We start from the raw sequence: 54,999 nt of genomic DNA on the forward strand, positions 1-54,999 counted from the left end.
AAAATTTGATGGAAAATTTTTTTCACCGCAAAAACCCCCCCCCCCACCCCCCCCCGATATGATACCGGCTGTGTCGCAAATTGGCAACAACATGTAAGAAAAGTCTTGGCAAGGAGTGATCGATGCGTTCTTTTTCTCTAGGCAAACAGATTGTCGCCCTATGGGCGCTTACGATTGTAGCAATGGTAGTAACTTTACTCTTGTTTGCACAGAATAATAAAGATTCAGTCAATCGTGTTAACCAGCTTGTCAGCGCTGATTTGGAACAATTATTGGGCAATAAGCTCGAACTAGCTACTAATGCCTTAGCGCACACTATTGCAAATGCTCTTAAGGATGTCCGTACAGAAGAGGACCGGAGAATGTTGATCGCTGACATGATTAGGCGATTCCGCTTTGAAAAAGACAATTCAGGGTACTTTTTCTTATATGAGAAATACACCCCTCTTTACACCGCCAACCCTGCATATATTCAAGGTGTAGACATGGAAAATGCCAAAGATAAAGATGGTGTTTACTATGTCCAAGAACTTTACAAAGTAGCGATGGCAGGCGGTGGATTTACTCACTATGTTTCGCCCAAACCTTTACCAAACGGAAGCACCCGCAATGTGCGTAAAATTTCCTATGCTACAAGAATTGAAGGCACTCAAGATTGGTGGCTTGGTGCGGGCATGTATATGGATAACATAGAAGAGCGTACACATATGATTGCTAAAGAAATTGAAACTAATCTCAACCGCAAGTTTTACTTCTATGCTCTCATCACTTTAACCTTCCTACTTGTTGTGGTAGTGCCACTTTACTATCTCTTCTACCGCAAGATTACCGGGAATATCAGTGCTCTTAACAGCGGACTTAAAGACTTCTTTGCATTCATCAATTATCAAAATAAAAGCACACCTAAAGCAATCGTATTACGCTCTAAGGACGAGTTGGGAGAAATGGCAGATGCGCTTAATCAAAATGTGCAGGGGGCTGTCGCACATTTGCAAGCCGATCGCCACCTATCCAAAGAGGCGCTTATTGTGCTCGATGGAGCGCGTACGGGTGATTTTACGAAGAATATTCAAGCGCATGCTACCAACCCCGAGCTTCAACATTTGGGCACTAATCTTAATGTTTTCTTTGATTTTTTAAACACAATTTTCTGCAACATCTCAACAACGATTCAAACTTATTCGCAGAACGATTTTAGAAAAGGTTTAGACACAACTGATCTGCAAGGCGGTTTTTTACAGCTTGCGAACAACATCAACACCTTGCAACAAAGTATCGTCAAATCACTCAAAAATTCTCTGGATTTTGCCCATGCACTCTACAAGGAAACTAATACTTTAAACGAAACCACTCACCGTCTCCAAGATGCTTCGAAACAACAGGTGCAATCTTTGGAACAAACACTAGGTGCTTTAGACAAAATCACAGAATCTATGCAAAATGTTAATGTGAAAAGCCAAGAGGTTATCGAACAATCTGAAGGGATTAAAAAAATTGTGATCACTATTACAGAAATTGCCGATCAAGTTAGTTTACTTGCACTTAACGCCGCTATTGAAGCCGCGCGCGCGGGTGAGCACGGTAGAGGCTTTGCGGTGGTGGCTGATGAGGTAAGAAAATTAGCAGAGCGCACGCAAAAATCTTTGCACGAAATTGAAGCCAATACTCAGGTACTTACTCAGTCCATTAACGAAACAGCAAGTGCAATTGAAGAACAAACCCAAAGCATCACACAGATTAACACCGCTATGGAAGTGCTCGAACAAACCATGACCAACAATACGCAGATTGCTGCCACATCTTCAAATATCAGTGAAAATGTCCAACGCATTGCCCAAAATATCCTGGATGAAGCCAATAGTAAAAAATTTTGAGATCAGAAAAAATTCAGTTTTTTATGTCTATAATCTCATTTATGTTATAATTATAAGAAGGATAAAAAATGAAAAAGACATTCTTAGGTATATTAGTTGCTGGCATAAGTGTGCTCTCTGCCTCAGACTTCAAGGGAGTCATTGAAAATATTGACAGCGCAAAAAAGACAATTACAGTTAACGATATGGTAATTCGTGTAATGCCCTATACGAAAATTGAACAAGATGCATGTGGCATGGGCTGGGATAAGGCAAAAAAATTTGTCGATCTTAAAAAAGGTGATTTTGTTAAGGTAGATTTGATTCATCACAATGCAGCTCCGGTAGCTGAGGAGATCGAGATCAAGTGCATGGATCACCGCGCTTACTGATGCTGACATCGCCCTTCTTAAGGGGTTTTTGTTTATCCATATTCATTATCCTCGTGTACGCTTTAAGACTCTATAGGAGACTGCTAGACTCTTTGGAGTTAAACTGAGGGCTTGGCAGTGTTGCTAGAGCCTGCCCACCAGCAGACTCTCAATTAATGTGTCCAACCCCCGGTCTTGTAGCAAGCCTTAGGATACACAATCAATCGGACGAAGCGCGCCATGGAGAAAAACACACCAGAACCTAAAAAACCCATCGATGCCACAGAAGGGTATATCCCAGAGGATCATAAAACAATTCCACCCAATGCACTTCGCATAGAGTGTGTAGATGGCTGCAAAGATTACATAGAAATCGTTTTTGATAACCATATGCAGAGATCAAAAGAGAGATAGAGGAGGAGGAGCGTAGAGAGCGACCAAATTGGTTAAAAAGGATCAATGCCATATTTTAGAAGAGGCAAGAAATAAATTAAGAAAGGCTCATGCACTCGCACCTCTGCAGAGTGTTGTGATGCGTGTCTTAACTTAGCTCTTGTGTGTTCCTTTCTTGAGCATCCATACTAACCCAAAAATGACGACTAGAATGATCGCAGGCATCAAGTAAGCGTAATTACTGAGATGATCGGCAATACGGCGCACCCATGCGCTGGCATAAAAAGTCACTCCACCAACTATAATTGCCCACAGCGCGCACGCGCCTACATTTAACAGGGCGAATTTTTTCAGATCGTATTTACTAAAACCAATCGCTAGGGGTAAAATGCTCTTGACTCCATAAATATATTTGTTAAAGAAAATCAACCATAATCCATACTTTTGCAACCACACATGCACTAACGCGAATTTACGGCGGTGCTTGGCAAAATAGTTATACAATTCCTTTTTTTGCGTGCGTCCCAGCAGAGCTAACCCCACACTCCCTACAAAATTGCCCGTACCCGCAATGAGCATGCTCAATTTAATATCCATCTGCCCCATAGAGCTTAAAATCGCCGCAACCACAATCCCCACATAGCCACTCCCCAAAGAGTAGACAAATAGCAATAAATACCCCCAAGTGTCAAACAAATGTTGAAAATGCGCGATGCTCTCTTGCACACCGATCCTTGTGTTTTTAGGCTATAATAGCATACTCGCATAATTTAGGAGTCAAATATGACGAATGGGTATTACGACGCAACCGGGGGGATGGTTACTGAGTTTAACCGCTTGGATCAGATTTCTAACAACTTGGCTAACCTCAACACGGCTGGATTTAAGCGTGATGATGTGGTGGTGGGGGATTTTTTGCGCCTGTATCAAAATTACCGCGACAAGTTACCCCTAGCCAATCAAACCAAGCATGCCGCCCAGTATCTAAACCGCAATCTCAACCGCGTCCCTATTATCAGCGAACGCTACACCGATTATAGTTTAGGTCCGATGGCTAAAACTGACAATGATCTAGATTTTGCCCTCAGTGACCCTAACGCTTATTTTGTGGTGCAAACCCCCCAAGGAATCGCTTTTACGCGCGATGGGAGTTTCACTATTGATTCACAAGGCTTTTTGAGCACCAAAGAGGGTTACCATGTGCTCAGTCGTGGGGGGATTGAAAACCATACGGGGATTCAAATGCTCCCCGGGGCGCGCTTAAGCGTGGGTAATACGGGTGATTTATTTTTCCATGATGGAAATGAAGAGGTACCCGGGGGCGCGCTAGCGGTGGTCGGATTTCAAAGTCAAAAGCTTTTGAAGAAAATAGGTGATAATCTTTACACCTATCCACAAGAAAGAATGAGTGAACGCGTAGAGCTTAACGCGCCCATTGTGCGCCAACATTTCTTAGAAAAAAGCAATGTCAACGCGGTCACTGAGATGACGCGTTTGATTGAAGCTAACCGCCTTGTAGATATGTATTCTAAGGTCTTGCGCACCCACATGGACGACTTGCATGCTGATGCTATTACGAAGCTGGCTGCGAGGGCTTAGGACAAAAGGGAGTTTGCATGCGAATTTTAAAAACTTTAAGTCTTGCGAGTGCCTTATGTGGTGCTTTGCAAGCAGAAAAAAGCGCGTTCTTTGTGGGCGCAATGTACGAAATGGGGGGTTCGACTTTTAAAGCTAAAGTACTAGGAAGCAGCGCGCCTAAACCTAGTGCTAATGCTATCACGCAAGGCTTGGGTGTGCATGTAGGTTATAACCAGCTTTTTGGACAAAAGGGTTGGATTGGATTGCGCTATTATGGTTTCTATAACTGGGGAGTTACAAATTTTGGCGAAGTAATTTCCAATAGTAAAGTAGAATTCGTTAATAATACTTTCAATCTTTCAGGCTATGGTGTGGGATTGGATCTCTTGCTCAATTTAATCAACACCGAAGGGTTCAGTCTAGGCTTTTTCGGGGGCTTGGCGGTGGGGGGCAACACTTGGTCGCTGGTCAAAGGCAATAACCCACAAACCAAAGCTCAATGGCTTGTTAACGGAGGGATTCGCACCGTCATTGCTAAACATAGTGGCATTGAGCTAGGCTTTAAAGTACCCATGATGCAGGCGAATTACATTAAGAATTTTGATGGCACGCGTGTTGATGACACCACTCTGTACCTCAAACGCGATTGGGCATTTACTGCCGCCTACTATTTCTACTTCTAATGTTGGGCAAATTGTGGGGGGTGGTTGTCTTGCTGGCGCTGGGTATGGGCGTGGGCGTGGTGCTCTTTGCAGGCGCAGGGGTGGTTCCTGTGATCTTTAAAGCCCCTGAGATCGCCCATGTCAATTTGAACACCTCGGAGGCGGGGGCGTTGATGGGGCAGATTTTCGTGCGCGCCAACGCGCTTTTAAACGCTTTAGGGGTGTTGTTGCTCTTGGATAGCCTCTTGCTCACTCTTGTTGCGCGCCACAGGAGAGTTATTTTAGCGCTCTTAGCTTTAGCTAGCGTGGCGCTCATCGCGCTTTTTAGTTTTTACTACACCCCCTATATTTTAAACGCCCAAGCCACCAACACCACCGCCACGCCCGAGTTTGCACGCATGCACGCCCAAAGCGAAATACTCTTTAAAGTCCTGCTCTTTTTGCTCTGCGCGCTCTTTGTGGGGCGTACTTGGCGTACTAGCTAAGATGTTTAAAGCTCGCCACGAGATTTTCAGTCAGCAAGTTAAACCCATCCACCAAGATAAAAATTAAAATCTTAAAAGGTAAAGAGATCATCACTGGGGGCAACATCATCATCCCCATAGCCATCAAGATGGAGCTAACCACCATGTCAATGACCAAGAAGGGCAGATAGAGCAAAAAGCCGATCTGAAAAGCTGTTTTGAGCTCGCTAATCATAAAGGCGGGTACAAGCACGCTTAAAGGCACGCTGTTGACATCTTTAGGGTTATCCAAATGGCGGATTCTAAAAAAGAGCGCTAAATCTTTCTCCCGCGTGTTTTGGAGCATGAACTCTTTAAAAGGCACAACTCCCTTTTCAAACGCCTCTGTATAAGAAATCTTTTCAGCCAAATAGGGTTTGATGGCGATTTCATAACTCTTTTTGGCACTAGGCTCCATGATAAAAAAAGTCAAGATCAACGCTAGAGAAACTAGAATTTGCGTGGGGGGGGTTTGTTGTGTACCCAAAGCGGTACGCAAAAAGGAGAAGACCACAATCAAGCGGATAAAACTTGTCATCACCAAAATAAGAGAGGGAGCAAGCACCAAGAGAGTGAGCACCAAGACAACATTTAAAGTGGTTACTAATTGCGTGGGGGTGTGGGGCGCGCTTAAAGAGAGATCGATGGTGGGGATTATAGGGTCTTTGATCCCAGCACCCAGCAACAAGTCCAGCCCTACAAGCCCTAGCAAGATCAGTTTGAACAATCCAAAACCTTTTTACATGGTGTCTTAAAGTATAATGCCCTAGAAGTTAAAAAACTCTAAAGGATCTTGATGAATCTCTCTGTAATCATACTAGCAGCGGGCAAGGGGACGCGCATGAAATCCAGCCTGCCCAAAGTGTTACATCCGCTTTGTGGGCGCGCGATGCTTTTTTATGTGCTAGAAAGCGCGTTAGCACTCAGTGAGGATGTGCATGTTATCTTAGCCCACCAACATGAACGCATCCGTGCAGCTTTGCAAGAAGCCTTCCCTAACGCGCCCATTCATATCCATATTCAAGATGCCGCAAACTTCCCGGGTACGGGCGGGGCGTTGCTCCAACAGGGCGCGCTCATTGCATGCGCTCATGAAAAAATCTTAATCTTAAATGCGGACATGCCCTTGATCAGCGCGTCCATTTTGCAACCCCTGCTAGAATATAGCCATGCAATCGGGGTGTTTGAACTAGAGGGCGCGCGCGGGTATGGGCGCGTGCGCATCCAAGAAGGTTTAGCCCAAGCCATTGTAGAAGAAAAGGACGCGCCTACAGAGATTTTAAAATTGCCTAGTTTGAATGCGGGCATTTATGTCTTTAGCAAGGCGTTTTTACAGGCGTATTTGCCCAAGCTAGACGCGCAAAACGCCCAAAGAGAATACTATTTAACCCAGCTCATCGCCTTAGGGGCACAAGGGGGGGTAGAGATTGTGCCCGTGCATGTCAGTGCCCAAGCGTGCATGGGGGTAAATTCTTTAAGCGAGCTAGCCCGTGCCCAAGAAGTACTCTTAGAGCGTTTGCGTCAAGAAGCGATGGATCAGGGCGTGCGCTTAGAAATGCCCCATACTATCTATTTGGATTGCCAAGTGCGCTTTGAGGGGGATTGCGTGATCGAACAGGGGGCGCGCTTGGTGGGCTGTGTGCTCAAAGATACCCATATCAAAGCCCATAGCGTGGTTGAGCAAAGCACCATAGAAAATAGCACCATCGGTCCCCTAGCCCATGTGCGCCCTAAATGCCATATTGTGGATAGCCATATTGGCAATTTTGTAGAACTCAAAAACGCCCAGCTTAAGGGGGTGAAAGCGGGGCACTTGAGCTATTTAGGAGATTGTAGGATTGATGAGGGGAGCAATGTGGGCGCGGGGGTGATCACTTGTAATTACGATGGCAAAACCAAGCACCAAACCACTATCGGCAAGCATGTTTTCATAGGGAGCGATACCCAACTCATCGCGCCCCTAAACATCCCCTCGCATGTACTCATCGGGGCGGGGAGCACTATCACGACTGCCATGCAAGAGGGCGATTTAGTCCTAAGCCGCACCCCCCAAACCAACAAGGCGCAGGGGTATTTCAAGTTTTTCAAGTCTTGACAGGGCTTTAGGGCGCCGTTTTTAGTGCGGGCGCAAAAAACCTTACTGGCGTAAGCAAATTTTTGGGTTTGCGCCATCTAATTTGATCGTGACGCGATTGCAGCGCCTTTTGACCATAATATCGCAAAAATCATTGCCGTATTCTATGAATATAACGATGATGACTTTTTGAAAAGATCTAATATCAATGTAGCGTGCTATGGCACAAATTGGCGCTTGTAACTGCAGATGAGGCTTAGACAAGCACAGCTGACGTGCTCTTTGTAGCTGAAAGTTAGTGTTTTACAAGAACGCTTGCTCTCTGAGGGGTGGAGGGCGTTGGCTGTACGCGTGAAAGTGAAATTGCTCAAAATCTTTAGCGCGCGCTAGGCGCGCCTTTGGCTTAAAGGTGGGGTTTAACTTGTTCTAACAACGCGCTAAAGGCGCTCGCGTCTGTCATCGCCATATCGGCTAAGACCTTGCGATCCAACTCAATATGCGCGCTTTTGAGCGCGTGCATGAACTTAGAATAGCTGGTGTTGTGCAGACGGCATGCCGCGTTGATGCGCACAATCCAAAGACTTCTAAAGTCGCGCTTTTTCTGCTTGCGATCCCTAAAGGCATAACACAAACTGCGTTCTAGCTGTTCTTTAGCCTTTCTAAAATGCTTATGCCGACCGCTGTAAAACCCGCGCGCTAATTTTAAGACTTTTTTGTGGCGGCGGCGGCGCACCACTCCGGTTTTAACTCTCATAATTTTCCTTTACCTTGTAGGTGTGATTTAGATCAAACTTTCCCTGTTTGTGCCTATGCACGCAAGGGGGATTTACTACGCCTTACACAACATGCTCGCTACGGCATGCAAATTGGTGGGGTGCACATAATGGGGGCTATTGAGATTGGCTTTTCTTTGGGGGCTTTTTTTGGTCAAAATATGGCTTTTAAAAGCGCTCCCACGCTTGATTAGGCTTTTTTTCACCTTAAAGCGTTTAGCCGCCCCGCGATTGGTTTTCATCTTGGGCATGGATTCTCCTTTCTGTGAAATTTACTTCTTTTGAGGTACAAAGAGCCACATCACAAAACGCCCCTCTGTCTTGGGTTCTTTTTGCGCGTCCGCAATATCGCTCATCATCGCATGCACGCGTTGCAAGACCTCTAAACCCGCTTTAGGATCGTGGCTTTCACGCCCGCGCAAGACCACTTTAAACTTGACATGCTTGCCCTCTTCTATGAACTCTCTGGCGTGCTTGACCTTGTAATTGATGTCGTTTTGGGCGATCTGGGTGGAGAGCTTGATCTCTTTGATCTCAATTTGCTTTTGCTTCTTTTTGGCTTCTTTGAGCTTTTTTTCAGCTTGGTAGCAATACTTGCCATAATCCATCACCTTGCACACAGGGGGTTTTGCGCTCGCGCTAATGAGCACCAAATCCAAGCCCTGATTGCGCGCAATCTTTAGCGCTTCAGCCGCACTGATAATGCCAAATTGCTCGCCTCCATCGCCCACGCAACGCACTTCTCTAAAGGAGATTGCGTCATTCAACAAGACATCCTTACTCAAAAACTAACCTCTTGCATTTTCTCTTGACACATCTTAATAAACTCCTTGCTATTCATATTGTATTGTTGCCCCAAAGCGCGATCGCGAATGGCTAGGCTATTCTCTTGGGCTTCCTTAGCCCCCACCACTACGATCAAGGGCACTTTCTGTTTCTCTAGGGTGCGGATACGCTTGGCTAAACTCTCGTTCTTATGGGCTAATTCTACAAAAATGCCCGCTTGGCGCAACTGGGCACAAACGCTTTGAGCATAATCGTGCTGATCAACAGAAATGGGCACGAGCGCGACCTGCACGGGGGCGATGAAAAAGGGGAAATTCCCCCCGTAATGCTCGGTGAGTACGGCAATAAAACGCTCAAACGATCCCAAAATAGCCCGGTGAATCATCACGGGCATTTGCGGGCTGTCCTGTTCGCTCGCATAACTCAGATTGAAACGCGCGGGCAAATTCATATCCACCTGCACGGTGCCACATTGCCATTTACGCCTGATCGCGTCTGTGATTTTGATGTCAATCTTGGGTCCATAAAACGCCCCCCCGCCCTCATCAATGCTAAAGGGCACGCCCTGCTCTTTTAGGGCTTCTTGGAGCGCGCTGGTGGCTTGCTCCCATACCTCATCGCTGCCGATGTACTTAGTCGGTTTGGTAGAGAGCTCTATTTCATACTCAAAGCCAAAAGCCCCCATCACCCTCTTAGTGAAGGCTAAAATGGCTTGTACCTCCGCTTTGATCTGATCAAAGCGACAGAAGATATGCGCGTCATCTTGGGTGAACTCACGCACGCGCAACAAGCCATGTAAAACCCCGCTTTGCTCATGCCTGTGCACCACCCCGTATTCATAAAAACGCAAGGGTAAATCGCGATAAGAACGCAGGGCGTGTTGGTAGACCTTGATATGCCCCACACAATTCATAGGCTTAATGCCGTACTCCACCTCATCAATGGTGGTAAAATACATGTTCTCTTTGTAATTGTCATAATGCCCGCTGATTTTCCACAAACTGCTCTTAAGAATCTCCGGTCCACGCACAGGCTCATACCCGCTGCGCAACAACGCCGCGCTCAATAAATCCTCAATGCGCTTGCGCAAACGCATGCCATTGGGCAACCAAATGGGCAAACCCGCTCCCACTTCTTCATCAAATCTAAAGAGTCCAAGCTCTTGACCTAGCTTGCGGTGATCGCGCTTTTTGGCTTCTTCTAGTTGGGTTAAATACTCTTTCAAACTCTGCTTAGTGGCAAAGGCGATCCCATAAATGCGTTGCAACATCTCTTGACTGGCATCCCCTCCCAAGTACGCCCCGGCTAGTTTGGTGAGTTTGAAGTGCTGTAGAAACTTTGTATTGGGCAAATGGGGACCCCGACACAGATCCTCAAATTCTCCTTGTGCGTAGATACTCAGTCTATCCTCCGGGATATTAGCCATCACGGCTTGTTTAAGAGAGTCGTCTTTAAAGCGTTGCTGGGCTTCTTGGCGATGACAATAACTCTTGGTGATGGGGTAAGCATGCTGGGCGATCTCTAACATGGTCGCTTCAATGCGGGCTAAATCTTCTTCAGAAATTTTAACGCTTGTCTTAAAATCGTAGTAAAAGCCCTCTTCTACCACGGGACCTACAAAAAATTGCGCGTCCGGGTAGAGTTGCGCGATGGCTTGTGCCATCAAATGGGCGCAAGAATGGCGCAAAATCTCTAAAGCCTCCGGATTATCCCCAAATAAAACCGCCTGCGTGCCTGCTGTCGGTTGCCCCTCTTGTAAAAGCCCCAATTCTTGCGCGCTTTGCATATCATAAATAACCCCCCCTTTTTTGACACCAATCACCTCTCCCAACGCCATCCTTTAATGTTTAACAACCGCTTGAGCCAAAACCGCACTGCACTTGAGAATCCACCTTTTCGGCATCGGGGTCTTTCATCGGTTGCAAACACCCCACCAAGAACAACGCGCACAGCAAAGCTAACACTCTATCCATTTCTCTTCCAAAAACACAAAAAACTGCCACAATTCTAGCAGTTTTGAGTTAAACCTTTGTTTAAAACCCCCCTAAGTTGACTTTAGCCATTCTTTTGTTAAGATCGCGCTTTAAAGGATTTGCATGGACGAACAAAAACAAAAAGCCCTAGATTTAGCCATCAAGCAGATTGATAAGGTCTTTGGGAAGGGGGCGTTGATGCGCTGGGGAGATAAGGAAATTGAGCCCATTGAAGCCATTTCAACAGGCTCGCTAGGGTTGGACATCGCGCTAGGCATTGGGGGCGTGCCCAGGGGGCGTATTGTAGAGATCTATGGGCCTGAATCGAGTGGAAAAACCACCTTGACTTTGCACATCATCGCCCAAGCGCAAAGGGAGGGAGGGACATGCGCTTTTGTTGATGCTGAACACGCCTTAGATGTGCAGTATGCCAAAAAATTGGGTGTGGATGTGGATAATTTGCTCATCTCCCAGCCGGATACGGGTGAAGAAGCCCTAGAGATTTTAGAGACTCTAGCGCGCAGCGGGGCGGTGGATGTGATCGCTGTGGATTCTGTGGCCGCGCTCACCCCGCGCGCTGAGATTGAGGGGGATATGGGGGATCAGCATGTAGGCTTGCAGGCGCGCTTGATGAGCCAAGCCCTGCGCAAGATCACGGGCGTGTTGCACAAGATGAACACAACTTTAGTGTTTATCAACCAAATCCGCATGAAAATTGGCATGATGGGCTATGGAAGCCCAGAGACCACCACGGGGGGCAATGCTTTAAAATTCTATGCTAGCGTGCGCTTGGATATTCGGCGCATCGCCACTCTCAAACAAAACGATCAATCCATTGGCAACCGCGTCAAGGTAAAAGTGGTGAAGAACAAGGTAGCCCCCCCCTTTAAAGAAGCCGAATTTGATGTGATCTATGGGGAGGGAATCAGCCATGCGGGCGAATTGATTGATTATGGGGTGAAATTGGACATTGTGGATAAAAGCGGGGCGTGGTTTAGCTATCAGGATAGAAAACTAGGGCAGGGCAAGGAGGCTTCTAGGTTGAATCTCAAAGACAATCCGGATTTGGCTTTAGAGATTGAAGCCAAGATCAAAGAAAAGCTTTGTTTTAGTCATAAGACTCCCATGCTAGACATGCCTACTGAGATTTGAAATGTTGTTAACCCTGTGGCAGTTGACTTATCTGTATCGCCATGCCTTGCTGTTGTTTGCTGGACTTGTGTTGCTGGGGCTATATATTGGCACTTTGCTCTTTGGAGAAAACTCATTTGAAGTGCTCAATACCCTCAGAAACAAACAGGCTAATTTACAGGCCAGTGTACAAAACTTGCAGTACGAAAATGCCAAACTACAAAAACAACTCTTTGAACTCAAGGAGTTAGAGCCTCTGACAAGTACGCGCTGATGAGAGTGTTGGCGAAATTCGCGGTCTTTGTATTGCTAGGTGCGCTTATGGCGCGTGAAGATCCCTTTGAGCCGGTGAGTAAAAGCGCGCGCGGGAACGCAAATATGTTAGACGATATAGTGGCAGATTATTTCAAAACCCTCAAGATTACCTTACCCACCACTGCTAGAGTGCTCACTAAGATCACCCTCACTTACCAAGATTTGGACGCGTCCGTGCACACTAAAGAAATCGAGATAGGGCAACGCATCGATTGGCATTACCCTCTAAAACTCACCCAAGAAAAGGCGTTTTTACAGCCCGAACATAGCACTTATCAAATTGCTGGTTTTGAATTTTGGATTCGAGAGAATAAGCTCTATTTGCGCACCACTTCTAAAATCCAACGCTCGTTTATTTTGCTCGACCCCTATCGTATCGTGATTGACATTGATAGAAAAGAGCCCACTTTGCGCGAGACCCTCACAATCCATAAAAAACATGTTAATCAAGTTGTTTTAAGTACTCATGATTATTTCTATCGCTTTGCTATCGCACTTGATGGGCGTTATGACTACAAGATTGCCCAAAAAGAAAATTATCTTGTGGTAACTTTGTATTAGTGTATCTTCATTCTTTAAGGACAAGCATGGCGACCAAATTTATTTTCATCACCGGGGGGGTGCTCAGCTCTTTGGGCAAGGGAGTGGCTTCTAGCTCCCTAGCCCACCTGCTCAAACTCTGCCATTTTCAAGTGGATATTCTCAAAATCGATCCCTATATCAACATTGACCCGGGCACCCTAAGCCCCTTTGAGCATGGCGAAGTCTTTGTAACCGCCGATGGGAGCGAAACGGATTTAGACATCGGGCATTACGAACGCTTCTTAAATAAGGATTTTTCTAAAGAGAACAATTTCACCACCGGGCAGATCTATTTGAGTGTGATTGAAAAGGAGAGAGAGGGCAAGTATTTAGGCAAAACCATTCAGGTGATCCCCCATATTGTAGAGGAGATCAAGGAGCGCATTCTCAAGCTCGGAGAGGGCAAGGACTTTTTAATTGTAGAAGTGGGGGGCACGGTGGGGGATATTGAGGGGATGGTGTATTTAGAGGCGATTAGAGAACTCAAAAACACTTTGGGGCGCAAACAAGTTGCCAATGTGCATGTGAGCCTCGTGCCCTTCATCCCCACCAGCCAAGAACTCAAAAGCAAACCCACCCAACATTCCATCATTGAATTGCGCCGCTTGGGTGTGAGCGCGCATATCATTTTAGCGCGCTGTAGCCAGCCCTTGAGCTTGGAGCTTAAAAAGAAAATCGCTAGCAGTTGCGATGTGCCCGTAGAAAATGTGATCGAAGCTAGAGATGTGCCCAGCATTTACGCCTGCCCTTCAGAATACCTCAAAGAGGGCTTACTAGAGGCGATCTTTAGGCATTTTGATCTAGAGGCGCGCCCGGACACCCAAAAATTACAAGTTTGGGAAAATTTGGTGGGGCATATTCTCCACCCCAAGCAACACCTTAAAATCGGCTTTGTGGGCAAGTATGTACACTTGGTAGAATCCTATAAAAGCTATTTGGAGAGTCTGGTCTGCGTGGGCGCGCATTTGCAACTCAAAGTAGAGGTGGTCTTCATCAATAGCGAAGAGCTAGAGTTACAAGAGGGGCAAACAGACGCGTCCTTGCGCGCGCGCATTGCAGACAAACTCCAAGACTTACAGGGTATCTTAGTGCCCGGGGGCTTTGGGACGCGTGGGATTGAGGGGATGATCAACGCCATCACGCACGCACGCACGCACCATATCCCCTTTTTAGGGGTGTGTTTAGGGGCGCAGTTGATGGTGGTAGAATTTGCAAGGCAGGTCTTGGGCTTGCAGGGGGCGCACTCTAGTGAATTTGTCCCAGAGTGCGCGCACCCGGTGGTGCACTTGCTTGCAAGCCAAGAGAATATCACCCACAAGGGCTCTAGCATGCGCTTGGGCACGCACCCCATCGCGCTTAAGGAGGGGTCTTTGATCGCTAAAGCCTATGGCACGTTAGAGGTCTTTGAGCGCCACCGCCACCGCTACACCATTAACAAGGCGTATTTGAAATCCTATGCCCAACACGGCTTAGAGGTGGTGGCGCACAGCCCCCAAGATCAACTCATAGAGGGGCTCGCCCTGCAGGGGTACAAATTTTTCATGGGTGTGCAATACCATCCTGAATTCACCTCCCGCCTCATCGCCCCTAATCCCTTGTTTAAGGCGTTTGTGCAAGCCTGTTTATAATGCCCTTTGTGCGTGAAATCTTTGAAGTCCCTGCGCCGATGAAGGCGTGGGCTTTTGTGAGCCATGTCTTGGCATGCTCGCGCGCGCAAGCCCAAAGCGTGTTGGATCGCGGGCGTTTGCGCTATCTCAATGGGGTTTGTGTGCGCAAATCTGAACGCATTGTAGGGCAGGTCGCCCTGCTCCACTTTAAAGCGCTCCACCCCCCCACTCTCACCCCCCTTTTTAGCACCCCCTTTTTTGAGATTTATTGCAAGCCCAAAAATCTCTACTCCCACCCTAAGAACCACCAAAGTACTAGTCTCTATGAGAGCGTGCACGCGCGCAACCCTGAGGCTAGATTGATCCACCGCCTAGATTATGAAACCAGCGGGTTAGTGATGGTGAGCACACAAAAGCGCTATGAAAACGCGCTCAGAACACTCTTTAGCACGCGCCAAATAAAAAAGACCTACCATGCCCTTGTGCAGGGCGATGTAAGCGCCTATGCACAGGGGGATTTTAGTGTGATCTTGCCCATTTTAGAACCCAAGATCAAACACGCGGATTTGGCTATCCGTTGTAAAATCGCTAAGGAGGGCAAGCCTAGCGCGACCACGATAGAAATTTTAGATTTTTGCCCCCACACCCAGCGCACCCGGCTTAAAATCACCCCACATACCGGGCGCACACACCAAATCCGCCTGCATTTGAGCGCGCTAGGCTTCCCCATTGTGGGCGAACCTCTTTACACCCATGACGGGCATGCTAGGGCGTATTTGGACGCTAAGAGGGCAGATTTTCAGGGGAGCTTTCAATCCTTGCAAACCCAGCTCGCCCTAGAGGCGACAGGCTTAGAATTTGAGCTCTTTGGACTGAGGTATGGGATTGTCCACACCGCACTATAAAGCTTTTCATGTTCACAGAGCCTAGCTTCTCTTAGTGATAAGCGTCCCTCTCGTTAGAAAGGGATGACTCACGAGCTTAAAGCGCTAAAGCACTCGTCAGCTCTTTACAGCACAAGCCCCACCAGAAAGGTCTTGGATAATGGTTATGATGTATCTGTGGATCTAGTTTTCTCTAAAGGTTGCCGCCCTCCCAGTAACCTTAATGATCGGAGTACTGAAACTCTTTTTGATAATTTGATACCTTGGCAACAGAATTGTATCACACCTGCAAGCAGCAATGGCTTTGTTGAGCAGTAGCGCAGTCATGTTGCGCATATTGTTGTGCTTAGAAGGATTATAGGGCATTTCTGCACTGACTACACCACCTATCTTAAAATCATTGCTATTAAACTGCACGAGATAGTTCACATTGTGATCAAATTTTGCTGCTACTGTGCGTGTACTACTACACCCATTTAAAACAAGACCTGCAAAGGTTAAGCTAGCAAGAGAGAGAGAGAGAAGAATTTCCCAACGCGGCGCGACATCAAAAGCTCCTTAAAAATTTAAATAGCGGTTATTCTATCCTAATTAGTTGTGCTCTGTCTTAAAGGCATTTTAAAACTAATGCTCTATAATGTCCGTTTGTCTAGACACTCTAAAGGAGTTTGTATGAAGGTGTTATTGCTACAGGATGTCAAAAACTTGGGTAAGGCAGGAGATGTGTGCGAAGTGAAAGATGGGTATGGAAATAATTTTCTCATCGCTAAAAAGCTCGCCCAAATTGCCACCAAAGAAGCGCTCAACAAATACAAAGCCGTCCAAAAGAAGCGCGCGCAATTAGAAGCTCAAGAATTAGCCGCTAAACAGGAGATCGCCCAAAAATTAGAGGGCATTACTTTACAAATTATTAAGAAAGTTGGGGCTAATGGGGCGCTGTTTGGCTCGATCACCAAAGAAGAGGTGGTAGAAGCCCTACAGGCACAACACTCTTTAGAAGTTGATAAAAAAATCCTCGAACTCAAAACCCCTATCAAGAGCACCGGGATTTACGAAATTGATGTCAAGCTAGGGCATGGCATCACCGGCGTGCTCAAAATTGATGTGGTGGCTGAGTAGGAGATGTTTCACGCCACCACCATTTTAGGCTATAAAACGCATTTTGAGGGCAAGGATTACGCCATCATCGGGGGAGATGGGCAGGTGAGCTTTGGCAATTGTGTGCTCAAGGGCAATGCCACCAAAATCCGCACTTTACACCATAACCAGATTTTAAGCGGGTTTGCTGGAAGCACTGCGGACGCTTTTAGTTTGTTTGACATGTTTGAGCGCATTTTAGAGGGCAAAAAGGGGGATTTGTTTAAGAGCGTGGTGGATTTTAGCAAGGAGTGGCGCAAGGATAAGTTTTTGCGCCGCTTGGAGGCGATGATGATCGTGCTCAATAAACAATCCATCTTTATTTTGAGCGGGACGGGCGATGTGGTCGAACCCGAAGATGGCAAGATCGCCGCTATTGGGAGCGGGGGCAATTACGCCTTGAGTGCGGCGCGCGCGCTGGATCAATTCGCCAACTTGCCCCCTAGAAGCCTTGTAGAAGAGTCGCTTAAAATCGCGGGCGCGCTGTGCATTTACACCAACCAAAATATTAAAATCTTGGAGCTTTGAGATGAACACCGACAAGCTGGACATGACCCCCCAAGAGATTGTTACCTATTTAGACGATTACATCATCGAGCAACAAGACGCTAAAAAGATGATCGCCATTGCCTTGCGTAATCGCTGGCGGCGTTTGCAATTGAGTAAGGAGTTGCAAGAAGAGGTTACGCCCAAGAATATCTTGATGATTGGCTCAACAGGGGTGGGTAAAACAGAGATCGCACGGCGCATGGCTAAGATGATGGGCTTGCCCTTTATCAAGGTGGAGGCGAGCAAATACACCGAAGTGGGCTTTGTGGGGCGCGATGTGGAGTCGATGGTGCGCGATTTGGTGGCAACAAGCATTAATTTAGTGGAGAGCGAACAAAAGGAGAGAAATAAAGAGAAGATTGAGGATCTCATTGTCGAGAGGATCACCAAGAAATTATTGCCCGCCCTGCCCAATGGTGTTAGCGAAGCTAAAAAAGAAGAATACGCGCTCAATTTTGAAAAAACCAAAGAAAAAGTCAAGGGCACAGCCCTAGATCATGTCAAAATTGAGATCGAATTGCACAAAAAGCATTTAGAGGGGGATTTCAATGTGCCCCCTGAGATCATCAAGGTGCAAGAGAGTATTATCAAGGTGCTCAATAGGGAGGGCGAGAAGGTGAGCAAAGAGATGACCATCAAAGAAGCTAAAGAAGCCTTGCGCCATGATGTCTCACAAACCATCTTGGACATGGAGCGCGTGCAGATGGAGGGCGTACAACGCGCCGCTCAATCGGGAGTGATTTTTATTGATGAGATCGATAAGATCGCCGTAGGGGTTAAAGAGGGGAGCAGGCAAGACCCTAGCAAAGAGGGCGTACAACGCGATCTCTTGCCCATTGTAGAGGGCAGTGTGATCAACACCAAGTACGGACCTGTGGCGACCGATCATATCCTCTTCATTGCAGCCGGGGCGTTTCACTTGAGCAAACCTAGCGATCTCATCCCCGAATTGCAGGGGCGTTTCCCCTTGCGAGTGGAGTTAGAGAGTCTCTCTGAGGAGATCATGTACGCCATTCTCACACGCACTAAGAGCTCCATCATTAGGCAATACCAAGCCCTTTTAGCCGTAGAGGGCGTGGAGCTTGTCTTTGAACCTGAAGCCCTTAGAGAATTGGCAAGACTTTCTTTTTTAGCCAATCAGAGTACCGAAGACATCGGCGCGCGCCGCTTGCACACCACGATTGAAAAGGTGTTAGAAGACATCAGTTTTGACGCATCGAGTTACAAGGGACAGAGCGTGATCGTCACCAAAGATCAAGTGAGTCAAAAACTTCAAAATCTCGTAGAAAATGTGGATTTAGCCCGCTTTATTCTCTGATGACAAAATCCGGTTTTATCGCACTGCTTGGACGACCCAACGCGGGCAAAAGCACCTTACTCAACGCGCTTTTGCAGGAGAAAATCGCTTTGATCTCGCACAAAGCCAACGCCACGCGCAAGACATTAAAGGGGATTGTACCCTTCAGTGACGCGCAAGGGGTGGCATGCCAGATGATCTTTGTGGACACGCCCGGGCTTTCTGAACCCCAAAAACTCTTGGATCGGGCGATGCAATTAGAGAGCGCGCGCGCGCTCAAAACATGCGATCTCTGTGTGTTTGTAGCCAGTGTGCATGAGAATTTGCAAGGCTATCAAGACTTTTTAACCCTTTGTGGCGATAAACCCCATATTGTCGCGCTCAATAAAATAGACACGCTCACGCACGCCCAACTGCTTGCCAAAATACAGCCCTATCAAGCTTACAATACTGCATTCAGCGCTCTTGTGCCCTTGAGCGCGACCAAGTGCAAGAATTTGGAGGGTTTGTTACAAGAAATCGCCAAGCTCTTGCCCTGTGCTCCCTTTTATTACGATTCAGAACTGCTCAGCGACGCGCAGACAAAAGAAATCTACAAAGAGATGATTCGCGAACAGATCTTTGCGCATTTGAGTCAGGAGATCCCCTATGCAAGCGATGTCCTCATCACGCGTTTTATCCAAGAACCCCAGTTAGATCGCATCCATGCCCAAATCATTGTAGAAAAAGAGAGTCAGCAAAAAATGGTGGTGGGCAAGGGGGCGTGGGTGATTAAAAAAATCAGCAAGCAAGCGCGTTTGAACATGCAAGCTTTTGGGGGTAAAAAGGTCTTTTTGCGCCTAGAGGTGGTGGTGTGCAAAAATTGGAGTCAAAGACAAGATCAGCTAAAAAAAATGGGCTATGTGGTAGAGTGGGGCCCTCCATCTTTAATTTCCAATAAATAGGGATGTGGTGTTAATGGGGGCTATGTGTGCTGTTGTGCGTGTTAGTGTGTGTTTTGGGGTTTGAAAACAAGAAGCTTACCAAAAAAGACATCAAACCCCCCGAGCGATTCCTACAATCTTATTCGATACAAAAAGTATTTTAGGAAGGTGTTTTTAGAATATCGCGATATTGGGTTTATTATAAAAACCTAGACTATTTAGTTTGTGGTTGATAAGACAAACCCCAAATTAATCCTTTGCAATCCGCGAAAGTAAGGCGCTGGTAGGGTCTAAGGTGAGTGATAAAATGCGTGAAGGTAATAAAGTTACTCCTGCTGGCTTTTATCATATTCTCAATAAAAATTATAGATTTGGATGCCTACTACGGGCTTTTTTGTTGGAATCTAATTACTCTAACCCCTAACTCCCTAGACATCACGCTCAGGTGCACAGCCAAAATATTGCCTTGATCGTCTATTTCAACTTCTAAGTTTTTGTATTTTTCATAGAATTTAGGGGCTAGGATGTGGTTAAAATAGTCATCACCCTTAGGGGTGCGCATAACATTAATATCCCATGGATTCCAATCCAAAGGGTTTTCCCATGACTTTTTGCTATCCATTTTGCTATCATGTAAATAATTTCTATATGTATAAAAAAATTTTCTTTAATATGTTTCCAAGCCACCAGCACAGATGAAAAAGAATGATACAAACTTTTTTCTTCGTCTTTGCATGTAAAATCAATGAGATTTCCTAGGAACATTTCACCAATAAAGGCAATATACTCGCTTGCATAGCTTGGTTGTGGGTCGTTTTCAAAAAGATTTTTGTCTAGAGTATCCAATGAATAGATATCGTATTGTCCCATGAACCCCTCATCAATCTCAAAATTTAACGGCGCTTCTTGTAGAATGTGATATTCAAAGTATTCTAAAATATCTAGTTTTGTAATTCATGGATAAGTCAATAAGATTTTTACATCCAAAGACTCTTGCCCCAAAACTCTTGTAATTAACCGATCCAACCCATGCTGATAAATAAAGATCAAAGAGATCGCTGTGTTGATTTATCATCGCGCGTAGTTTCATTTTCTCATCGTCTCCAAGTTATGAATTATTTTCTCTTTTGGGGATCAATCTCCGTTAACAATGCCTATCAATGCAAATATAGTAAGAAAAGCACTCCAAATTCCCGATGCAACACACACAAAAGCCCATATACGGTTAGCAAACAAGGTATAGATACGGTGGATGAACCACACAACAAAGCTCTCGCTAATAATAAGAACTAGAAGAGGTAAGATAATAAATTTGACAAGCAAAGCAGACAATAGGGCGATATATATTGGTAAGAAAGGCAAACAGACTAATGCAATGATACTACCAAGTTTTTTCATCTAATCTCTCTACTTTAAATAAGTTCTATTACTTTCATCTTTGTATCGTTTTCTTAATTCAAGTACATACTCTATGCCTTGTTTGTCTGCGGCAATATCGTTTTTATCAAAACCTGTGCCTCCACTAAACGGCTGCTTGAGAGCGTCCAATATCTCTCCTCCATAACCATACAAAAAGGCTAGAAATAACAAGATAAATCATATAAATTCCGTAAAATTGCACAATTTTTTTATAGATTTATTTTTGCCACAAAAGCCCCAATTTTTGCTAAAAGAGGCATTGCCTTTAGTAGGCAGAGTTCCCGAAAATCAAGGATGTAGCGGGTATAGGTGAAACAAGTATGTAGCAGAAATCCAAGCTTTGTAGATTCACAAAGTTTTATAGGATTTTGTATGCTTGTAAGAACGGAAGCGAGTCTTATTGCAGGCGTGCATATTGCCTTAAAAAGTGGTGGTAATAGTAGATTTTGCGACACTTTTCAAAGATACGCGCCCCTATCCCGGTTTTCTTGCGTCCTTTATAAGGTGCTTGTGTGCCCATTAGGTGTTTGTTTGTCGCCGTGAGGATGGTGGAATTTGTCTTGTGCTCATCAGTAGGATGCACACTCAAGGGAATGTAAGTAAAATTGGGGATGTGGTGTACCCAGTATTGGTTCATAAAAACATCTACTGGGGCGCTAAAATGATGGCTTGCGCTCACAAAAGCCTTAGCTGCTTTAGGTGTGATGTAGTAGGCTAAAGTGGTCAGGACAGGCAGGACGGAAAAATAAAAATGAGTAGCTAGAATTGTTTCTAAAACTTTGGGGTTGAGAGGGGCAAGACATGTCCCATTGAGTGCGCCAATTTCAGAGTATTTGGGTCGTTTTTCATGAAAATCTCCATATAGACGCACAAAATCAAAAGGGTTTTTTAGGCAATCTACAATACTCTGCCTGAAATTTGATTGCAAATCAAAATCATCTTCTAAAATCACTATGGGTTTGTTGTTTTCAATGCATTTGAGCCAAAGCAGGTAATGGCTAGCATAACAACCTAATTCTTCAGGAAACATTTCCCGCCCGTCAAATCCCTTAAACCAAGCGTTTTTATAGAGAGTCTGAAGAGAGTAGGAATGTTGGATAAGACTTGAATACCCTAAGTCTTTCTTGAAATAATGGCTGTGTTTATCAACCGCTTCAAAGAGATGAAACTGCAGGTCTATCTCCCCCCCCCCCCCCTCTAGAATTGGTTTTTGCACGAACGCCTCACATCTTGCGCGCCGTGCACTATTTCTAAGTGAAATAATATAAACATGACAAGATAACATCGTATGTCTTTCCACTATTCTTTTTCCTTTTATATCCCTTATTATTATGTGCAAATGCGATGAGAGTGAAATTTAGGAATTAGCTAACTAGGCATCAAAATCATGCAAGCATGCGACACCATTCATATTTTATATCGAAGCGATTATAGAGAAATTCTTAACTCTCTTTAAGTTGTTCTAGGCGCTCCTTCTTGCTCCCAATATCAGTAATTTGGATTCCGAAGTTTCCATCTACAATCACCACTTCACCCCTAGCAATGACCTTATCATCTACCAGAATCTCTAAAGGATCATTGACCATTTGGTTAAGCTCAATCACGCTTCCAATGTCCATAGAAACTACATCTTTTAAGATCATTTTCTTTTGTCCAATACGCACTCTAACATTAAGCTTAATGTCTAATAGCATGTTAATATTGCGCACTTCTAATTGTTCTAAATGGTTATTATCCCCTTCTGCGCGCTCGCTCTTAGGTATAACAGGAAGGTTAGGCATAGAAGGGGCATGTTTGATCTTAGAAGTGTTTTGGGGAGCAACCTTCTTCTTGAAAAGATCGATAAAAACCCCGCCACAGAAAATAAAAAAACTTGATTGTAAACTTCCCAGCTCAAATCCAAATTCAAAGCCATCGCTATAAGGGTCGAGCAAAGAAGCATCATGGGCATCAACAGCTTCGCTGACTTCAAAAGAGAATTTTGGAATGATTTCTTGGGCTTGTAGGGCTGTGGTGAGTGCCCCAAAGATATTAGAGCCAATTTCTTTTATTGCGTCCAAATCGTCTTTTTCTAGGGTTTCCTTGCTAGTCCCTTCGCCCCCTATCATCAAATCTGCTAGTGCAGTTGCCATAGGAATAGGGATAGCCAAAGTGATTGTTACATTGGTTTGAGGTTTGACCTGCACCACTACAGAAGCATGTTCGACGAAAATAAAATCCCCTACAGAAATTTCATTTTTCAGCTCTACAGATGGACTCTTTCCCAATAGTCCGCCTAAAGTAGACGTACACTCTTGAACGAAGAGTTTTAAAAAATCGTCAATCATTCTTCTTCTTCCTTGATATTACCAATCTTGATTTTGCGTTGGTTTTCTAGCACTTCGAGCACTTCTTTAACCCTGTCTTTTTCAGTTTGAATCACTTCTTTAATCTTGATGGTCTTGCGGTAACCTTGATAGCCTACCGTGGCTAAATAGCGCTCTTTTTTGTCAATATTGACCACCACCGTATCATTAGCAACCTTATTAAGGCGAATCGTATCTCCCACAACCAAATCTAACACCTCTTTAAGTGTAAGCTTTACACTCCCCAAAAACGCAGAAACATCTACGCTCGCTCCACCTACTAGAGCTTGTAATTCTTTATTACGACTCTTTTTAGAGCTGGTTTCTGTGAGCATGACATCGCGATTGCCCATTTTTGATAAAATTCCCTCAATGGAGATCACAGGGTAACAAAGATTCATCATGCCCCGGCTATGTCCAATCACAATTTCCATCACCACCATGATCACGATCTCATTTTGCGCCACGATTTGCACCACATTCGCGCTGGACTCTTTGGCATCAATGGTGGGGAAAAACTCGGTTACAGGATTCCAAATATCCTTAAGTATCTGCATCACCTGCTTTAAAATAGTGTCTAGCAAGTTAAGCTCAATATCACTAAATTCGCGAGTTTGATCGTAAGAACTTCCTTTACCTCCGAGCAGACGATCAATCATAGGGAAAACGATACTAGGGTTAACTTCCAGAACCCCCGTACCTCCCACTGGCTTCATAGAAAAGACATTAAAGCTTGTGGGGCTGGGCAAGCTCATCAGAAATTCCCCATAGGTCATCTGATCCACACTGTGCAACTGAATTTCCACAATGCTGCGCATGATGGCAGAAATTTGACTAGAGAGACTACGCGCCATTTTGTCATGGATACTTCTAAAGGAGCGCAACTGTTCTTTGCTAACCCGATTGGGACGTTTGAAATCATAAAGAGTGATCTGCTTTTGAGGCATGATCTCTTTTTTCTGAAGAGTATTGACATCCTCAGACTCGTCAACAACTTCTAGGAGCGCATCAATCTCTTCTTGGCTTAGAATGTCAGCCATGCGCACCTCCCAAATTGATACGGATTTTTCTAATCACTTCCTTGATAATTTGAGAAATCCTCGATTCGGTAACCCCCAAGATCTCCTTAATTTCGCTTAAATTCAATTCTTCAAAAAAATAAAGCTGAATAATGAGTTGTTCACGCTCAGACATAGTTTTTAAAACGCTATAAATGTGAGTCATGAGCTCTTCTAGCTCTAGTTTTGCGCCGATATGATCCTGCTCGATGGCGTTAAATTGCTCATCTATGGGCACATTGGCATAAATATCAGAAGCAACCTTAGCTTCGCGAATCTTGCTAATGTCTTCTTGTAAAACTTGAGCTAGATAGACATCGTCAGGTTCTTGTCCATACTCGTTATAATATTTGGAAACCTCGTGGTCGATTTTTTTAATGAGCTTTCTAGAGGCGCGCGAAACTACGTCTAGGGAGCGCAAATAATCCAACATAGCCCCATTCACACGGGTTTTGGCATAGCCCCAAAAAGAATCATTGAGGGCAATATCATAACGGCGCGCCAACTTAATAAGCTCTTCTGTACCTACAGAAACTAAATCATTAAAATCTACACAACTAGGCAGGCGCTCTTTTAAACGAAATGCCATTGCACGCACAGCAGGCAGATATTGGATCGCTAGGTCGTCCTGAGAGCTTTGGATTTGCGCATCATAACTAAACTTTTTGAGCACTTTATTTCTCGTCAAACTCATAGCTGTGTACATATTTTAACAGCGCATCCACTTCTTTTTCGCGCTCCACAAATTCCTTATTAAAATTACTCAATTTACGCTCCAAATCTGCCTTATTTAAGAATCGCTTACGCGGGTAGATAAAGTTCATGAATATGGAAGCAAACACGAGCATGATCATGTAAAACCCGGCCGTGGAAACCAAAGTTCCAAAGAGGACATATTCGGGTTGATCAAATTTGATCAACGAGAGGATCAGTCCAATAAAAAAACCCCCGACGATGGAAAAATTCACAAAGTTTTCTACTTTCATGACACCACCTCACAAATATCGTAGTAAGCGTTTGAAAAACCCGATGAAATTGTCCTTAGGCGTTTCTATCACATTGTGTTCCATCTTCATGGTTAAAATTTTAGAAACCTGCCCCATTGAAAACGAAAAGGTGTTAAAAGGCTCACTTTTGCATAAAAGCTTGCGATTTTTGATAGATTGCTTGAGCGCGTTGCTGTTTTGGATATAGCCCAAATAATTCAAGGTCATGTGTGGGATATTTTCTTTGGCGACACGTTGGATTCCGCTAAAGATTTGCATCGCCTTATCGGCTGAATCGACCATATTGACCAAAACAAAGGCATCGTTTTTAGTTTTAGAATTAACCTTAATGGTGGTATAGGCATCAGTAATAGCCGCCGGGTCAGAAGTGGTGATCACCACCACGCAATCGCTCGCGCGCAAGAAAGCTTGGGTAAACTCCCCAATCCCCGCCCCAGTGTCAATAATCATGTAATCTAGATCGTCGAGTACATTTTCCTCATCTACAAAACTATCTAAGATTTCTTGGCTCACATACTTAAAAATCTCTTCCCCACTATCCCCGGGCACCAGGTAAAACCCCTCTTCAATCGGGTAGATCACTTCATTAAAACGCGCTTCACCCCTGAGCGCGTGCAAAATATTCTTACTAGTCTTGATTCCAAAGATGATATCTAGATTAGCCAATCCAATATCTGCATCTAAAACGCCCACCTTGTAACCACTTTTAAACAAGCTATAACCTAGATTTGCACTGATGGTAGACTTGCCCACACCCCCCTTACCGCTCGTGATCGCGACAAATTTTGTCTTGCCCTTTTTGCTAAAAATGCTTCTAGGCTCCATGATGTGCTCCAAACCGCTCGCTTGGTTGTGCGTCATGCTTTTTTCCTGTTGGGATGTGCAAACCCATCGAGCATGCAATCCACCAAATAATCATTGCTAGCGACCAACAAATCCATGGGCACTTCCTGACCGATACACAAGTAACTGATGGGCTTTTTGCTCTCATAGACTAGGGAAAACAAATTTCCAAATCCGCGACTCTCGTCCAATTTGGTGAAAATCAAACTATCGATCTCCAAAGGGCTAAAGGCGTTGTAAATATCCTTCAAATCTTCGTATTTCGTGGTGAGTGAGAGTACAAGCGTGGTATCGATCTTGTAGCCATTTTCAGTAAACTTCTTCAAGGCTTCGATTTTCTTTTTATCATGCTGAGAATGCCCAGTTGTATCAATGAGCACTACATCGCAATACTCTAGAGTACGCATTTCTTTTGTAAAATCCTCTGAGTCCATCACGGTCTCAATGCCAATCTTCATTTTTTTGGCATACCACATCAACTGCTCCACCGCGCCGATGCGATAGGTATCCAAAGTCAAAATCCCCACCTTATATTTTTTGTCCAACATCTTAGAATAGCGCGCGGCTAACTTGGCTAAGGTGGTGGTCTTGCCCACGCCCGTAGGTCCCACCAACATCAAAATTTTCTTATAACTAGGATCTAAACTTTCATGACGACAATAGATCATCTTACGCAGAACTTCTCTAAAATAACGCTTTACCGTTACTGAATTTTCACGCATTTTTACAGGCATCATTTCCAAGCTCAAACGCATGATTTCATCCAAATGAGTCTTGTGCATGCCACTATTTTTAGCCAAACGATAGATTTCTGCAAACTCCTGCGGAATGATAAAGTTAGGACTCTTATTGTCATTCCATACCATATTCTGAATGAGCTTAAGATTGTCGTTAATCTTATTAAGCTCGCCTTTGATAGAGTGCAACTCAACCCCATCCCTATCTTTCTTGGGGGAGGAGATCTCTTTGGGAGTAGCCTCATCTAATGCGCTCGCCTGTGTAGGAATAAGGGGCGGAGGTTGGCTCGACACTCCGGCCAGTTTGCGCATCTCCTCTAGGGTTTTAGAAAGCTCAATGCTCACCTCTTCTTTGAGAGGGGGTATAGGTTCTTTGGGACGGGGTGTAGATTGCAGTGCGCTCTCTAAGCGTTCTTGCATATTATTACTCTTGGGCTTGGACTCTTCTTTGGGCTTGTCCACAGCTACCACCACTTCATAAAGCCCGGGTTCTGTTAAACTTTTCTTGCGGATTTCTTGAGCCTTCACCACTAGGGCATTATGTCCATGTTCACTTTGGGCGCGTTTGAGTGCTTCAGCAGTGGTTTCGCCACTATAGGTATAGAGTTTCATGCTCATCTCCATGCCATGTGTTGCAAGATTAGAGGCACAAGCACAGAGGTGCGCCGACTCCACCCAGGGTGGGGTAGGGTCAAATAAGGCTGTCTAGAGGTCATATGGTTAAAAAAGAGAATATCGATGTCTAGCGTCCTTGGGGCATTTTTAAAGGGGCGTTTGCGCGCGCGCCCCCAGCGTCTCTCTAAATAAAAAACAAGTCTAAACAACTCCCGCACACTTAAGCTTGTGCTAAAAGACAGAGTGGCATTCGTAAAATCTCTCTGCTTGGTGTAGCCAAAGGCAGGATTGATATAGAGAGGCGAGGAATACACCCGTGAAAATAGGCGATGGCGTGTCAACCACACCCATAACCCTTCAAAAATTTTCTTAGAATCGCCCACATTGCTCCCTATGCCCAAAGTTGCTGTATTTCTCAAAATGTACCTGCGTTTACACTTGGCAGGGAAAAAGCGCGTGTAAACAAGCGTGCACATCACTCCATCAAAGAACTTCAGCCCTAGAGTGTTTCACAACCACTAGGTCCTCAATACGCACCCCATATTGCCCCGGGATGTAAATCCCGGGTTCTACAGAGAACACCATGCCCTCCTCAATAATCGTCTCACTCCTAGGAGAAATAAAGGGCAATTCGTGAATATCTAAGCCAATTCCATGCCCGGTGCTATGCGCAAAAAACTCCCCATACCCACTCTCTGCAATCACGCCTCGCGCAATGGCATCGATTTCTTTACCTGTCATGCCTGCACGCAAATTCTCAATCGTGCTCTCTTGTGCTTTGCGCACTACATCGTAAATTTTTTGTAAGGTCTTATCTTTAAAATATTGAGTGCGCTCAAAACTGAACTCCCCATCAAAAAAAGCGGTACGCGTACGATCAGCACAATAACGCTTGTATTTGATCCCCATATCTGCCAGGAGCAAATCCCCCTTTTGCAAGCGCACCTCCGGGCTGGGCAAAGCATGAGGCTTGGCCGCATTAGCATTGATTGCCACAATGGGCTCAAAACTCAGATCATACGCTCCGCTACAGGTTAAAAACTCCTTACTCTTGAATTGGAGTGCTCTTTCTACATGTCCTTGTGCGCTGGCGACATGGCGGGCAAAACTCTCAAAAGCCTCCACATTCAACGCTTGTGCGCGCTTGAGCAAGGCAATTTCTGCTTCACTCTTGACGATGCGTTGTTTCCTATGATAATCGATTTCCCCGACCAACTCACATCCTCCCAACCCTGTAGCGAGTCGTTCATAAATCTGCACGCTAATTTGCGCCTTATCAAAATAGAGTTTGGGGGTTTTGTGTGCCAATTCGATCGCCTTTGTCCACAAATCAGCACTTTCCACCACCTCTACACCCGCTTGTACACTCTGACGCGCTTCTAAAGTGTAGCGCGCATCGGTGATAAAGAACGCCCGATCTTCTAGCTGTAAAAAAATGCCATGATCACAGCTGTAGCCACATGCGAAGTACTGAGCGTTTTCGTCGGTAGTGAAATGTGCGTTCACACTCAAGCGTTTGTCCTAGCAATAGAATCTGCTTGTGCTTGATTTTCTTTAATCGCCTTAATTTCGGCTAAAATTTGCATCATGGCGATCAGAGCCACATGGTAGCCAAAAGCCCCAAAACCGGTTACCACACCCGCACTCACTGCGCCCGTGTAGCTAGTCTTCCTAAACTCTTCGCGTGCAAAAATATTGCTCAAATGCACTTCAATCACGGGCATGTCCGCAAGCATGATTGCATCGGCAATGGCAACAGAAGTGTGCGAAAACGCCCCGGGGTTGATAATAATCCCTTCAAAATCGCTTCCTACGCACTCCTGAATGCGATCGATGATTTCCCCCTCAAAATTTGTTTGAAAAAAATCCAGTTCCAAGCCATTTTGCTTGGCAAAACTTTCCATGTTTCCATGGATCTGATCCAAAGTTACAGGACCATAAAGTCTGGGGTCGCGATGCCCCAGCATATTTAAATTAGGTCCTTGAATCACCAAAATCTTCATCAAAACTCCTTAGGATAGATGCGCTAGTATAGCACAATTAAAGCGTAAAATTACGCACGATTTTTTGCAAGTCTTGCGCCGTGCGCTCCAACACACTGATTTCTTTGGCATTGCTACTCATTGAGGTGGCAACCTCATGGGCGATCTTGGCAATCTGTTCGATCTGGCTAGCAATGTTGGCGATATCTTGAGACTGACTTTTAGAGTGCACCACTACACTTTTAGCATCTTCTAGTGAGCTAGCAGCTTTATTGTAAATAGCTTCCAACGCACTAGAAGCTAAATTTGCATGCTCTTGACTCTTAGTGATCTCAACAACCATGTGTTCCATACTAGCAACGGACTTTTTAGTTTCCTCTTGAATAACTTTAATGATTCGATCGATTTCTTGAGTCGCACCCCCGGTATGCTCAGCTAGTTTGCGAATTTCATCTGCCACTACTGCAAATCCGCGCCCGTGTTCACCCGCGCGCGCAGCCTCTATGGCGGCATTGAGCGCGAGCAAATTGGTTTGATCGGCGATGCCTTGAATAAGTTCAGCACTCTGCCCGATGTTTTGGGCATGTTTGTCTAAAGATTGGATTTGTTCAGCGCCAGCGCGTGCGCTTTGGGTAATGCCTTCCATACTCTGCGCGGTGTTATGCACAGCTTCTTTACCCTTTTGGCTCAACTCTACACTTTGTAGAGAATTCTCTTCTGTTTGGGCAATAATATCGCTCACTCCTTGAACACTTTCTTGCATATGAGTCATGTTTTTGATCAGCTCAGCAGTCATGTTTTCTTGCTTATTAGCGTTTTCCTGAGAGATGCGTGAGAGATCAGAAGCTAAAGTAGACTTGTGTGAAATATCGCTAGAGGATTGGCTAATTTGTTTAATGATGTGCACCATAGAAGCTTGCATATCTTTAATAGCATCCAAAGCACTGCCTGCAAACTTTGTCTGAACTGTATGCGAAAGATCGCCTTTGGCAATCGCACCGATAATCTCTTTGATCACAACGGGTTCTTCTCCTAAGGATGCTCTGATGTGCCGCACAATGATAAAGGCAATTCCCATACCAATAAAGAGTACAATGAGAGTCAAACTCACCATCAGATAACTAAACTCACTGGCAATACCCTTAGCAAGAGAAGTAAGTTTTTTGTTGAGACTCTCTTCATGATCAATAAAAGCATTGATGGCTGCAAGCCACTTAACGATATTTTGGGCTAAACCCTTGTATAAAAATTGCGCAGCTTCTTGCGAATCTTTTTGCTTTAAGGCGATAATCTTGTTAATTTGGGGGACTGCAACAATCTCTATTGTATTGATATCTGCGTAAAGTGCTCGCTCCTTATCACTAACATGATCTTGAAACTGAGCAAACATCGTATCCATGGATTTCTTAGCCTGTTGGTAGTCCCCATAGAGCTTAGCGATCAATTCAATTTGAGTTTCCAAAAACTCGCGATTTTGTGTGATGACTACATCGCGCACAGCGATAGCACGATCATGCACACTTCCACGCATGTTGATCGCATAGCGCTGTTTTACAGCATTATAATCTGTGATCTCAGTTAAAATATGATCGATAGTGCGCACCCGAATCACTCCTACCACACTCAAGATCACCATTAAGGCAATCACAACCCCAAAACCGCCGTAAAGCTTCTTGGATACGCTTAATCCATCCATCATGGCACATCCTTTAGTAACAAACAAGATTACCGTTTATTTTTTTCTATGATTTTTTGATAACGATTGATATTAGAAGTTACCAATTCAATAACAAGTCTTTGCATCACCTTTGCATACATCTCACTAAGGATTGCTCGAATTGCAGTGTCTTTTGCTTTAATAAGTTGAGTGCGCCCAACATAACTAGGCATCAGTTTACCTGTTTTGCTAATAGGGTAATGATAAGTATGTGTGCTAGCCTGATGACCGCTCACATCCACACCAAAATTATGAATCACCTTACCCGTTACAGGCTCAAAGAAATTAAACCATATTGTACCCGAGCTCCGATCTGCCATAATATCTACATTTGACTGGCTAGAATCGTCAGGATTTATCTTAATATTCTCTAATACACCCACCCAACCACTCAAATCTAAAACTGCCCATATCTTGCGCTTTTGTACAGGAGTGAGCGCCTCTCTATTGCTAAAACGCAAAACCTGATACCCGCGCTTCTGAAGAATCTCTTGAATTTGCTTGAGCAATGCTTCTTGAAATTGTGTGGCATAGGGCTTAAGATTGTCGCTCACTTGTATATGGGGTGTAAGGATACCTACAAAGTGATTATTGATAGGCGCTTGGGTAATACTAATGGGGTAGTGAAGTAAAAGAGTATCGCTCACAGCATGGGTCGTCCTACTTTTCTGTGCAACTTGAATCTTAGAATGCGAAAAATCCTTAAGAGAAGACACCTCAGACTGCGCATGCAAGAAGCCCCCACAAGCCCCTAGAACAAACCACGCAAGCAACACCTTCCGTCTTGTTTTTTGCACAAAAAACCTTGCACTCCAAAGTTAAAGGATTATAGCACACAAACAAATAATCAAAAGACCCCCTCCCATACCTCTTTTAGATGGGTAAAACGCGGATGTGCTCGTCTAAGTGCTCTTGTAATACCCCCTCAATAGCATATAAAGTTCCTGTACCAGCGCTCGCGCACCCATCGCACGCGCCCATGTAGCGGATATAAACATCTACAAAACCCCCTCCTTCTTTAATATCAAGTACTTCCAAATTCCCCCCATCCATCATGAGCATGGGGCGGATGTGCAAATCGATGGTGTGATCGATGGCCTTGACTTTTTGCACCATCGTCATGTCCACGAAGGCTAAATCCCCGCTCAAGGATTTTTGCGCATTCTCCTTTAGGGCTTCGGCTTGCATTTCTGCGCGCACATCCCTGAGAATATCCACTAAATAATGCTCCCTAGCCTCGTGCCCACCAGGTTTGACACAACTCTTACAAAACCCCCCGGCTTTGGTGTATTGGGTGATCTCCTCTACGCTCTTTAAATCGTTGAGCCTAATCACCTCCTTAATCGTGCCCAAGCTCACCCGCGCACACTCGCACACAATGATCTCACTTTCAAAATCTTCCGGGTTCTTACCCAGGTATTGAGCGGCGGCCTGCTTGATCACATCATAAGCCATCACAGAACAGTGCATTTTTTGCCCGGGTACGGCGGGTACATCAGGGTGATCTCTAAGGCTATGTTCCACATCTAAATTTGTGATCTTCACCGCATCTTGTACCCGTTTGCCCAAACACAGCTCAACCATCATATCCGAGCTAGCAATCGCTGTCCCGCATCCAAAACTCTTAAACTTAGCGTCCACAATCACATCGGTTTTAGGGTCCACCAGCCAGTAAAGCCGCACCGCATCCCCGCACGCCTCTGCGCCATAGTCAGCAACGATGAGTTTCCCCCCTTTGGCTTGCGCCTCCTCCTGCGTGATGACCCCTAAATGCGTGGGATTGTCCATGCGTCTGCTCACCTCTTTAGAATAGGCGTCCCACAACGCCCCACCGAGTAAATTATTTTTTGCCATGTGAACTCCTTTGTCTAAAACCCATAAGAGCTAGAGATATTGCGCAAGCGCTTCACCGCCTTTTGAAAAGCTTGAATCGTGTAGTCGATCTCTTCTGCTTTGTTAAAACGACTCAAAGAAAAGCGGATCGCGGTGTGGGCAAGCTCCTTATCCGCCCCAATAGCGACCATCACCGGATTAGCCTGTAAATCCTCGCTCGCGCACGCACTCCCGGTAGAAGCGGCGATATTGGCGCGATTCAAATCCCAAAGCATCGCCTCGCCCTCGATCCCGCGTACACTCACTAAGGTCGTGTTAGGCACGCGTTGCACGCGATCCCCAATGACAAAGACATCTGCGATATTCAAAAGCGCGTCCTCAAGCTTATCGCGCAATTCCCCAACAACTTGTTTTTCATACTCTAAATGTTCTTGAGCCAAGCGCATTGCCTCGCCCATGCCCACAATATAGGGCACATTCAGAGTTCCGCTACGCCGTCCGCGCATGTGTTCCCCGCCATGCAAAAGCGGGGTGAGCTCTACGCCTGAGCGGATGTAAAGCCCCCCAATTCCCTTAGGTCCATGGAATTTATGCGCTGAAAAAGAGAGAAAATCCACATGGGCTTTTTGTACATTGACCGGGATTTTCCCAATCGCCTGCACAGCGTCCGTGTGGAAGAGCACACCCCTTTGCTTGCACACTTCCCCAATCTGCTCAATGGGGAAAATCAAACCCGTTTCGTTATTAGCCCACATCACGCTCACTAAGGCGGTCTTATCCGTGATAGCTTCTTTAACCTGTTCTGCGCTAATAGTACCCTGCGCGTTAATGGGCAGGTAGGTAACCTCCATCCCTACACTTTCTAAAAACTCGCAGGTGGCATGCACAGCCGGGTGCTCGACCTCTGTAGTGATGATGTGATTCTTGCCATGTTTGAGATACGCATCAAAATACATGGATTTGAGCACCCAGTTATTGCTTTCTGTGGCACAGGAAGTGATGATAATGTCGTCCTCATTGCGCGCGCCCACGCCTGCATAAAGCTTATCTAAAGCTTCTAAAATGGCGGGGTGGGTTTCTGTGCCAAATTTGTGCAAGGAGTTAGGGTTACCATATTGCGCGCTAAAATAAGGAGTCATCAGACTTTCTACCGCTGGGTCTACCTTGGTGGTGGCGTTATTGTCCAAATAAATGCGTTCCATCAAAAATCCTAAAAAATAGAGTTTGGATATACAAAAGTCATTTTCATAGTAAAAATGGATATACCACGCTATCCTTTGCGCAATCTTAAGATTCTTGCATAAGTGCGATGAGTTGCTGAATACTTGTATTGCTGTGCACAATTTCCTCTTCTTCTTGCAACATGAATGCCTCCATAGAGGCTTTTTTAGCGATCGCCTCGTCCAAATCCGAATCGAAGCCCTGTTGGTAAGATCCGATGCGAATCAACACCTCGTTTTCTTTGAGCAGGGCGTAAAGTTTGCGGAATTTACGTGCAGCGAGCATGTGCGCTTGTGCGCTCACTTCTTTACTCACCCTAGAGGCAGAGTTTAAAATGTTGATGGGGGGGTAAATGCCATGATCGGTCAACTCTCTACTGAGCACAATATGCCCATCTAAAATACTGCGTGCCTGATCGGCAATGGGGTCTGAGAGATCATCGCCCTCCACTAAGACGGTGAAAAATGCTGTAATGCTGCCCTTGTTTTTCTCTTTACCGGCACGCTCCATTAGTTGGGGGAGTAGAGTCAGAGCAGAAGGGGGGTAGCCTTTGCTAGTGGGGGGCTCGCCCATGGCTAGCCCTATCTCGCGCTGTGCCATCGCAAAACGCGTGATCGAATCCATCATAAACAACACATCATGCCCTTGGTTTTTAAAATACTCCGCCACACTCATCGCACAGAACGCGCCGTATTTGCGCATCAGAGGCGAATCATCGCTAGTAGCGACCACCAATACCGTGTTTTCTAAATTGCCTTGTAGGTTTTTATGGATAAATTCGGGAATCTCGCGCCCGCGTTCCCCAATGAGGGCGATCACCTTGATAGGCGCGCTGGATCCGCGCACCACCATGCCCATCAGTGTGGATTTGCCCACCCCGCTACCCGCAAAAATACCTAATTTCTGCCCCTTGCCACAGGTGAGAAGGGCATCGATGCTTTTAACCCCCACGCCAAACATCTCATCGATCACGCCCCGATCTAAGGGCTTCATAGGCTCTACCATCACGGGCGCAAACGCGTTTGCACGCACAAAGCCTAGCCCATCTAAGGGGTTGCCCAGCGGATCGAGTACGCGCCCTAGCAAACCCTCCCCCACCGGGAAACTCAAACCTTCTTTGACAAAGAGTACGCGATCCCCCACCTTGCACCCCTCCACAAAGGAAAAGGGCGCAAAGCCAAATTGGTGTTGTTCCACCACCACCACCATGCCCAAACATTCCTTGCCATCAGCGCGTTCCGCTTTCACCACATCGCCCACAGAGGGTAAGAATCCTTGCACAAAAACCATGTTGGGTAAAATCTTGGAAATCATGCCGTAACGAGGCGAGAGATCGCGGCTGAGTTGTAGGCGCGCTTTGAGCGTTTCTAAGGACATGATCCTCCCAAAGTTTAATTGTGGATTAACGCATGTTTGGTTAAAATGACCCCTTTATTATACTCAAACTCAAGGAGTTATCGATGGATTTAGAGACCAAAAGGTTAGATGGCGCTAATGCGCATATCCATGCTAAACCTTCTCTAGAAGTTTTTGAAGAAAAATCTAAAAAGGTTGCCCAAAAGATTGCTAGAAACACAAAAATTGACGGGTTTAGAAGAGGTAAAGTGCCCCTCAATGTTATCCAGCAACGCTACCAAGATCGGATCAACGAAGAAACTAGACAGGAATTACTTGACTCTGTGTTACACGCCGGGGTGAAGGCGTTAGAACTCGCCCCTCAGGAAATGATGGGTAGCCCTGCGATCCTCAAATTCGAAAAACAGGATACGCATTTTGATATTGAGCTCAGAATCGGGATTAAGCCTCACATCGATCTATCCAGTGTGGAGAGTTGTATCCCTGATTTTACCATTGACGAGATCAGCCAGGCGCAAGTGCAAGAGCGCTTAGACATCTTAGCCAAAGAAAAGTCTAGCTTCTCAGACGCGCCTGAAAATACTCTTGTGGCTAAGGATCACGGGGTAATTATAGATTTTGAAGGCTTGCTAGATGGACAACCCTTTGAAGGTAATAAAGCACAAAATTTTGCTCTCATTGTAGGTGAGGGACGTTTATTAGAAGATTTTGAAACTCAGCTTATAGGGATGAGGGTAGACGAAGAAAAGCAGTTTGTTGTGCGCTTCCCCAAAGACTACGCCAATGCGACTTTGGCGGATAAAGAAGTCTCTTTTCATGTCAAGCTCCACCAAATCCAAATCCGACAAATCCCTGAGATTGACGATGCGTTTGTCAAGGCCGTGCTCAACCAAGAAAAAGAGCCCACTTTGGAGTTGCTCCGACAAAAGATCAAAGATCAGCTCTTCTTGGAAGCAAAGACCAAGCTCTACAACCAAGAACTTAAAGATAAGCTGATGAAAAACTTAGAAGATACGCTTTGTTTCGATCTGCCCACTACGCTTTTAGAGCAAGAAATCGATTTAGCTTTGCACCAATCCTTGCAGGATACACCCCAAGAAGAGCTTGAAGAACTCCAAAAAGATCCTCTTAAACTTAAGGAAAAACGTGAGAGTTTTAGGGCTGAGGCACTCAAAAGCGTAAGGGTTACTTTTATCATAGAAGCCTTGTCTAGACAAGAAAAGATTGAGGTGCAGGATAGTGAGGTGTTTCAAGTTATTTATCATGAAGCTATGATGACCAAACAAGACCCTAAACAGCTCATTGCATATTATGAGAAGAACTACATGTTGCCAGCTGTTAAAATGACTCTGATTGGGGATAAGTTGCTGACCTGCTTGCTTGACAAACGCTTGGCTAAAGCGCAGGAGGCCTCTTGAACTACATTCCCTATGTCATTGAAAAAACCGGGCGGGGGGAGCGCAGTTACGATATTTACTCTAGGCTATTGAAGGATCGCATCGTCTTGCTCAGTGGGGAGATCAACGATGCGGTGGCTTCTAGCATTGTGGCGCAGTTGCTCTTCTTAGAGGCTGAAGATCCCGAAAAGGACATCAATCTCTACATCAATTCGCCCGGGGGTTCGGTTACCAGCGGTTTTAGCATTTATGACACCATGAACTACATCCATCCGGATATTTGCACCATCTGCATCGGGCAGGCCGCTTCGATGGGGGCGTTCTTGCTCAGTTGTGGCACCAAGGGCAAACGCTTTTCTCTGCCCCATTCGCGTATCATGATTCACCAACCCCTAGGGGGCACACAGGGGCAGGCAGCCAACATCGCCATCTACACCAAAGAGATCTTGCGCTTGAAAGATTTGCTCAACCAAATCATGGCGACTAATACCGGCCAGCCTTTAGAAAAAATCGAGCAGGACACCGATCGTGATTTTTTCATGAGCGCGTTGGACGCTAAAGAATACGGACTTGTCGATGAGGTGTTGGTGAAGAGTTCTAAGCAGGCTTGAATGGCAATTTTAGAAGTCTTACAATACCCTAATAAAAAGTTGCGCGCGCGCTCCAGTGAAGTACATGTCTTTGATTCAACATTGCATACACTCTTAGAGGACATGCATGAAACCATGCTCGCGCGCAAGGGCATTGGTTTAGCCGCCATTCAGGTGGGCGTGCCCAAGCGCATTCTCATCATCAATTTACCCCGCGGAGAAGATGAAACCCAGCACCCAGAAGATCGCCTAGAAATCATTAACCCCGTAATTACTCACACGGAGGGGAGTATTCTTTGGCGTGAGGGCTGTTTGTCCGTCCCAGAGTTTTACGAAGAGATCGAACGGCATGCTAATCTTACTCTGGCTTACCAAGACCGCCACGGGGAATCGAAAATGTTGCAAGCTAGCGAACTTTTGAGTGTGGCGATCCAGCATGAGATCGATCACCTCAATGGGGTTTTATTCGTGGACAAGCTCTCCATGCTCAAGCGTAAAAAATTTGAAAAGGAATTTAAAAAAGCCCTCAAGAGTGAGGGCTGATGCGCGCGCGCGTGCATGTGAATACGCTCTATTGTGCGACCATGCGCGGCGCGGGTGCCAAGATTGTACAAGTAGAGGGGAGTTTCACGCGCGCCCTGCCTGCTTTTGTGATCGCCGGGTTGCCCAATAACGCCATTCAAGAATCTAAACAGCGCGTGCAGGGCGCACTCCAAAATAATGGCTTTGCCTTCCCACCCCTGAAAATCACGATCAATCTCTCCCCCTCCGATCTGCCCAAAAGTGGGAGTCATTTTGACTTGCCCATGGCGCTCTTGGTCGCTTTACAAAAAAATCCTCTCAAGCACACTTGGTTTGCCTTTGGAGAATTGGGTTTAGATGGCAAAATCAAGCATAGCGACACCATTTTTCCTATGCTCTTAGACATCGCCCTGCAAGCCCCCAACGCTCATGTACTCGTACCACAGACCGGACAAGAACTCTTGAGCCTGATCCCCAATTTACACCTGCACTTTGTAGAACATCTAAACCAAGCCCTAGAGATCATCACCCAAGACACCCAACCACCCCACACGCACGCCCCCAAACTGCCCTTTGAGAGTTTGCAAATTGATCGCACTCCCTATTATTACTTGCAAGATTTTGCCCTAGATTTTAGCGATGTGAAGGGGCAAGAACACGCCAAACACGCCGCGCTCATCGCGGCAAGTGGCATGCACAATGTGATCTTTGAGGGGAGTCCGGGCTGTGGGAAGAGCATGATTGCCAAGCGCATGCGCTACATTCTACCCCCCAGCACTTTGGACGAAATGATCACTTCTACCAAATTGCGCATTTTAAGCGATCAAGAAAGCGCCTACACACCTCTGAGAAATTTTAGAAACCCCCACCAAAGCGCGTCAAAATCCAGTATTCTAGGCTCTACTCAGGCGAATAACCCCAAGCCCGGGGAGATCGCATTGGCGCACAATGGGATTTTATTCTTTGATGAACTCCCCCACTTCAAAAGAGATATTCTAGAAGCCTTGCGCGAGCCGATGGAAAATGATCAACTGGTGATTTCTAGAGTGGCTAGCAAGATCACCTATGAGACTTCTTTTCTCTTTGTGGGGGCGATGAATCCCTGCCCTTGCGGGAATTTGATGGATAATTTTAGGGTCTGCCGTTGTCTAGAAAGGGATATTCTCGCCTATCAAAGCCGTTTGAGCGCGCCTTTTTTGGAGCGCATCGATCTCTTTGTGCAAATGAGTCCCACAGACGCGCAAGCCAAAAGCACGCTAGATTCTGCACAGATGCACCAACAGGTCTTAGAAGCCTTTAAAATGCAAAAATCTAGGGGGCAAGCCCGTTTGAATGGCAAGCTGAACGAACAAGAGATCGCACAATTTTGTCTTTTGGACTCCCAAGCCGCGCAAATATTGGATCAAGCAATTTTGCGCTATGGATTCTCTGAGCGCGCCATCAACAAGATGAAGAAAGTGGCGCGCACCATTGCCGATTTAGCAAGCTGTGCTACTATCCAGAAAGCCCACATGCTCAAGGCACTCCAATTTAGAAAGGTTTAAGCCATGCAGAAATACCACTTCAAGGGACTAGATTGCCCCGATTGTGCCAATAAACTAGAAAGCGCGCTCAATAAGCAAAGCTATGTCCAAGAAGCGCGCGTGATCTTTAACACCAACACGCTCTATTTAAAAGCCCATGACATGCCCAAAGCCCTAGCGCTCATCAAACAGCTAGAGCCCGAAATGGAGCTCTCTGAGCAAGTCCAAAGCGAGTCTAGACCCAGCGCGACACCCCTGCTCATTAGCATCGTGTTCTACTTGATAGCCGTAGCGACCATCCACTTTAGCACCCAAAATTGGGCGCTTTATTTAAGTTACGCCATCTTAGTTGGGGTGTATGTGGTGGCGGGCAAAGATGTCTTTTTGGGCGCGTTGCGTGCCATTAGAAACAAACAATTCTTTGATGAAAACACGCTCATGCTCAGTGCGACCATCGCCGCCTTTGGGGTGGGTGCGCATGAAGAAGCCGTGTCTATTATGGTCTTTTACTCCGCAGGGGAGTTTTTACAGCAACTCGCCATCGCGCGCTCTAAACAATCTCTGCACGCGCTCTTAGATGTCGCGCCCAATCGTGCGGTGCGCAAGGTGGGGCAGGAAATGCAAGAGGTCGAGCCTAGCGCGCTCTCTATTGGCGATGTCGTAGTGGTCAAGGTGGGGGAGAAGATCCCCACGGATGGCGTGGTGCTCAGTGGGGAGAGTCTGCTAGATCAAAAAGCCCTCACAGGCGAATCCTTGCCGGTCAATGTCAAGGAACATAGCGCGGTGCTAGGGGGAAGTATCAATCTTAAAGGGGTGCTAGAAATCCAAGTGAGCAAGCTCTATGCGGATTCTTCGGTGGCTAAGATTGTGGATTTGGTTTCTAATGCGGTGAGTCAGAAATCTCAAACCGAGAAATTCATCACCACCTTTGCGCGTTATTACACCCCCGCTGTCTTTGGCATCGCCTTGCTCATCGCCTTTATCCCCCCCTTGCTAGGACATGGGGACTTTAATACATGGATTTATCGCGGGCTCTTTGCCTTGATGGTGAGTTGTCCATGCGCGTTGGTGATCTCTGTGCCCTTGGGGTATTTTGGGGGCGTGGGGGCGGCTAGCCGCGCGGGGATTTTGGTAAAAAGCGTGCAAACTTTAGAGGCGCTCAGTCAGGTGAAAAATATCGCTTTTGACAAGACGGGCACTTTGAGCAAGGGAGAATTTAAAGTGGTAGATGTCGTGCCCATCGCCCCCTTCTCTAAAGAAGAGGTGCTAGAACACGCCTCTTGTGCGCAGATTCTCTCCACCCACCCCATTGCCATCTCTATTCAAAAAGCTCACAAACGCCAATGCCAGCATGAAATTGAGGACTATCAAGAGATCGGCGGGCTTGGAGTCAGGGCTAGTTGCCACTCTCACCTCATCATCGCGGGCAATGATAAAATGTTGCACAAATACAATATCCCCCACAACACCTGCAGTTTAGAGGGCACGATCGTGCATGTGGCTGCCAATGGGCAACATGTGGGCTATATTGTGGTGGCAGACACGCTCAAAGATAACGCTAAAGAATGCCTAGATGCGCTCAAGCATGCGGGCATTGAACACATGTGTATTATGAGTGGGGACAATGAGTACAGCACCAAGCGCGTGGCTAAAGCGCTTGATTGCCCCTATTACGCCAATCTCTTGCCTGAGGACAAGCTCAAAGCCTTTGAAGATTTTCAAGCCCAATACCCCCATAAGAGCATGTTTGTGGGCGATGGGATCAACGATGCGCCCACTTTGGCGCGTGCGGATGTGAGCATGAGCATGGGGAGTGCGAGCCAAATTAGCAAGGAGAGTGCGGACATTGTGATCACCAATAACGCCTTAGAATCCGTGCTCAAAGTCTTTAAAATCGCCAAGAAGACCAAGCGAATCATCATTGAAAATATTGTCTTTGCCTTAGGGATCAAGGCGCTTTTCATCGTGCTAGGCTTTTTTGGCATCGCCACTTTATGGGAGGCGGTCTTTGGAGATGTGGGCGTAACCTTGATCGCCCTAGCCAATTCTATGCGCACCATGCGCATTTAAAGAGTGGCTTTGATCGAGCAAATTTGGGAGGCGCTCAAATTGGGCGTGAGCGAATACGAATTCAACACCTATATGCAACTTTTAGACTATGACGCGCACGCCTCCAAAGCCGATCTCTTTGTCTTTTACGCGCCCAATGTGTTGTTGTGCCATTATATCAGCGCGAAATACCGCACGCTTTTAGAAAACACGATCGGCGCGCACAAGGGGTATAAAGTGCAGGTGCAGGTGCGCCCCAAAAGCCAACAGCAACACACCCCCCCTAAACCCTTAAATCTAGCTAAACACAACCCCACCCTCAACCCCGCCTTTTGCTTTGAAACTTTGATTGTGGGTGCGTGCAACCAAATGGCGGTCAAAATCGCCACCCAAGTAGCGCGCCAAAGTGGGGTCTATAACCCCGTACTTTTCTTTGGGGGGGTGGGGTTGGGCAAAACCCATTTGCTCAACGCCATTGGCAATTACGCCTGTGATCAGCTCAAAAGTGTGCTCTATGTTACCGCTGAACAATTTCTCAATGATTATGTGTCTGGGCTTAATAGTCGGAGCATGGATAAATTTCAAGACAAATACCGCTCTTGTGATTATCTCTTGATTGACGATGTGCAATTTTTTGGCGGCAAAGAAAGGGTACAAGAAGAATTTTTTCACACCTTTAACGCCCTGCATGCCCAAAACAAGCAGATTGTGATGAGCTCGGACAAGCCCCCTAAGGACATTAAGGGTTTAGCCGAGAGACTCCTCTCGCGCTTTGAAATGGGTATAATTGCTAGCGTGCATCCCCCTACCCTAGAGACAAAGCTGGCGATTATTGAGCAAAAATGCCAACTAGATAAGATAGAAATCCATCAAGAAGTTTTGCACTATCTAGCGAGCCATCTCAATGAGAATATCCGCCAGATTGAGGGCACTCTCTTGCGCCTCAGCGCGAGGGCTGCCCTCAGCCACCAACCTATCACCTTGCAAATGGCGCAAAATGTCGTGCAAGAAACTACCAAAGAACGCGCTCAAGAGATCAGTCTAGAGCGCATTTTAAGAGTGGTCGCCTCTACTCTCAATCTCAAACCCTCCGCCATTCAGAGCAACGCACGCACGCGTCAGATTAGTTTGGCTAAAAAGAGCGTGATTTACCTAGCCCGCCAGCTCACCCCCCATTCTAGCATCACCATCGCACAATTTCTAGGGCTTAAAGACCATAGCGCGGTGAGCAAATCCTTAAAACTAATGCAACAGACCATGCTTGAGGATTCTCAGAGTAAATTACTTGTAGAAGAGATGGCGCACAAACTCCAAACTCAATAACTAGCTATGTTATAATAGATTTTCTCATTTCATCTTCAATTTTTCAATAAGGCTGGCGATGCATTCTTACATGGGCGATAAAATAAAAGTTCTCAAAGGGCTAGAAGCGGTCAGAAAACGCCCGGGCATGTATATTGGCGATACAGGAGTCAATGGGCTACACCACATGGTTTATGAAGTGGTGGACAACGCGGTGGATGAGAGCATGGCCGGGTATTGCGATCACATCAAAGTAACCTTAAGTCAATATGGATCATGCATTGTGGAGGACAATGGACGCGGAATCCCTGTGGATATCCACCCCACAGAGGGCATCCCTGCTGCCACAGTGGTACTGACTATCTTGCATGCCGGGGGCAAGTTCGATCAAGAGAGCTATAAGGTATCTGGAGGCTTGCATGGGGTGGGGGTGAGTGTGGTCAACGCGCTCTCTATCAAGCTCATCATGACTATCTATCGGGACGGGCAGATTTACCGCCAAGAATTTGAAAAGGGGATTGCGACCACCCCCCTAGAGGTAGTGGGCACAACTAAAAAGCGCGGGACGACCATTGAGTTTTTCCCTGATCCTAGCATTATGGAGGTGGTGGCATTTGATAGCGCGATACTCAAACGCCGTTTTCAAGAAATGGCTTATTTGAACAATAAAATCACCCTAGAGTTTCACGACCAACCCGCTCAAATACATGAAAGCTACCACTATCAAGACGGCTTAAAGCAATTCATTTTAGACAAGCAAACAACCCCGCTCATCTCTGAGATCATCGCTTTTAGCGCGCAGGTGGAGGGTATGGAGGTAGAAGTAGCTCTAGCTTATAATGAAAGCTATGAAGAACAAACTTTTAGCTTTGTGAATAATATCCGCACCCTAGAGGGGGGCACGCATGAGAGTGGGTTTAAGATGGGCTTGAGCAAAGCCATTTTAAGCTACATCCAAGAGAGCAATAGCAGGGAGGGTTCTAGTGTGGTGCAAGAGGATGTTAGGGAGGGCTTGAGCGCGATCATTAGTCTTAAACTCTTAGACCCCCAATTTGAGGGGCAGACCAAAGCCAAACTAGGGAGCTCTTTTGTGCGCCCCATTGTGGCTAAGCTCGTCTATGAGAAGGTGGCAAAATACTTTGAGGAGAATCCTAGCATCGCTAGGGCGGTTGTACAAAAAGTCTTGCTCGCCGCGCGGGGGCGTGAGGCGGCTAAAAAAGCGCGTGAGATCACGCGTAAAAAAGACGCTTTGAGTGTGGGGACATTGCCGGGCAAACTGGCTGATTGCCAAAGCAAAGACCCTAGAGAATCTGAGCTTTATTTGGTGGAGGGGGATAGCGCGGGGGGGTCAGCCAAACAGGGGAGAGATCGCACCTTTCAGGCGATCTTACCCTTACGGGGCAAGATCCTCAATGTAGAAAAAGCCCATTTGGGCAAGATTCTCAAATCCGAAGAGATCAAGAACATGATTACTGCCTTTGGGTGTGGGGTGGGCAAGGAATTTAACTTAGAGAAGTTGCGCTACCATAAAATCATCATCATGACCGATGCGGATGTGGATGGGAGTCATATCCAAACTTTGCTGATGACCTTCTTTTTTCGCCATTTAAAGCCCCTGATCGAACATGGGCATGTCTACATCGCCCAACCCCCTTTGTACCGCTTTAAAAAGAAGAAGATCGAGCGTTATTTGCGCGATGAACGGGAATTGAACCACTTCTTGATCGAGCATGGGATTGATAGCATGGAGATTGAGGGCATGGGGCGTAATGATCTCTTGGACTTGCTCAAGACTTTGAGCACGTATCGCTCCATCTTGCAAGAATTGGCAAAACGCTCTGTATTGCTTGAAGTGTTGCGCTACTTGGTAGAACATCGCATGGAGGGCTTGGGCTTTGAGGCGATCGCAGCGCGTTTAGAGAGTCTTTTCAAAGGGTTACACTATCGTATCTTGACCCAACAAGTCTCAGATCAGGGTGCGCATTTCTTTGTACAAACTCCCTTGGGGCTTGTAGAGGTGGGTGTGGATCGCGCGCTCTTGCAGGACCCGCTATTTTTAGAGGCAAAAGCCTTATTCACACGCATTCAAGAGATTGACATGGAGGCTTTGGGCATGGATGCCTTGGACTTTTTAGATAAGGTCGAGCAGAGTGCTAAAACAGGGGCGTATATCCAGCGCTACAAGGGCTTAGGGGAGATGAATCCCGATCAACTTTGGGAAACCACGATGGCACTAGAAAACCGCGCTCTCTTGCGGGTTTGCTTAGAGGACGAAGCAAGAGCTGATGCGGCGTTTAACTTGCTCATGGGCGATGAGGTCGAACCTAGACGCGCATACATCCACACGCATGCTAAGGATGTGAAACATCTAGATGTGTGAGAGGGACTACTCTAGTCTAAGACTGTATCCTTTCGGAGAGCTGTAAAGATGGCTAAAGTGATGCCAAAAATTGGCTTCATAAGCGTTGGGATTGCGCTTGATGCGGCAGTGAAAGCCTCGCAACATTTCTTCAAAGGGGAGATGGTTCTCTACAATACAAGCTAAAATTTCTTGACGCACTCTGAGTTGCATCACGCGATAGCCTTGTTGAGAAGAAATAAGCGCATCTTCTTTAACAATTTTAAAGCTTTGGGTGGCAAAATTGGCTTCTACAATGGGTGCGACGACTTTATCAAAAATGTCGTTAGTGGGGATAAAATTCACAATTTGGTAAGCTTTATAAGCAGAGAGTTTGAGAAAACCCATGAGCTTATGGGGATCGTAGGTGAAAGTCCTTGCGTAGGACTGCGTATATTTGATGGGTAGGTCTTTTTTAAGAGTGTGGGTTTCTTCTTGCCACTGCACGAGATCGGCGGTTTTAAATTCTAGGGTGAGTGTATCGGTGGGTACTAAACACTTTACGGGAGTTTCGCGGTGTGTACGACTATAAAGATCACAAATCTTGCTACATTCCGCTATATCATTATGCGTATTGATGCGCTTAATGATAGCATCTCGACTACTCTCTTGCAAATAAGGGGTGGCAATGGGCATAACATAGGCGGGGCTAGTCAAACGAATCAGTTTTTCTAATTGCTGTTTTTGTCCCTCAAGGTAGGCGTTGTGCAACGCCCTTTTCTCCTGCCCGTTATAATTATCCACACAAAAGGGGAAGCCTGAAGTCTCCCCAAAAAAGGCGGTGCACAGTAGAGTAAGTCCGCTGGGTAAATTAAAGCGGTTGATGTAGCTGGCATAAGGATTAATGAGTACGTCATGCCCACATAGACACAAATAAAGCCCACTCTCCTCTGAACCATCCCCGGCCTTAAAAACACTGAATTGGAAAAACGAGCTAAACTCATAGATTTCTTGAAATTCTAGGGGGAAAATATTAGAAAAACCTAAGTTTTTAAGCGCACGCTCAATGCTTTTAGAGGCAAAATTGCCCACAATAAAGGGTTTACTTCTAGGAACAAAGGCTAAAGTTTGGGGATGCAAACAACTAGAGCGGTTAGAGGAAATAAAGATAAAATCCGCTTGTACTAAGCAATGCACCGCTTCTTTGCAACTTGCGTTTTCTAAATAGCTAGCCCCTAAAAAGGCCGGACCTAGTAGCCATGGATCGGTGATGAATCTGATCCCACCTGCTTCAATATACAAACAAGCATGGTTGAGATAACGGATTTTAAAATCCCCCTTAAAGCTAGATTGATAGGGGTTGGCTAAATCCGTAGAGGTTTCTATTTGCAGGGTGCGCCCTTCAAGGCGGTATTTCAAAGGCTGTTTCTTGTGCCCGTTGTCATAACTCAAATTACTCAAGTGTAAGTTCCACATGCAATGTGGGCAGGAAGCAATACCCCTATTATGCAAGAGCTTATCGCCCTTGTGATCGCAGATGGTATCAATGATCCAATCCACCTCTGGTTTTTCGCCCATTTTGACATGTTTTTTCATTTTAATGATGAATTCGCCCATGTCATTGATCCCTTCTAACAACCCCCGCACAGAGAGACTTTGAGTATTAGTATTGGTTTCAAAAAGCCCTACGCGCCGCAATTTGATGGGCGCGGGCGAGGTAGAAGCTTTCTTAGGCGGCAAAGCGGGCATAGAGGCTCCATAGGCTAAAAGTAAAGGCGTATTATACTAAAATTCTTGCAAATAAAACCCCCACACACATAAGGATTAGTATGGCATTACTGGTAGATAGTAGAAGTGGTGTAGCCATAGAGAGCTTTGAGCGCGCCTTGCTTAACCCTAGCTCTATGCAAGGCTTGTGTGTACCCCAAAACCTCCCCCAAGTGGATTTTTCTACCTATCTGCCCTTGAGTTACGCCCAAGCCACTCATACCCTCTTTGAAACATTGGAGCTTGGTTTACAAAATACCCTCTTAGCGCGCGCGCTAGCGCGCTATTCTAAATTTAATGCCATCGCCCCCCTGCATGCCTTGCAGGGCTTTAAAACTCCCCTATATGTCCAAGAACTTTTTCATGGTCCCACTCTAGCCTTTAAAGACATGGCTTTACAACCTTTTGGGGTCTTGCTCTCAGGGCTAGCCCAACAGCGCCAAGAAAAGTATTTGATCATGGTGGCTACCAGTGGGGACACCGGTCCAGCCACCCTAGCTAGCTTTGCCAATCTGCCCAATACCTGCGTTTGTTGTTTGTATCCGGCTAAGGGCACAAGCTTGATTCAAGCTTTACAAATGCAGAGCATGGACGCGCCCAATCTCAAGGTGCTAGGCTTAGAGGGAAATTTTGATGACGCACAAAGCGCGCTCAAAGCCCTTTTGCACGATGAAGACTTTCAAACACATTTAGCCCAAAAAGATTTACGTCTGAGCGTGGCTAATTCGATCAATTTTGGGCGCATTGTGTTTCAAATGGTCTATCACATTTGGGGGTATTTGGATTTGGTGCGCACAGGAGCGATCCGGTATGGCGATTTGGTTAAAATTCTCGTGCCTAGTGGGAATTTTGGCAATGCTTTAGGCGCGTTCTATGCTAAAGCGATGGGCTTACCTGTGGAAAAAATCAGCGTGGTGTCTAATGCTAATGATGTGCTCACCGAGTTTTTCAATACAGGAGTTTATGATCTGCGCACCCGTAGTTTGCTCAAAACCCCCTCCCCAGCCATGGACATTCTCAAAAGCTCCAATGTGGAACGCCTGCTTTTTGCCCTCTTTGGGCACACACGCACCCAAGCGTGCATGCAAGAGCTCCAAGATCGCAAGCACTACACCCTTACCTCTAGCGAATTGCAGAGCGTGCGCGCGCATTTTGAAGCCTTTAGCTGCGATGACGCGCATTGCTTGGAGACGATCGCGCGTGTTTATCACGATCGCCACTATTTAATAGATCCCCACACCGCCACCGCGCTTTATGCTTACGAACGCCTTGAGAGTCGCCTGCCCTGCGTGGTGGTCTCCACTGCCTCATGGAGCAAATTTGCCCACACCACTGCCCTAGCTCTAGGAAAACAAGCCAAAAACGATCAAGAGGCTTTACAAGTTTTAGCTAAAGAGGGAATCACCCCCCCAACCAGCGTGCAAGAGCTCTTAAGTAAGCCCCTTGCGCATAAGGATCGCGTGGGGGTGAGTGATCTACAGCATTACATCAAAGCGTGGTTGGAAAATTTTTAGCGCGCGTTGCGCACTAACCCCTCCTTGTTTGCTAATGGACTTCGCGCCACACCTTTTGTTTCCACGCGTAGGCGAGCAAGGTCATCACCGCAAAGAAGATCATGATCTTAAACCCGATCTCATCTCTTTGGTGTTTCTTGCTATCCCCCACTTTTTCTAGATAATTGATGATTTGTTCTTGAGACTCTTTGCTCAAGCCCACTCTAGGCATGGCTGTCCCGGGGAGGAGTTTTTGAGGGTCGTTGATAAAGACTTCTAGCTTTTCGCGCCCTAGTGAGCGAATCATCATAGAGAGATCGGGGACTTCTGCGCCCAAATAGCGGTGTAAGTCTTTAGGATCGCTGAGCGCGTGCATTTTGTCGTACTTGATGTCATGGCAACGCTGGCAGGCTTGCGCAAAGACTTCTTTATCCTCTAATTTCTTGGGCGCGATAGAAACTAGGTAAGCCACAATATCGGATAAATCCTGATCGCTAAATTGGGCAAAAGCGGGCATGGGATAGGGGTTGTCGTCCTTGTATTTGTGGGCGAGTTTTGCCGTTTTGACGGGGTCTTTGATGAAGTGGGCTAAAAATTGGGGGTTTAGCACACTGCCCACATGAGAGAGATCGGGGGGCACGACCCCAAAGCTCGCCCCCGCGCTGGCATGATCCATAGGAGCGGGGATTTTCTGGCTCTCAATACTATGGCAGGCGGTGCAGTTTTGGGTTACTAAATCCTTGCCCTTGGCCGCATCGCCCTTACTCAAGTCTATAGGCGTTAAGTCTTTAAAGGCAAAGTCAGCCGGGGCTACCTTGGGCTCCATCACGCTATGGGCATAGGGCTCCACCCCCCAATAAAGCACCCCGATCACCACGATTAAAATCGCTAGGATTTTAAGCTCTTTCATTACGCCCCCCTTTTCTTTTCAGCGCGCGCAATCAAGGGCAACACCACAAAGAAGAGTGCCAAGAAGACGATGGAAGCCACAAAGCCCACATATTTATTATTGCCCACAGGGGGTAACTTGCCATAGATGGTGAGCACCACCATGTCCACCACGAGCACCCAGAACCAAATCTGAAAGCCCTTGCGTTGGTGGGCGGGCTTGACCACAGGGCTATTGTCCAAAAAGGGCAAGAGGAAGAAGATCACTTGCGCCACCCCAAAGGCGACTAGCCCTAAATTGCCATTAAAAAAGAAGCCCCGTAAGACCTCATAACTCCATAGAAAATACCATTCGGGGTAAATGTGGTGGGGGGTTTTAAGGCTGTTGGCGCGCTCAAAGTTAATCGGATCCATGGCAAATTCGTAGTGATAGCACACCAAATAGAAGAAAAAGACCATAAAGGCACAGACCACAAAAATATCCTTAGAGAGAAAGACGGGCCAAAAGGGGATGACCTTAGATTCTTTCTTTTTGCCCTCTTTGAACTTCTGTTCTTCGGCTTCAAAGTCCAGCACTTCTCCCTCTTGGTTATTGACATGGGGGATGCGCAAAGAATAAAAATGCATGCCCACGATAGTTAAGATCACTACGGGCAATAAAAAGACATGCAACATAAAAAAGCGTGTGAGTGTCGCGTCTGCCACGACATAGTTCCCCCGAATCCACACGAGTAGATCCGGACCAATGACGGGGATTTTGCCAAATAACTCCGTGATCACTGAGGCTGCCCAATAGCTCATCTGCCCCCAAGGCAACATGTACCCGCTAAAGGCTTCTGCACTAAAGATCACAAACAAGAGCATCCCGCTGATCCAAATCATCTCACGACCCTTTTTATAAGAGCCATAGTAGATCGCCACAAACATATGGATGTAGAGGATCACAAAGATCATGCTAGCGGCCGTGGCGTGGATATGCCGCCACAACCATCCATAGGCAACCTCTTGCATGATGGTGAAATTCACGCTGTCATAGGCGAGTTTAGCGTCCGGCTTGTAATACATCAACAAGAAAATGCCCGAGATCACGAGCAAGCCAAAGAGGGTGAGCAAGATCACCCCCATCGCCCATAAGAAGTTAATGTTTTTAGGAATCCAGTACTCTGTCATCAACACTTTGGTAAGTTTCTTCACCCCCAAGCGTTGATCGAGCCAATCTAGTAGCCCCGTTGCTTTCTTTATTTCTGCCATTCTCTATCCTTTATGCGTGCGCGACCATGGTTTTATACTCTGGACCCACTTCGCCAAAGGTGATCTTAGAGCCCTCTAATTTAAAGGGGGGGATTTCAAAGGGGCGAGGCGGGGGGGTGCCTGGGATATTCACCCCATTACTGGTAAAACGCCCCCCATGGCAGGGGCATAAAAAGCCTTGCTGGATGGATTGGAAATTGGGGATACAACCTAAATGGGTGCAAATTTGAATCCCCACGGTGAACACCCCGCCTTGAATCTTGAAATCGCGCTTGGGATCAAAAGCGTCTTTGGGGTCTTTTTTGATGATGTAAACCGGCTTGCCCCGCCACTCTACGCTAGAAAACTCCCCATCTTTCATATTGCTCACATCCACGCTTGTAAAGCCTGCGGACACCACGCTAGGCAAGGGGTCCCAAGTTTTTTTCATGGCGACCAAGCTAGCTAGCGCGCCCGCGCCCGCCACCCCAGCCAAAGCCATGCTCAAAAAATCGCGCCGATTCATCTCCGCCATCATTGCTCCTAACTTAAGTTTGATTGCAAAATGCGATTTTACATGAAAAAGTCTAATACTATCCTTTTGGGTGTAAGCTATGTTAAAATGTGTAAAGCAAGGAGTGATCGTTGGGTATGAACATTATCGAGAGACTGCTAAGAACGGTTTTGTATGTGATGGCATGCAGTTATACCCTGTCCGCCCTAAATTCAACCCGAATTAAAGAATGCTATAAAGACTTAGGGAAAGAGTGCGGGTTATGGACCAAGGGCTTTGATCAGATTCAAAAGATTGTGATTCATCCGGCAAAAATAGAGCTTACTCAAGAGCAAATTAAAGCGGAGCAGGGAGATGAAGACACCAAGCTGTGTTTGGCATGGCACTTTAACCCCAAGAGCTTAAAAGAGTTTTTTAAGAGAAGTGAAACCTATGAGGATGGCTCACCCCGTCATGACTATGACTATTCCCCTTGCCACATCACGGGGAGTTTTATGCTAGAGGGGCAAAAATACACCTTTGAGATTAATGGGGGCGGGTATTTTGAGATTTACGATTCCAAGGGCAAGACTTATTACTTGGGTTGTAACTCTTATCGTTATACAGACTCTGGGGACATTGTTTCCAATCCCAAATGCGCTAAATTTTTACCGGATTTTTAGATGAAAAACACCCTAGATCAACTCCTTTTGTTTTTACAAACCCAGAGCGCACAAAGGGGTTTTAAGCGCTTTTTAGTGGGGATGAGTGGGGGGGTGGATAGCGCGCTAGTGGGGGTGTTATGCCAAAAAGTCCTGCCCACGCACGCGCTGATCATGCCCGCTACCCACTCCTCTAGCGCAACGGAGGATGCGATTTTGCTCTGTGAGCGTTTTAACATTCCCCATACACAACGCCCCATCGCGCCCTATGAAGCGTTATTTAAAGAGCAAAATCCCAATGTGAGTTTAGGACGGCTAGGCAATTTTTGCGCGCGCATGCGCATGAACTTGCTCTATGATTTTTCTGTGGAGATTGAGGCGTTAGTGGTGGGTACAAGCAATAAGAGTGAGATCATGTTAGGCTATGGCACGCTTTTTGGGGATTTGGCATGGCTAATTAACCCCATTGCCCACCTGTTTAAAAGCCAGGTTTACACCCTAGCCCGTGCCTTAGAAATCCCTGCAAATATTTTAAACAAACCCCCTAGCGCGGATCTCTATAGTGAGCAGAGCGATGAGGCAGATTTAGGCTTTAGCTACGCGCTCATTGACCCCCTCTTAGCAGAGATTAGCGCGCGTTGGGATCGCCCTACACACATCGAGTCTAGAGTGCTATGCGATCTAGGGTATGCGCCCGATTTGGTGGCAAGCATTGTCTCAAGGGTGCAAAAAAACGCCTTCAAAAGCCAGCCTCCTAGTTTGCTATGACTTGGATTGAGCGCTATTTTTACACCCCTAGCACGGGGCAGAAACTCTTAGCTTACACGCTTTTGCCTATCTCGCTCATTTATGGAGGTGTTGCCACCCTCAAGCGTGCCCTAGCCCCTTATGAAGACTTAGGGGTTCCCATTATTAGTATTGGTAATTTAGTGGTGGGGGGGAGTGGCAAAACCCCCTTGATTTTAGAGATCGCCAAAGCCCTAGAATCCTTGCATGTGGGCATAGTGAGTCGGGGTTATGGGCGCAATTCTAGAGGTTTGGTGGTGGTGAGTGAACGGGGGGATATTTTGGTGAGTCAAGAAGAGGCGGGCGATGAGGCGTTTTTGTGCGCGAGTCGTTTAAGGGCTAGTGTGGTGGTGAGCACGAATCGCAAAGCGGGCGTTCTCAAGGCTAAGGACTTGGGCGCGCAGGTGATCTTATTAGATGATGGGTTTCGCTTTAACTTTAAGAAATTAAATGTAGTGCTCAAGCCCGAACGCGCGCCCTTTTTTAATTTTGTGTTGCCCAGCGGAGCGTATCGGGAGTTTTTGCATGCCTATAAAAAAGCGGATCTGCTCTTGCAAGAGGGGCGTGATTATACCCGTAAAGCATGGGTAAGCAACCCTAGCCCTAGAATGTTGCTAGTTACTGCCATTGCCAACCCTAGCCGTTTAGACCCTTATTTGCCCCCAGTGGTGGGCAAACTCTATTTTAAAGACCATGCCCGCTTTGGTCGGCGCGCCCTAGAAAAAGCCTTTGCACAATACGGGGCGACTTCTCTACTGGTTACCACCAAAGACGCGGTTAAACTGCTAGATTGCTCCCTGCCCTTGAGTGTGTTAGAACTCCAACTGCAGATCAACTCCATGTATCAAGAAGCTATTTTGGCATATGTTCTTCAAAATTAATACTGGCATAATCACTTATCATAGATTTATACACCAACCAAATTTGACATACTCGCTATAGCTGAAGTTAGTGGACTTATGGCACAGTTTGCAAATCACGGCTAAGGCAACATACGCCCTAGCATTCCCAACTCTCCTACTCTTGCAGAATACACCACTCCCGCTTAAAGCTTGGGAGAATCTCAAAGCAAGCTCCCAACTCCACCGCCTCAATGATGCCTAATCCCCCAAAAGCATTTTGGCGTTCTTGCAACCTAGATTATTTCCCATTTTGCAGGCTTTTTAAAATGTTCATAAGCCATTTTCTTTATCCTTGCCCACGCCATGACCATTGCATACATCACCCCCAAATTATTATAAGCAGGCGCAATTCCCGCATTAGCAGCCTTTTGGTAATACTCTAGGGCTTTAAAATAGTCTTTGCTAATACCTAGACCTTGAGTGTACATAAATCCCATACCATAATACCCTCCAGCAACTCCCCTATCCGCCGCTCTTTTAGCACACTCAAACGCCTTAGTATAATTCTTTTGTTGGCAATACGCTTGTGCCTGCTTGAAAAGCTCTTATGCTTTGCTATTCCCTGCATGGCAAAGCCCCACCAACAAAAACAACGCCCCGATCAAACTTAAAACACAACTCTTGGACATGCCACCCCCTTTAGATCAATCCTTATTCAAAGCTTGGGCTAGTAATTGCACCAGCTGGGCGGTGTTAGTGGTGGTGTGGGCGGAAATGGGCAGAATAAAAACAGGCTTGGGATCGCCCAAACTCGCTTCAAAGGCATGCAAGATCGATTCAAGTTGCGCTGTCTCTAGGATGTCTATTTTATTGAGCGCGATTGCAAACTTCTTTTGGCTTAAGGCTTGCGAGAAACCCATAAGTTCAGCGCGCAACTGCCGGTATTGTTGGAACAAATCCAAGCCTACATCTAGCACAAAGAGCAAAAGGCGCGTGCGCTCAATGTGCTTTAAGAATGCCAGTCCTAAGCCCTTACCCTGGCTAGCCCCCTCAATCACCCCCGGGATGTCGGCGATCACAAATTCTTTAAAATCCCCCACAGAAACCACGCCCAGATTGGGCACTAAGGTCGTAAAGGCATAATTGGCGATCTTGGGGCGCGCGTTGGACACCACACTAATTAAGGTAGATTTGCCCACATTGGGAAAACCCACCAAGCCCACATCAGCAATGAGCTTAAGCTCTAGGCGCACGCATTTTTCTACCCCCTCTAGCCCCTTTTGGGCATAGGTGGGGCGTTGTTGCACCGCATTTTTAAAGCGCGCATTGCCCATCCCTCCCTTACCTCCCTCTAAAATTTTAATAGGCGCGCCACATACCACAAAATCCCCTAAAAGCTCTCCGCTTTGCTGATCATAAATCTGTGTCCCCGGGGGCACAATTAAAGTGATACTCTCCCCCTTTTTGCCACTGCACAGCTTAGGACCCCCGGGTGCGCCGTTTTTGGCTTTGTAATGCTTTTTACCCCTAAAAGCCCCTAAAGTGTCTGTATTGCCACTCACCTGCACGAAGACATCGCCCCCATCGCCCCCA

Annotated in this window: 54 protein-coding genes and 2 pseudogenes; 26 read left to right on the forward strand and 30 right to left on the reverse strand. The window is 46.3% G+C overall.

Going from position 1 to position 54,999, the window contains the following annotated elements; genetic code table 11:
• Positions 1–122: 122 nt before the first annotated feature.
• A complete protein-coding gene (locus tag C6G87_RS04860; RefSeq protein WP_104752404.1) occupies positions 123–1,874 on the forward strand; it encodes a methyl-accepting chemotaxis protein in 1,752 nt (583 codons plus the stop codon).
• Between the two features lie 68 nt (positions 1,875–1,942).
• Positions 1,943–2,245, forward strand: coding sequence for a DUF5666 domain-containing protein (locus C6G87_RS04865; RefSeq protein WP_104752405.1), 303 nt, complete (start codon positions 1,943–1,945; stop codon positions 2,243–2,245).
• Positions 2,246–2,770: 525 nt separating this feature from the next.
• Here C6G87_RS04865 and C6G87_RS04870 read toward each other — a convergent pair.
• Entirely contained in the window at positions 2,771–3,343 is a 573-nt protein-coding gene (locus C6G87_RS04870; protein WP_104752406.1) for a DedA family protein, read from the reverse strand.
• 57 nt (positions 3,344–3,400) lie between these two features.
• On the opposite strand from C6G87_RS04870, the gene C6G87_RS04875 reads away from it, so the two are divergent.
• The 3 genes from C6G87_RS04875 to C6G87_RS04885 are packed head-to-tail and all read left to right on the forward strand — an operon-like array spanning position 3,401 to position 5,342.
• Positions 3,401–4,216, forward strand: a complete 816-nt coding sequence (locus tag C6G87_RS04875; protein WP_104752407.1) for a flagellar hook-basal body protein — start codon at positions 3,401–3,403, stop codon at positions 4,214–4,216.
• A 17-nt stretch (positions 4,217–4,233) separates the two neighbouring features.
• Positions 4,234–4,878 carry an outer membrane protein gene (locus C6G87_RS04880; RefSeq protein ID WP_104752408.1) on the forward strand — a complete coding sequence of 215 codons (645 nt, stop codon included), beginning with the start codon at positions 4,234–4,236 and terminating at the stop codon, positions 4,876–4,878.
• A 20-nt stretch (positions 4,879–4,898) separates the two neighbouring features.
• Positions 4,899–5,342: a DUF4149 domain-containing protein gene (locus C6G87_RS04885; protein WP_233709018.1), complete on the forward strand. Its 444-nt coding sequence runs from the start codon at positions 4,899–4,901 to the stop codon at positions 5,340–5,342.
• On the opposite strand, the pseudogene fliP reads toward C6G87_RS04885, so the two are convergent.
• A pseudogene (gene fliP, locus C6G87_RS04890) lies at positions 5,335–6,006 on the reverse strand (flagellar type III secretion system pore protein FliP); the annotation flags it as partial. The gene C6G87_RS04885 and the pseudogene fliP sit on opposite strands and share 8 nt — an antisense overlap.
• 150 nt (positions 6,007–6,156) lie before the next feature.
• On the opposite strand from fliP, the gene glmU reads away from it, so the two are divergent.
• Positions 6,157–7,455 (forward strand): bifunctional UDP-N-acetylglucosamine diphosphorylase/glucosamine-1-phosphate N-acetyltransferase GlmU, encoded by a 1,299-nt coding sequence (gene glmU, locus C6G87_RS04895; RefSeq protein ID WP_104752410.1) that lies wholly within the window; start codon positions 6,157–6,159, stop codon positions 7,453–7,455.
• A gap of 382 nt (positions 7,456–7,837) precedes the next feature.
• Here glmU and rplT read toward each other — a convergent pair whose 3' ends face one another.
• The 5 genes and pseudogenes from rplT to C6G87_RS08975 form a co-directional block, all read right to left on the reverse strand.
• Complete coding sequence (gene rplT / locus C6G87_RS04900) at positions 7,838–8,188, reverse strand: 50S ribosomal protein L20 (protein ID WP_104752411.1); 351 nt, start codon at positions 8,186–8,188, stop codon at positions 7,838–7,840.
• 75 nt (positions 8,189–8,263) lie between these two features.
• Positions 8,264–8,458 (reverse strand): 50S ribosomal protein L35, encoded by a 195-nt coding sequence (gene rpmI / locus C6G87_RS04905; protein WP_104686401.1) that lies wholly within the window; start codon positions 8,456–8,458, stop codon positions 8,264–8,266.
• Between the two features lie 24 nt (positions 8,459–8,482).
• Positions 8,483–8,977 (reverse strand): annotated as a pseudogene (gene infC, locus C6G87_RS04910) (translation initiation factor IF-3); the annotation flags it as partial.
• An 11-nt stretch (positions 8,978–8,988) separates the two neighbouring features.
• On the reverse strand, positions 8,989–10,779 hold the full coding sequence (gene thrS / locus C6G87_RS04915) for a threonine--tRNA ligase (protein ID WP_382262542.1): 1,791 nt from the start codon (positions 10,777–10,779) through the stop codon (positions 8,989–8,991).
• Between the two features lie 61 nt (positions 10,780–10,840).
• Positions 10,841–10,966 carry a hypothetical protein gene (locus tag C6G87_RS08975; protein WP_267892694.1) on the reverse strand — a complete coding sequence of 42 codons (126 nt, stop codon included), beginning with the start codon at positions 10,964–10,966 and terminating at the stop codon, positions 10,841–10,843.
• A gap of 117 nt (positions 10,967–11,083) precedes the next feature.
• Between C6G87_RS08975 and recA the strand changes: the two genes are divergently transcribed.
• The 9 genes from recA to era all read left to right on the forward strand — a co-directional run bounded on the left by recA (position 11,084) and on the right by era (position 19,412).
• Positions 11,084–12,118: a recombinase RecA gene (gene recA / locus C6G87_RS04920; protein WP_104752413.1), complete on the forward strand. Its 1,035-nt coding sequence runs from the start codon at positions 11,084–11,086 to the stop codon at positions 12,116–12,118.
• Position 12,119: 1 nt separating this feature from the next.
• Complete coding sequence (locus C6G87_RS04925) at positions 12,120–12,371, forward strand: hypothetical protein (protein WP_104752414.1); 252 nt, start codon at positions 12,120–12,122, stop codon at positions 12,369–12,371.
• Positions 12,371–12,973, forward strand: coding sequence for an AMIN domain-containing protein (locus C6G87_RS04930; RefSeq protein ID WP_199767640.1), 603 nt, complete (start codon positions 12,371–12,373; stop codon positions 12,971–12,973). Before C6G87_RS04925 ends, C6G87_RS04930 begins: the two co-directional genes overlap by 1 nt.
• A 26-nt stretch (positions 12,974–12,999) precedes the next feature.
• Positions 13,000–14,622, forward strand: coding sequence for a CTP synthase (locus C6G87_RS04935; protein ID WP_104752415.1), 1,623 nt, complete (start codon positions 13,000–13,002; stop codon positions 14,620–14,622).
• Positions 14,622–15,506, forward strand: a complete 885-nt coding sequence (locus tag C6G87_RS04940; protein WP_104752416.1) for a pseudouridine synthase family protein — start codon at positions 14,622–14,624, stop codon at positions 15,504–15,506. The genes C6G87_RS04935 and C6G87_RS04940 overlap by 1 nt, the downstream gene beginning before the upstream one ends.
• 651 nt (positions 15,507–16,157) lie before the next feature.
• Positions 16,158–16,604: a 50S ribosomal protein L9 gene (gene rplI, locus C6G87_RS04950; protein WP_104752418.1), complete on the forward strand. Its 447-nt coding sequence runs from the start codon at positions 16,158–16,160 to the stop codon at positions 16,602–16,604.
• Positions 16,605–16,607: 3 nt separating this feature from the next.
• The gene (gene hslV, locus C6G87_RS04955) at positions 16,608–17,150 is read left to right on the forward strand and encodes an ATP-dependent protease subunit HslV (RefSeq protein WP_104752419.1); all 543 of its coding nucleotides are present in this window, start codon (positions 16,608–16,610) and stop codon (positions 17,148–17,150) included.
• Between the two features lie 22 nt (positions 17,151–17,172).
• Complete coding sequence (gene hslU / locus C6G87_RS04960; protein ID WP_199767642.1) at positions 17,173–18,489, forward strand: HslU--HslV peptidase ATPase subunit; 1,317 nt, start codon at positions 17,173–17,175, stop codon at positions 18,487–18,489.
• Positions 18,486–19,412, forward strand: coding sequence for a GTPase Era (era, locus tag C6G87_RS04965; protein ID WP_199767641.1), 927 nt, complete (start codon positions 18,486–18,488; stop codon positions 19,410–19,412). Before hslU ends, era begins: the two co-directional genes overlap by 4 nt.
• Positions 19,413–19,773: 361 nt before the next feature.
• Here era and C6G87_RS08830 read toward each other — a convergent pair whose 3' ends face one another.
• From C6G87_RS08830 to fliI, 17 genes are all read right to left on the reverse strand, one after another.
• Entirely contained in the window at positions 19,774–20,013 is a 240-nt protein-coding gene (locus C6G87_RS08830; RefSeq protein WP_233709020.1) for a hypothetical protein, read from the reverse strand.
• A gap of 785 nt (positions 20,014–20,798) precedes the next feature.
• Positions 20,799–20,939, reverse strand: a complete 141-nt coding sequence (locus C6G87_RS08495; protein WP_158653101.1) for a hypothetical protein — start codon at positions 20,937–20,939, stop codon at positions 20,799–20,801.
• Positions 20,940–21,207: 268 nt separating this feature from the next.
• A complete protein-coding gene (locus C6G87_RS04980; RefSeq protein WP_104752423.1) occupies positions 21,208–22,095 on the reverse strand; it encodes a glycosyltransferase family 25 protein in 888 nt (295 codons plus the stop codon).
• Between the two features lie 157 nt (positions 22,096–22,252).
• Entirely contained in the window at positions 22,253–23,137 is an 885-nt protein-coding gene (gene fliY / locus C6G87_RS04985) for a flagellar motor switch protein FliY (RefSeq protein WP_104752424.1), read from the reverse strand.
• Positions 23,134–24,195: a flagellar motor switch protein FliM gene (gene fliM / locus C6G87_RS04990; protein WP_104752425.1), complete on the reverse strand. Its 1,062-nt coding sequence runs from the start codon at positions 24,193–24,195 to the stop codon at positions 23,134–23,136. The genes fliY and fliM overlap by 4 nt, the downstream gene beginning before the upstream one ends.
• Positions 24,188–24,907 carry an RNA polymerase sigma factor FliA gene (locus C6G87_RS04995; RefSeq protein ID WP_233709021.1) on the reverse strand — a complete coding sequence of 240 codons (720 nt, stop codon included), beginning with the start codon at positions 24,905–24,907 and terminating at the stop codon, positions 24,188–24,190. Before C6G87_RS04995 ends, fliM begins: the two co-directional genes overlap by 8 nt.
• Positions 24,888–25,199 carry a hypothetical protein gene (locus tag C6G87_RS05000; RefSeq protein WP_104752427.1) on the reverse strand — a complete coding sequence of 104 codons (312 nt, stop codon included), beginning with the start codon at positions 25,197–25,199 and terminating at the stop codon, positions 24,888–24,890. Before C6G87_RS05000 ends, C6G87_RS04995 begins: the two co-directional genes overlap by 20 nt.
• A 9-nt stretch (positions 25,200–25,208) precedes the next feature.
• Positions 25,209–26,081 carry a P-loop NTPase gene (locus tag C6G87_RS05005; protein ID WP_104752428.1) on the reverse strand — a complete coding sequence of 291 codons (873 nt, stop codon included), beginning with the start codon at positions 26,079–26,081 and terminating at the stop codon, positions 25,209–25,211.
• Positions 26,078–27,412 (reverse strand): flagellar biosynthesis protein FlhF, encoded by a 1,335-nt coding sequence (gene flhF / locus C6G87_RS05010; protein WP_104752429.1) that lies wholly within the window; start codon positions 27,410–27,412, stop codon positions 26,078–26,080. Before flhF ends, C6G87_RS05005 begins: the two co-directional genes overlap by 4 nt.
• A 2-nt stretch (positions 27,413–27,414) precedes the next feature.
• Positions 27,415–27,891: a 2-amino-4-hydroxy-6-hydroxymethyldihydropteridine diphosphokinase gene (gene folK, locus C6G87_RS05015; RefSeq protein ID WP_104752430.1), complete on the reverse strand. Its 477-nt coding sequence runs from the start codon at positions 27,889–27,891 to the stop codon at positions 27,415–27,417.
• 7 nt (positions 27,892–27,898) lie between these two features.
• Positions 27,899–28,927, reverse strand: coding sequence for a M24 family metallopeptidase (locus tag C6G87_RS05020; protein ID WP_382262517.1), 1,029 nt, complete (start codon positions 28,925–28,927; stop codon positions 27,899–27,901).
• Positions 28,924–29,418: a type II 3-dehydroquinate dehydratase gene (gene aroQ / locus C6G87_RS05025; protein WP_104752431.1), complete on the reverse strand. Its 495-nt coding sequence runs from the start codon at positions 29,416–29,418 to the stop codon at positions 28,924–28,926. The genes C6G87_RS05020 and aroQ overlap by 4 nt, the downstream gene beginning before the upstream one ends.
• A gap of 37 nt (positions 29,419–29,455) precedes the next feature.
• Entirely contained in the window at positions 29,456–31,096 is a 1,641-nt protein-coding gene (locus C6G87_RS05030; RefSeq protein WP_233709022.1) for a methyl-accepting chemotaxis protein, read from the reverse strand.
• A 26-nt stretch (positions 31,097–31,122) separates the two neighbouring features.
• Complete coding sequence (locus C6G87_RS05035) at positions 31,123–31,911, reverse strand: HpaA family protein (RefSeq protein WP_233709023.1); 789 nt, start codon at positions 31,909–31,911, stop codon at positions 31,123–31,125.
• Positions 31,912–31,987: 76 nt separating this feature from the next.
• Positions 31,988–32,968, reverse strand: a complete 981-nt coding sequence (locus C6G87_RS05040; protein ID WP_104752432.1) for an iron-sulfur cluster assembly scaffold protein — start codon at positions 32,966–32,968, stop codon at positions 31,988–31,990.
• 14 nt (positions 32,969–32,982) lie between these two features.
• Positions 32,983–34,152 carry a NifS family cysteine desulfurase gene (locus C6G87_RS05045; RefSeq protein WP_104752433.1) on the reverse strand — a complete coding sequence of 390 codons (1,170 nt, stop codon included), beginning with the start codon at positions 34,150–34,152 and terminating at the stop codon, positions 32,983–32,985.
• A gap of 82 nt (positions 34,153–34,234) precedes the next feature.
• On the reverse strand, positions 34,235–35,545 hold the full coding sequence (fliI, locus tag C6G87_RS05050; RefSeq protein ID WP_104752434.1) for a flagellar protein export ATPase FliI: 1,311 nt from the start codon (positions 35,543–35,545) through the stop codon (positions 34,235–34,237).
• 83 nt (positions 35,546–35,628) lie between these two features.
• Here fliI and tig point away from each other — a divergent pair, with 83 nt between their 5' ends.
• From tig to gyrB, 7 genes are read left to right on the forward strand one after another with little or no spacing between them, the layout of a single operon-like run.
• Positions 35,629–36,942, forward strand: coding sequence for a trigger factor (gene tig, locus C6G87_RS05055; RefSeq protein ID WP_104752435.1), 1,314 nt, complete (start codon positions 35,629–35,631; stop codon positions 36,940–36,942).
• Positions 36,939–37,532, forward strand: coding sequence for an ATP-dependent Clp endopeptidase proteolytic subunit ClpP (gene clpP, locus C6G87_RS05060; RefSeq protein WP_104752436.1), 594 nt, complete (start codon positions 36,939–36,941; stop codon positions 37,530–37,532). Before tig ends, clpP begins: the two co-directional genes overlap by 4 nt.
• Positions 37,533–38,054, forward strand: coding sequence for a peptide deformylase (gene def / locus C6G87_RS05065; protein WP_104752437.1), 522 nt, complete (start codon positions 37,533–37,535; stop codon positions 38,052–38,054). It abuts the gene before it with no gap.
• A complete protein-coding gene (locus C6G87_RS05070; protein WP_104752438.1) occupies positions 38,054–39,577 on the forward strand; it encodes a YifB family Mg chelatase-like AAA ATPase in 1,524 nt (507 codons plus the stop codon). Before def ends, C6G87_RS05070 begins: the two co-directional genes overlap by 1 nt.
• A 3-nt stretch (positions 39,578–39,580) precedes the next feature.
• Positions 39,581–41,626 (forward strand): heavy metal translocating P-type ATPase, encoded by a 2,046-nt coding sequence (locus tag C6G87_RS05075; protein WP_104752439.1) that lies wholly within the window; start codon positions 39,581–39,583, stop codon positions 41,624–41,626.
• A 9-nt stretch (positions 41,627–41,635) separates the two neighbouring features.
• Positions 41,636–42,928: a chromosomal replication initiator protein DnaA gene (dnaA, locus tag C6G87_RS05080; protein ID WP_104752440.1), complete on the forward strand. Its 1,293-nt coding sequence runs from the start codon at positions 41,636–41,638 to the stop codon at positions 42,926–42,928.
• A 58-nt stretch (positions 42,929–42,986) separates the two neighbouring features.
• Positions 42,987–45,287 (forward strand): DNA topoisomerase (ATP-hydrolyzing) subunit B, encoded by a 2,301-nt coding sequence (gene gyrB / locus C6G87_RS05085; protein ID WP_104752441.1) that lies wholly within the window; start codon positions 42,987–42,989, stop codon positions 45,285–45,287.
• 6 nt (positions 45,288–45,293) lie between these two features.
• Here gyrB and C6G87_RS05090 read toward each other — a convergent pair whose 3' ends face one another.
• Positions 45,294–46,994: an MBL fold metallo-hydrolase gene (locus C6G87_RS05090; RefSeq protein ID WP_104752442.1), complete on the reverse strand. Its 1,701-nt coding sequence runs from the start codon at positions 46,992–46,994 to the stop codon at positions 45,294–45,296.
• 80 nt (positions 46,995–47,074) lie between these two features.
• Between C6G87_RS05090 and thrC the strand changes: the two genes are divergently transcribed.
• The gene (gene thrC / locus C6G87_RS05095; protein ID WP_104752443.1) at positions 47,075–48,526 is read left to right on the forward strand and encodes a threonine synthase; all 1,452 of its coding nucleotides are present in this window, start codon (positions 47,075–47,077) and stop codon (positions 48,524–48,526) included.
• Positions 48,527–48,557: 31 nt separating this feature from the next.
• Here thrC and C6G87_RS05100 read toward each other — a convergent pair whose 3' ends face one another.
• Genes C6G87_RS05100 through petA form a run of 3 tightly spaced genes read right to left on the reverse strand, consistent with a single transcriptional unit; the run spans position 48,558 to position 51,158 of the window.
• Positions 48,558–49,415, reverse strand: coding sequence for a c-type cytochrome (locus C6G87_RS05100; RefSeq protein ID WP_104752444.1), 858 nt, complete (start codon positions 49,413–49,415; stop codon positions 48,558–48,560).
• Positions 49,415–50,644 carry a cytochrome b gene (locus C6G87_RS05105; RefSeq protein ID WP_104752445.1) on the reverse strand — a complete coding sequence of 410 codons (1,230 nt, stop codon included), beginning with the start codon at positions 50,642–50,644 and terminating at the stop codon, positions 49,415–49,417. The genes C6G87_RS05100 and C6G87_RS05105 overlap by 1 nt, the downstream gene beginning before the upstream one ends.
• A 10-nt stretch (positions 50,645–50,654) precedes the next feature.
• Positions 50,655–51,158: a ubiquinol-cytochrome c reductase iron-sulfur subunit gene (gene petA, locus C6G87_RS05110; RefSeq protein WP_104752446.1), complete on the reverse strand. Its 504-nt coding sequence runs from the start codon at positions 51,156–51,158 to the stop codon at positions 50,655–50,657.
• A gap of 110 nt (positions 51,159–51,268) precedes the next feature.
• On the opposite strand from petA, the gene C6G87_RS05115 reads away from it, so the two are divergent.
• Genes C6G87_RS05115 through C6G87_RS05125 form a run of 3 tightly spaced genes read left to right on the forward strand, consistent with a single transcriptional unit; the run spans position 51,269 to position 53,445 of the window.
• Entirely contained in the window at positions 51,269–51,799 is a 531-nt protein-coding gene (locus C6G87_RS05115) for a hypothetical protein (RefSeq protein WP_233709024.1), read from the forward strand.
• On the forward strand, positions 51,800–52,546 hold the full coding sequence (gene nadE, locus C6G87_RS05120) for an NAD(+) synthase (RefSeq protein WP_104752448.1): 747 nt from the start codon (positions 51,800–51,802) through the stop codon (positions 52,544–52,546).
• A complete protein-coding gene (locus C6G87_RS05125; protein ID WP_104752449.1) occupies positions 52,543–53,445 on the forward strand; it encodes a tetraacyldisaccharide 4'-kinase in 903 nt (300 codons plus the stop codon). Before nadE ends, C6G87_RS05125 begins: the two co-directional genes overlap by 4 nt.
• A 254-nt stretch (positions 53,446–53,699) precedes the next feature.
• Here C6G87_RS05125 and C6G87_RS05130 read toward each other — a convergent pair whose 3' ends face one another.
• Together C6G87_RS05130 and obgE are read right to left on the reverse strand one after the other, a co-directional pair.
• Positions 53,700–53,903, reverse strand: coding sequence for an SEL1-like repeat protein (locus C6G87_RS05130; RefSeq protein ID WP_104752450.1), 204 nt, complete (start codon positions 53,901–53,903; stop codon positions 53,700–53,702).
• Positions 53,904–54,110: 207 nt separating this feature from the next.
• A partial coding sequence (obgE, locus tag C6G87_RS05135; protein ID WP_104752451.1) for a GTPase ObgE occupies positions 54,111–54,999 on the reverse strand: 889 nt, incomplete at its 5' end.

This window comes from Helicobacter baculiformis (genome assembly GCF_900197685.1).
GTDB lineage: Bacteria > Campylobacterota > Campylobacteria > Campylobacterales > Helicobacteraceae > Helicobacter > Helicobacter baculiformis.

Coding starts and splice junctions, on each gene's coding strand:
- C6G87_RS04860 (WP_104752404.1), top strand. CDS start 123: ATGCGTTCTTTTTCTCTAGGCAAACAGATTGTCGCCCTATGGGCGCTT.
- C6G87_RS04865 (WP_104752405.1), top strand. CDS start 1,943: ATGAAAAAGACATTCTTAGGTATATTAGTTGCTGGCATAAGTGTGCTC.
- C6G87_RS04875 (WP_104752407.1), top strand. CDS start 3,401: ATGACGAATGGGTATTACGACGCAACCGGGGGGATGGTTACTGAGTTT.
- C6G87_RS04880 (WP_104752408.1), top strand. CDS start 4,234: ATGCGAATTTTAAAAACTTTAAGTCTTGCGAGTGCCTTATGTGGTGCT.
- glmU (WP_104752410.1), top strand. CDS start 6,157: ATGAATCTCTCTGTAATCATACTAGCAGCGGGCAAGGGGACGCGCATG.
- rplT (WP_104752411.1), bottom strand. CDS start 8,188: ATGAGAGTTAAAACCGGAGTGGTGCGCCGCCGCCGCCACAAAAAAGTC.
- rpmI (WP_104686401.1), bottom strand. CDS start 8,458: ATGCCCAAGATGAAAACCAATCGCGGGGCGGCTAAACGCTTTAAGGTG.
- thrS (WP_382262542.1), bottom strand. CDS start 10,779: ATGCAAAGCGCGCAAGAATTGGGGCTTTTACAAGAGGGGCAACCGACA.
- C6G87_RS08975 (WP_267892694.1), bottom strand. CDS start 10,966: ATGGATAGAGTGTTAGCTTTGCTGTGCGCGTTGTTCTTGGTGGGGTGT.
- C6G87_RS04925 (WP_104752414.1), top strand. CDS start 12,120: ATGTTGTTAACCCTGTGGCAGTTGACTTATCTGTATCGCCATGCCTTG.
- C6G87_RS04930 (WP_199767640.1), top strand. CDS start 12,371: ATGAGAGTGTTGGCGAAATTCGCGGTCTTTGTATTGCTAGGTGCGCTT.
- C6G87_RS04935 (WP_104752415.1), top strand. CDS start 13,000: ATGGCGACCAAATTTATTTTCATCACCGGGGGGGTGCTCAGCTCTTTG.
- C6G87_RS04940 (WP_104752416.1), top strand. CDS start 14,622: ATGCCCTTTGTGCGTGAAATCTTTGAAGTCCCTGCGCCGATGAAGGCG.
- rplI (WP_104752418.1), top strand. CDS start 16,158: ATGAAGGTGTTATTGCTACAGGATGTCAAAAACTTGGGTAAGGCAGGA.
- hslV (WP_104752419.1), top strand. CDS start 16,608: ATGTTTCACGCCACCACCATTTTAGGCTATAAAACGCATTTTGAGGGC.
- hslU (WP_199767642.1), top strand. CDS start 17,173: ATGACCCCCCAAGAGATTGTTACCTATTTAGACGATTACATCATCGAG.
- C6G87_RS08830 (WP_233709020.1), bottom strand. CDS start 20,013: ATGGATAGCAAAAAGTCATGGGAAAACCCTTTGGATTGGAATCCATGG.
- C6G87_RS04980 (WP_104752423.1), bottom strand. CDS start 22,095: ATGTTATCTTGTCATGTTTATATTATTTCACTTAGAAATAGTGCACGG.
- fliY (WP_104752424.1), bottom strand. CDS start 23,137: ATGATTGACGATTTTTTAAAACTCTTCGTTCAAGAGTGTACGTCTACT.
- fliM (WP_104752425.1), bottom strand. CDS start 24,195: ATGGCTGACATTCTAAGCCAAGAAGAGATTGATGCGCTCCTAGAAGTT.
- C6G87_RS04995 (WP_233709021.1), bottom strand. CDS start 24,907: ATGAGTTTGACGAGAAATAAAGTGCTCAAAAAGTTTAGTTATGATGCG.
- C6G87_RS05000 (WP_104752427.1), bottom strand. CDS start 25,199: ATGAAAGTAGAAAACTTTGTGAATTTTTCCATCGTCGGGGGTTTTTTT.
- C6G87_RS05005 (WP_104752428.1), bottom strand. CDS start 26,081: ATGACGCACAACCAAGCGAGCGGTTTGGAGCACATCATGGAGCCTAGA.
- flhF (WP_104752429.1), bottom strand. CDS start 27,412: ATGAAACTCTATACCTATAGTGGCGAAACCACTGCTGAAGCACTCAAA.
- folK (WP_104752430.1), bottom strand. CDS start 27,891: ATGTGCACGCTTGTTTACACGCGCTTTTTCCCTGCCAAGTGTAAACGC.
- aroQ (WP_104752431.1), bottom strand. CDS start 29,418: ATGAAGATTTTGGTGATTCAAGGACCTAATTTAAATATGCTGGGGCAT.
- C6G87_RS05030 (WP_233709022.1), bottom strand. CDS start 31,096: ATGATGGATGGATTAAGCGTATCCAAGAAGCTTTACGGCGGTTTTGGG.
- C6G87_RS05040 (WP_104752432.1), bottom strand. CDS start 32,968: ATGGCAAAAAATAATTTACTCGGTGGGGCGTTGTGGGACGCCTATTCT.
- fliI (WP_104752434.1), bottom strand. CDS start 35,545: ATGTCCTTAGAAACGCTCAAAGCGCGCCTACAACTCAGCCGCGATCTC.
- tig (WP_104752435.1), top strand. CDS start 35,629: ATGGATTTAGAGACCAAAAGGTTAGATGGCGCTAATGCGCATATCCAT.
- def (WP_104752437.1), top strand. CDS start 37,533: ATGGCAATTTTAGAAGTCTTACAATACCCTAATAAAAAGTTGCGCGCG.
- C6G87_RS05070 (WP_104752438.1), top strand. CDS start 38,054: ATGCGCGCGCGCGTGCATGTGAATACGCTCTATTGTGCGACCATGCGC.
- C6G87_RS05075 (WP_104752439.1), top strand. CDS start 39,581: ATGCAGAAATACCACTTCAAGGGACTAGATTGCCCCGATTGTGCCAAT.
- gyrB (WP_104752441.1), top strand. CDS start 42,987: ATGCATTCTTACATGGGCGATAAAATAAAAGTTCTCAAAGGGCTAGAA.
- C6G87_RS05090 (WP_104752442.1), bottom strand. CDS start 46,994: ATGCCCGCTTTGCCGCCTAAGAAAGCTTCTACCTCGCCCGCGCCCATC.
- thrC (WP_104752443.1), top strand. CDS start 47,075: ATGGCATTACTGGTAGATAGTAGAAGTGGTGTAGCCATAGAGAGCTTT.
- C6G87_RS05100 (WP_104752444.1), bottom strand. CDS start 49,415: ATGAAAGAGCTTAAAATCCTAGCGATTTTAATCGTGGTGATCGGGGTG.
- C6G87_RS05105 (WP_104752445.1), bottom strand. CDS start 50,644: ATGGCAGAAATAAAGAAAGCAACGGGGCTACTAGATTGGCTCGATCAA.
- petA (WP_104752446.1), bottom strand. CDS start 51,158: ATGGCGGAGATGAATCGGCGCGATTTTTTGAGCATGGCTTTGGCTGGG.
- nadE (WP_104752448.1), top strand. CDS start 51,800: ATGAAAAACACCCTAGATCAACTCCTTTTGTTTTTACAAACCCAGAGC.
- C6G87_RS05125 (WP_104752449.1), top strand. CDS start 52,543: ATGACTTGGATTGAGCGCTATTTTTACACCCCTAGCACGGGGCAGAAA.
- C6G87_RS05130 (WP_104752450.1), bottom strand. CDS start 53,903: ATGGGATTTATGTACACTCAAGGTCTAGGTATTAGCAAAGACTATTTT.